Annotated in this window: 37 protein-coding genes, 1 tRNA gene and 2 pseudogenes; 19 read left to right on the forward strand and 21 right to left on the reverse strand. The window is 71.5% G+C overall.

The window, feature by feature from the left end; translation table 11 throughout:
* The 6 genes from AC3WRT_RS17190 to AC3WRT_RS17215 form a co-directional block, all read right to left on the reverse strand.
* Positions 1-968: glutamate ABC transporter substrate-binding protein (locus AC3WRT_RS17190; RefSeq protein WP_492724086.1), on the reverse strand; the 968-nt coding region annotated here is incomplete at its 3' end.
* Positions 965-2,290, reverse strand: a complete 1,326-nt coding sequence (locus AC3WRT_RS17195) for a GlnX family signal transduction membrane protein (protein WP_492724088.1) — start codon at positions 2,288-2,290, stop codon at positions 965-967. The genes AC3WRT_RS17190 and AC3WRT_RS17195, both read right to left, overlap by 4 nt.
* The gene (locus tag AC3WRT_RS17200; RefSeq protein WP_492724090.1) at positions 2,287-3,927 is read right to left on the reverse strand and encodes an AAA family ATPase; all 1,641 of its coding nucleotides are present in this window, start codon (positions 3,925-3,927) and stop codon (positions 2,287-2,289) included. The genes AC3WRT_RS17195 and AC3WRT_RS17200 overlap by 4 nt, the downstream gene beginning before the upstream one ends.
* Before the next feature lie 3 nt (positions 3,928-3,930).
* Positions 3,931-4,548 (reverse strand): hypothetical protein, encoded by a 618-nt coding sequence (locus AC3WRT_RS17205; protein ID WP_492724092.1) that lies wholly within the window; start codon positions 4,546-4,548, stop codon positions 3,931-3,933.
* 147 nt (positions 4,549-4,695) lie between these two features.
* Positions 4,696-5,961 (reverse strand): toxic anion resistance protein, encoded by a 1,266-nt coding sequence (locus tag AC3WRT_RS17210; protein WP_492724094.1) that lies wholly within the window; start codon positions 5,959-5,961, stop codon positions 4,696-4,698.
* Positions 5,962-6,300: 339 nt separating this feature from the next.
* Entirely contained in the window at positions 6,301-7,080 is a 780-nt protein-coding gene (locus AC3WRT_RS17215) for a dioxygenase family protein (protein WP_492724096.1), read from the reverse strand.
* A 364-nt stretch (positions 7,081-7,444) separates the two neighbouring features.
* On the opposite strand from AC3WRT_RS17215, the gene topA reads away from it, so the two are divergent.
* From topA to AC3WRT_RS17235, 4 genes are all read left to right on the forward strand, one after another.
* Positions 7,445-10,216 carry a type I DNA topoisomerase gene (topA, locus tag AC3WRT_RS17220; protein WP_492724098.1) on the forward strand — a complete coding sequence of 924 codons (2,772 nt, stop codon included), beginning with the start codon at positions 7,445-7,447 and terminating at the stop codon, positions 10,214-10,216.
* A 184-nt stretch (positions 10,217-10,400) separates the two neighbouring features.
* Positions 10,401-10,865 (forward strand): GNAT family N-acetyltransferase, encoded by a 465-nt coding sequence (locus AC3WRT_RS17225; protein WP_492724100.1) that lies wholly within the window; start codon positions 10,401-10,403, stop codon positions 10,863-10,865.
* 12 nt (positions 10,866-10,877) lie between these two features.
* Entirely contained in the window at positions 10,878-11,669 is a 792-nt protein-coding gene (locus AC3WRT_RS17230; protein ID WP_492724102.1) for a PIG-L deacetylase family protein, read from the forward strand.
* Positions 11,670-11,982: 313 nt separating this feature from the next.
* Entirely contained in the window at positions 11,983-12,198 is a 216-nt protein-coding gene (locus AC3WRT_RS17235) for an SCP2 sterol-binding domain-containing protein (protein ID WP_492724104.1), read from the forward strand.
* A gap of 80 nt (positions 12,199-12,278) precedes the next feature.
* Here AC3WRT_RS17235 and AC3WRT_RS17240 read toward each other — a convergent pair whose 3' ends face one another.
* A complete protein-coding gene (locus tag AC3WRT_RS17240; RefSeq protein WP_492724105.1) occupies positions 12,279-14,501 on the reverse strand; it encodes an NADP-dependent isocitrate dehydrogenase in 2,223 nt (740 codons plus the stop codon).
* 167 nt (positions 14,502-14,668) lie between these two features.
* Between AC3WRT_RS17240 and AC3WRT_RS17245 the strand changes: the two genes are divergently transcribed.
* Positions 14,669-16,090, forward strand: coding sequence for a serine hydrolase domain-containing protein (locus AC3WRT_RS17245; protein ID WP_492724107.1), 1,422 nt, complete (start codon positions 14,669-14,671; stop codon positions 16,088-16,090).
* The gene (locus tag AC3WRT_RS17250; RefSeq protein WP_492724108.1) at positions 16,081-16,686 is read left to right on the forward strand and encodes a GNAT family N-acetyltransferase; all 606 of its coding nucleotides are present in this window, start codon (positions 16,081-16,083) and stop codon (positions 16,684-16,686) included. The genes AC3WRT_RS17245 and AC3WRT_RS17250 overlap by 10 nt, the downstream gene beginning before the upstream one ends.
* 163 nt (positions 16,687-16,849) lie before the next feature.
* On the opposite strand, the gene AC3WRT_RS17255 is transcribed toward AC3WRT_RS17250, so the two are convergent.
* The 4 genes and pseudogenes from AC3WRT_RS17255 to ddaH all read right to left on the reverse strand — a co-directional run bounded on the left by AC3WRT_RS17255 (position 16,850) and on the right by ddaH (position 18,806).
* The gene (locus AC3WRT_RS17255; RefSeq protein WP_492724110.1) at positions 16,850-17,164 is read right to left on the reverse strand and encodes a hypothetical protein; all 315 of its coding nucleotides are present in this window, start codon (positions 17,162-17,164) and stop codon (positions 16,850-16,852) included.
* A 96-nt stretch (positions 17,165-17,260) separates the two neighbouring features.
* A pseudogene (locus AC3WRT_RS17260) lies at positions 17,261-17,515 on the reverse strand (MMPL family transporter); the annotation flags it as partial.
* Positions 17,516-17,750: 235 nt separating this feature from the next.
* A complete protein-coding gene (locus AC3WRT_RS17265; protein WP_492724112.1) occupies positions 17,751-17,924 on the reverse strand; it encodes a hypothetical protein in 174 nt (57 codons plus the stop codon).
* Between the two features lie 111 nt (positions 17,925-18,035).
* Positions 18,036-18,806, reverse strand: a complete 771-nt coding sequence (ddaH, locus tag AC3WRT_RS17270; protein WP_492724113.1) for a dimethylargininase — start codon at positions 18,804-18,806, stop codon at positions 18,036-18,038.
* Positions 18,807-18,886: 80 nt separating this feature from the next.
* On the opposite strand from ddaH, the gene AC3WRT_RS17275 reads away from it, so the two are divergent.
* The 6 genes from AC3WRT_RS17275 (at position 18,887) to AC3WRT_RS17300 (ending at position 26,102) form a co-directional block, all read left to right on the forward strand.
* Positions 18,887-19,666: a MerR family transcriptional regulator gene (locus AC3WRT_RS17275; protein WP_492724115.1), complete on the forward strand. Its 780-nt coding sequence runs from the start codon at positions 18,887-18,889 to the stop codon at positions 19,664-19,666.
* A 54-nt stretch (positions 19,667-19,720) separates the two neighbouring features.
* Entirely contained in the window at positions 19,721-20,755 is a 1,035-nt protein-coding gene (locus AC3WRT_RS17280; protein WP_492724117.1) for an aspartate-semialdehyde dehydrogenase, read from the forward strand.
* A gap of 148 nt (positions 20,756-20,903) precedes the next feature.
* Positions 20,904-21,563: a dTMP kinase gene (tmk, locus tag AC3WRT_RS17285; protein WP_492724119.1), complete on the forward strand. Its 660-nt coding sequence runs from the start codon at positions 20,904-20,906 to the stop codon at positions 21,561-21,563.
* Entirely contained in the window at positions 21,560-22,720 is a 1,161-nt protein-coding gene (locus AC3WRT_RS17290) for a DNA polymerase III subunit delta' (RefSeq protein WP_492724121.1), read from the forward strand. The genes tmk and AC3WRT_RS17290 overlap by 4 nt, the downstream gene beginning before the upstream one ends.
* Before the next feature lie 80 nt (positions 22,721-22,800).
* On the forward strand, positions 22,801-24,354 hold the full coding sequence (locus AC3WRT_RS17295) for an alpha/beta hydrolase (RefSeq protein ID WP_492724123.1): 1,554 nt from the start codon (positions 22,801-22,803) through the stop codon (positions 24,352-24,354).
* Positions 24,348-26,102, forward strand: coding sequence for an alpha/beta hydrolase (locus AC3WRT_RS17300; protein WP_492724125.1), 1,755 nt, complete (start codon positions 24,348-24,350; stop codon positions 26,100-26,102). Before AC3WRT_RS17295 ends, AC3WRT_RS17300 begins: the two co-directional genes overlap by 7 nt.
* 333 nt (positions 26,103-26,435) lie before the next feature.
* Here AC3WRT_RS17300 and AC3WRT_RS17305 read toward each other — a convergent pair whose 3' ends face one another.
* Positions 26,436-26,774: a hypothetical protein gene (locus tag AC3WRT_RS17305; protein ID WP_492724127.1), complete on the reverse strand. Its 339-nt coding sequence runs from the start codon at positions 26,772-26,774 to the stop codon at positions 26,436-26,438.
* Positions 26,775-26,988: 214 nt separating this feature from the next.
* Here AC3WRT_RS17305 and AC3WRT_RS17310 point away from each other — a divergent pair.
* Positions 26,989-27,062, forward strand: a tRNA-Thr gene (locus AC3WRT_RS17310).
* A 315-nt stretch (positions 27,063-27,377) separates the two neighbouring features.
* Here AC3WRT_RS17310 and AC3WRT_RS17315 read toward each other — a convergent pair.
* From AC3WRT_RS17315 to AC3WRT_RS17325, 3 genes are all read right to left on the reverse strand, one after another.
* Positions 27,378-28,616: an MFS transporter gene (locus AC3WRT_RS17315; protein WP_492724129.1), complete on the reverse strand. Its 1,239-nt coding sequence runs from the start codon at positions 28,614-28,616 to the stop codon at positions 27,378-27,380.
* Positions 28,617-28,802: 186 nt separating this feature from the next.
* Positions 28,803-30,164, reverse strand: coding sequence for a hypothetical protein (locus AC3WRT_RS17320; RefSeq protein WP_492724131.1), 1,362 nt, complete (start codon positions 30,162-30,164; stop codon positions 28,803-28,805).
* A 107-nt stretch (positions 30,165-30,271) separates the two neighbouring features.
* Entirely contained in the window at positions 30,272-32,731 is a 2,460-nt protein-coding gene (locus tag AC3WRT_RS17325) for an HAD-IC family P-type ATPase (RefSeq protein ID WP_492724132.1), read from the reverse strand.
* 181 nt (positions 32,732-32,912) lie between these two features.
* Here AC3WRT_RS17325 and AC3WRT_RS17330 point away from each other — a divergent pair, with 181 nt between their 5' ends.
* From AC3WRT_RS17330 to AC3WRT_RS17345, 4 genes are all read left to right on the forward strand, one after another.
* Positions 32,913-34,352 (forward strand): NAD-dependent malic enzyme, encoded by a 1,440-nt coding sequence (locus tag AC3WRT_RS17330; RefSeq protein ID WP_492724134.1) that lies wholly within the window; start codon positions 32,913-32,915, stop codon positions 34,350-34,352.
* Between the two features lie 49 nt (positions 34,353-34,401).
* Positions 34,402-35,730 carry an MFS transporter gene (locus AC3WRT_RS17335; protein ID WP_492724136.1) on the forward strand — a complete coding sequence of 443 codons (1,329 nt, stop codon included), beginning with the start codon at positions 34,402-34,404 and terminating at the stop codon, positions 35,728-35,730.
* A gap of 85 nt (positions 35,731-35,815) precedes the next feature.
* Positions 35,816-36,178 (forward strand): MmcQ/YjbR family DNA-binding protein, encoded by a 363-nt coding sequence (locus AC3WRT_RS17340; RefSeq protein WP_492724137.1) that lies wholly within the window; start codon positions 35,816-35,818, stop codon positions 36,176-36,178.
* A gap of 122 nt (positions 36,179-36,300) precedes the next feature.
* The gene (locus AC3WRT_RS17345) at positions 36,301-37,605 is read left to right on the forward strand and encodes an MFS transporter (RefSeq protein ID WP_492724139.1); all 1,305 of its coding nucleotides are present in this window, start codon (positions 36,301-36,303) and stop codon (positions 37,603-37,605) included.
* 121 nt (positions 37,606-37,726) lie between these two features.
* On the opposite strand, the gene AC3WRT_RS17350 is transcribed toward AC3WRT_RS17345, so the two are convergent.
* The 5 genes and pseudogenes from AC3WRT_RS17350 to AC3WRT_RS17370 all read right to left on the reverse strand — a co-directional run bounded on the left by AC3WRT_RS17350 (position 37,727) and on the right by AC3WRT_RS17370 (position 41,037).
* A complete protein-coding gene (locus AC3WRT_RS17350) occupies positions 37,727-38,953 on the reverse strand; it encodes an MFS transporter (protein ID WP_492724141.1) in 1,227 nt (408 codons plus the stop codon).
* On the reverse strand, positions 38,950-39,417 hold the full coding sequence (locus AC3WRT_RS17355) for a MarR family winged helix-turn-helix transcriptional regulator (RefSeq protein WP_492724142.1): 468 nt from the start codon (positions 39,415-39,417) through the stop codon (positions 38,950-38,952). Before AC3WRT_RS17355 ends, AC3WRT_RS17350 begins: the two co-directional genes overlap by 4 nt.
* 117 nt (positions 39,418-39,534) lie before the next feature.
* Positions 39,535-39,951, reverse strand: coding sequence for a hypothetical protein (locus AC3WRT_RS17360; protein ID WP_492724144.1), 417 nt, complete (start codon positions 39,949-39,951; stop codon positions 39,535-39,537).
* 80 nt (positions 39,952-40,031) lie between these two features.
* Positions 40,032-40,460: pseudogene (locus tag AC3WRT_RS17365) on the reverse strand (LLM class flavin-dependent oxidoreductase); the annotation flags it as partial.
* Positions 40,461-40,488: 28 nt separating this feature from the next.
* Positions 40,489-41,037: a TetR/AcrR family transcriptional regulator gene (locus AC3WRT_RS17370; RefSeq protein WP_492724145.1), complete on the reverse strand. Its 549-nt coding sequence runs from the start codon at positions 41,035-41,037 to the stop codon at positions 40,489-40,491.
* A 229-nt stretch (positions 41,038-41,266) separates the two neighbouring features.
* On the opposite strand from AC3WRT_RS17370, the gene AC3WRT_RS17375 reads away from it, so the two are divergent.
* Both AC3WRT_RS17375 and AC3WRT_RS17380 read left to right on the forward strand, forming a co-directional pair.
* A complete protein-coding gene (locus AC3WRT_RS17375; protein ID WP_492724147.1) occupies positions 41,267-41,470 on the forward strand; it encodes a hypothetical protein in 204 nt (67 codons plus the stop codon).
* Positions 41,471-41,478: 8 nt separating this feature from the next.
* On the forward strand, positions 41,479-43,002 hold the full coding sequence (locus tag AC3WRT_RS17380; protein WP_492724149.1) for an MFS transporter: 1,524 nt from the start codon (positions 41,479-41,481) through the stop codon (positions 43,000-43,002).
* A 312-nt stretch (positions 43,003-43,314) separates the two neighbouring features.
* Here AC3WRT_RS17380 and AC3WRT_RS17385 read toward each other — a convergent pair whose 3' ends face one another.
* Positions 43,315-43,833 carry an inorganic diphosphatase gene (locus AC3WRT_RS17385; RefSeq protein WP_492724151.1) on the reverse strand — a complete coding sequence of 173 codons (519 nt, stop codon included), beginning with the start codon at positions 43,831-43,833 and terminating at the stop codon, positions 43,315-43,317.
* Between the last annotated feature and the right edge of the window lie 292 nt (positions 43,834-44,125).

Consider the following 44,125-nt stretch of genomic DNA (forward strand, 5'->3'; position numbering starts at 1 on the left):
GGGGTCGGGGGCGCGGGGGCGGGCCCGAGCGGCGCGGCGAGCCACCGGTTGTAGGTCGCCTTCCACTGGCCGTCGGCCTCGAGGTCGGCCAGCACGCGGTTGACGTAGCGGGCGAGGTAGACGTCAGTCTTGTTGAGGCCGAGGCCGTAGGGCTCCACCGTGATCGGCTTGGCGCTCGTGATCACGGTGTTGGGGTCCTGTGCGGCGAGACCGGCCAGCACGGTGTCGTCTCCGGTGATGGCATCGGCCTTGCCCTGCTGCAGCAGCACGAGACAGGCGGTGTGCGTGTCGGCCGTGACGACGACCGGGCCCTTCACCTGCTGCAGCTTGGTCAACGACGTCGTACCGGACGGAGCGCAGACTCGTTTGCCCTTCAGGTCGGCGAGCCCGAGGTCCTTCGCGCCCGGCAGGGCCTTGCTGACGAGGACCTTCTGGCCGGAGCGGTAGTACTCGGCCGAGAAGGCGATGTCGTTCCAGCGACCGCACGTCATGGACATGTTCCGGGCCACCATGTCGACGGCGCGGGACGTGAGCAACGGGATGCGGTCACTGGCGGTGATGACCCGCAGCTGCAGCTTGTTCGGGTCGCCGAAGATCGCCTTGGCGACCGCCCGGGCCATGTCGATGTCGAAGCCCTGGATGCCGCCCGTGAAGGGGTCCCGCGCGCCGAAGAGGTAGGTGTCCGCGGAGACCCCCACGGTGAGGTAGCCCTTGGCGATGATCTTGCGCATCGCCTCGTCGGTGATGGCGCCGCGGGCCGGCAGGCTCGGCAACGGGTCGTAGGACTGCGTCGCGTTGTCACACGTCGCGGCGGGGGCAGCCGGGGCGCTGCCCGTCGTCTTGGCTGCCGCTGGGGTGGGCACGGGCGTCTCGGCATACGTGACGCCCGAGCAGCCGGCGAGGGCTCCCAACCCGGCCACGACGACCAGCGTGGAGAGTCGGCGACGCAGCGTCGGCGTGAGGCTCATCGGTACTCCTCGATCCGTTGCCCGATACCTCGGACCACGAGCCATGCCGCGGCGAGCGCCGCCAGGGCCACGAGCACCGCCATGAACATCGCGCTCCCGCCGAGTCCCTGCAAGGTCGAGACCGTGTTCTTGGCGGCGTCGTCCCGGGTCTGGGTCACCGCCACGTCGAAGTCGTTGAAGGTCTTGGCGGCGCCGCTGTCGGCAGTGCTCGTCGAGAGCTTCACCGCGTCGTCCCACCGGCCTCCCTCGTCGAGCGAGCGCACCTTCACGTGCGCGTCGGCGTAGGCGGTCCACTGGCTTTCGAGATCGGCGCCGTCGCGCAGGCCGGCGAGCTCGGCGTCCACCGTCTTGGCGTCGGCGGCCCACGCCTTCTCGTTGGCGGCGCCGGAGCCACGGCGGATCAGCGTGAGGCTCTCGTTGGCGCGGGCGTCGTTGGCCGCCGTCGTGACGTCGGCCAGGGCGACGGCCTGCTGGTAGGACCCGTCTGCCACGTCCCGGGTCGCGCCCGCGACGGCGTTGATCTGGGTGGCCGCCACGAAGAGCGCGACGAGCAGCAGTGCGATGGCGCCCGTCAGCGACGGGTTGAGGTAGCGGTGGGTCCGCCTCGCGAGCCAGACCGCGAAGGCGACGAGCCCGATGAGCGACACGACGCCGACGAGCAGCTGGAGGGTGGAGTTGCTCCGGTCGAACTCCTTCTGCGCCCGCTCCTCGTTGGCCCTGACGATCTGGGTGACGATCGGGATGGCGTCGGCGCGCAGCCCGGCGCTGGCCTGGGTGAGGTACTGCGCGCCGACGGGGAGGCCGAGGCGGTTGTTGGAGCGGGCCTGCTCGACGAGGGCGGCATACGTCTGCACCCGCTGGGACAGCGCGCCGAGCGCCTTGCCGTCGACCGGCTGGGCGGCCGCGGCCTCGGCGATGCCGGAGGCGACCCGGGCCATCGCGCCTTCGTAGCGGGCGCGGGAGTCGGCGGACTCGAGGCCGCCGACGAGGAAGGCGTTGGTGGCCACGGCGTCCGCGCGGAGCAGGTCGACGTGGATCGACTGGGCTCGCACGACCTGCGCGGTGTTGTTGGCGGCGCGCTCCACGGCGGACTGCGAGGCGAGCAGGGCGTTGGCGCTGACGGCGCCCAGCAGCACCGCCGCGATGACGCCGAGGAGACCGAACAGGCGCATGCGCCCCGGCGTGCCGTGCAGCAGCCGCTCGACGATGCTGCTCGGGCCCGGGATGCTGCCGGCGATGGTGCGTGGCGGGTGGCCCGCGGGCGCTGCGGACGACGCGCCGGCCGGGACGGCGACGCGAAGGTTCGTCGGCGGTGCGCTCATGCGGTGTCCTCGGGGTCGGTGGCGCCGGAGGCGGTGGGGTCGTGCTGCTCGTCCGAGACTGCCTCACCCGAGCCGGCCGGACCATCAGGGTCTGCCCTGAGCGTCGCCGGATCCTGCCCGGGTGACAGTGCGGCCTCGTCAGGCGGGCTGACCTCGTCGGGCTGCTCGGTGAGGTCGTCCGCGGTGAGTAGACGCAGCTCGTCGCGCGTCGGCTCCGTGGCGTCCTTGAGCCGCCAGGCGTGGCGGCCGACGGCCTGCTCGAAGACGTTGCGCGAGAAGCGGCCGTTGCCGAAGGCCGGGGTGCGAGGGGTCGCCTGCAGCTGGTGGCGCACCCGGGTGCGGGCCTCGTCGGTCAGCTCGTAGTCGCTGCCGCCGGCGATGGCGTCGAGGATGGCGAGCAGCTCGTCGTCGGTGTAGTCGTCGAACTCGATCGTCGTCGTGAAGCGGCTCGCGAGGCCGGGGTTCTGGGCGATGAAGCCGACCATGGGCTCGGGGTAGCCGGCCACGATGACGACGAGGTCCTCGCGGTGGTCCTCCATCTCCTTGACGAGGGTGTTGACCGCCTCCGAGGCGTACTGGTCGCCGGTGAGGGCGTACGCCTCGTCGATGAAGAGCACGCCGCCGGTCGCCTTGGCGCAGACCTCGGCGGTCTTCATCGCCGTCTGCCCGACGTAGCCGGCGACGAGCTCGCTGCGGTCGACCTCGACGAGCTGGCCCGTGGGCAGCAGCCCGAGCGCCCTGTAGATGCCGCCGACGAGACGGGCGACCGTCGTCTTGCCCGTGCCGGGGTTGCCGACGAAGATCAGGTGGCGGCTCATCTTCGGAGCCCTGAGGCCGGCCTCGGTGCGCATCCTCTCGACGGTGAGCAGGGCCACCTGGCGGTGGATCTCCTTCTTGACGCGCTCGAGCCCGATCATCGCGTCGAGCTCGGCGAGCAGCTCCTCGACCGACTTCTCCGGCTCGGCCGGCTCCTCGGGCTCTGCGGGCGACTTCTCGGGTGCGGCGGTCGCGGTGGCCCCGCCGGCGGGCGTACCCGCCGGACCCATCGGGGAGAGGAGGGAGGGGTCCATCGGTCCGGGGACCGTCGGCCGCATCGTGTCCGGGGCACCGAAGCCCAGACCTGGCATGCCGCTGACGCCACCGCCGAGCGCGCCGCCCAGAGCGCCGCCCAGAGCGCCGCCGAGCGCACCCCCGGGGAACGCCGGCACCCGCTGCGAGGAGAAGCGCGCCGCGGCGAGGTAGGCGCCGGAGGCGGCCGAGGCGTTGGCGATGACCCAGATCGGTGCGGTGCCGAGCATGACGGCCGACGAGGCGACCTCGGTCAGGGCCTCGGCATACTCGAGGGCCAGATCGTGCTGGGAGGCGACGAGGGCCTCGAGGAGGTCGGTCGGGGCCCCGCGCCAGCGGCGCCCGCGTGACGCCGCGTCGAAGAATTCCTCGTTGATGCGCCCGAGGTCGGTGAGCCCGGGGTGCGCCACCTGCGCCCAGACCGGGGCGGCGTCGGGCACGGACTCGGCGAGCGCCGCAGCGACGCGCAGCCCCTCGTCGCGGGCGGCGGCAGGATCGAGGCCGGCCTCCGCAGCGACCTCGCTCAGCTGCTCCAGGCTCTCGGCGAGGCGGGACTCGTCACTGCTCATTCGTCACTCCGGAGGGGCGAGCGGGTGGGGGGAGGCAGACGCCGAGCCGTTGACGCCCTCGAGGTCGTCGGGGGTTCCGGTCGCGCCGGCCGGCGGCGGCGGGGCCGCGCGTACGGGGTCGGGACCGAGCCCGAGCACCCCTCCCGCGGAGGCCTGCCCGAACTTCTCCTCGAGGAAGGCTCCGTGCACGATGATCGCCTCGGCGTCGGCCCGGTTGACGGCGTCGTAGACCTTGTCCATCGTCGTGCCGAGCAGGTCGAGCTGGTCGACGAGCAGCATGACCGAGCTCTTGCCCGCGGCGATGGGCCGGGTGTCGGCCCAGTCGCGCGGCAGGCGCAGGTAGTTGCCGATGGCGACCGGGAGGTAGTCGGTGGCGGTGGCCATGACGCTGTAGCCCTGGCTGCTTCCGATGCCGAGGTTGTCCAGGCGCGGCAGCGTCTGGCGCACGATGCGCGTGACGCGCAGCAGGCGCGAGAGCACCACGCCGGGCACCTTTCCCTCCCGGGCCTGCGCCTCGATGGCGTCGAGCGCCCCGAGCAGCTGCTCCGTGGTGGGTGGTCCCGAGCGCACGGGCTCGGGCGCCTCGGGCCGGTCCATCCCGAACCACGACCGGATCCCCACTGCGTCTGTCCCCTCTGGTGTGTCACGCGCCGACCGTCGACCGGCCTCGCACATCCTGCTCCGCGGCTCGCGCCACGGCGACCCTGCCTCACCTCACCCGCTTACCGGGCGCGTCATCTCCACGCGACGCTCACCGGCTCCCGACGCTCACCGCCCCGAGCCGAGGTCGAGCAGGCCGGGAGCGACGTTCTCCGCGCGCCGGGCGTCCTGCTTCGAGACCCGGTCGAGGTAGGAGCGCGACTTGGCGACCTCGGTCTCGAGGGTGCCGATCGTCGCGGCCATGTTGTCGAGCGCCCGCACCTTGAACTGGTCGATGGTGTCCATCGTCTCGTAGATGTTGGCGAACGCCTTCTGCAACGACTCGATCGACAGGGTCGCGCTCGCGGACTGCTCCTGGATGCGGGCCGAGTTCTGCTTCAGGGCCTCGGAGGTGCGCTCGATGATGCCGGAGGTCGTCGTGTTGAGGGCGGTGATCTGGTCGAGGACGAGCTGCTGGTTGTTGAGCGCCTGCGCCACGATGACGGCGGTGCGCAGCGCCGAGACAGTCGTGGTCGTGGCGCGGTCGACGCCCTTGATCAGCTCGATGTTGTTCTTGATGATGATGTCGATCGCGAGGTAGTTCTGGATCGAGACCGCGAGCTGGGTCAGCAGGTCCTGGTGCTTCTGGCGGACGTAGAAGAGGACGTCCTCGCGGAGCGCCTTGGCCCGCTCGGGGTCGGTCGACTCGAGGGTTGCGACCTGCGCGGCGAGCCTGGCGTCGAGGCGCTCGGCGACGTAGACGTACTGGTTGAGCCGGCCCATCGACTCCCAGAGGTTCTTCTTCTCCAGGTTGAGGGCGACGTTGTCCTTGACGAGCTCGTCCTGGCCGGACTGGAGCGAGTGGAGGATGCCGTTGAGGTGGCTCTGCGCCGACTGGTACTTGCGGAAGTAGTCGGTGACCTTGTCGCCGAAGGGGATCATGCCGAGGAACCTCTTGGCGCCCGCGGCCTGCCCCGGGTCGAGGTCCTCGACGGTACGACGCAGGTCGAGGAGGGTCTTGCCGACCTTGGAGTTGCCGGACAGGCCGCCCTCGTTGAGCGCCTTGACCGGCATCTGGAGCATGCGGTTGGACGACTCGGCGGCGAAGCGCACCTCGTCGTTGCCCATGCTGCGCACGTCGGCGGCCTTGGTCTCCCACTCGGGGGAGCGGGCTGCCGCCTTCGTGAGGGAGTCGAGATAGGTGTCGACCTTGGCGTCGAGGCCCGGCAGGGCTGCCTCGGGGACGGCCGGGGCCATCTTCGGGGCGGCGGTCCCGGCGACGGGAGCCGTCGGCGCAGGGGCGGTGAGGATGAACGCCTCGCCGGGTGGCGGCTCGAGGGGAGCGACCTGGGCGGGCGCGGCATACGCCTGCTGGGCGGCGGGCTGGTCAGTCATCTGGAACGGGTCCTTCCCTCGCGTGCCGGCCGCGTCGGCGACGCGACCGAAGTCCCTCACCCGTCGGCTGGACGCGCCGTGCGGACCGTGTGAGGTACACCCTGGATGGTGCACGACACACGCCGGCGACGCGCTCGTCGGGCGTACGGCCACTCTACGTGCCGCCCCTACGACGGGTGCGTGTTCGTCGCGGTTCCCCAGCCCTTCGCAGGCCGACGAGAAGGTGCGACCACGGCTCGGAGTCAGGGGGGAGGTTCCGAGCCGTGGTCGCGTGCGTGGGGCCCCACACCGTCTGGAACGGGCGGGTTCACCGGTGAGTTCCCGCCGGAGGCTCGCAGGTCAGCCGAACTGCCACGAGCGCTTGCTCAGCCCGAACCAGAAGCCCTCGATCACGCTGCGGTTGTCGAGGCCGGCGGACTCGTAGGCGGCGCCGAGGGTGACGAACAGGGGCGCAAAGTGCTCGGTGCGCGGGTGCGCCTCGTGCGCGGCTGGCGCCTTGTCGAGGAAGTCGAGCAGGCTGTCGACGTCCTGGGCCTTCATGGCCTCCTGCGCCCAGTGGTCGAACTCGGCGCTGGCCCGTGGCGGCAGGGCGTCGGAGCCGCCGCGCGGGTCGAACCAGCGCAGGTTGTGGGTGGTGAAGCCGGAGCCGACGATCAGGGTGCCCTGCTCGCGCAGCGGTGCGAGTCGCCGGCCGATCTCGAAGAGACCGCGCGGGTCGAGCGTCGGCATCGACATCTGCAGCACCGGCACGTCGGCCTCGGGGAACATCTCCTTGAGCGGGACGTAGGCGCCGTGGTCGAGCCCGCGCGCCTCGTCGCGGTGCACCGAGTGGCCGGGCCAGGTGAGCAGCTTCGTCACGTCGTCGGCCAGCGACGGTGCGGCCGGCGCGTCGTAGGTCACCTCGTAGTAGCGCTGCGGGAAGCCCCAGAAGTCGTAGGTCAGAGCGGCGCCGGTGGTCGAGCCGAGGGTTGTCGGGGCATCCTCCCAGTGGGCCGAGACGATGAGGACGTCCTTGGGCTTGGGCAGGTCGGCGGACCATCCGGCGAGCTCGGCCGTCCAGCGCTCGTCGTCGGCGAGCGGGGGTGCGCCGTGGCTGAGGTAGAGGACGGGGGCGGGCATGGCGGTTCCTTCCGAACTGGTTGAAGTCTAAACTATCATCTGGAACGTCCCCTGGGGCGTCATCATTCCCGAGGGCGTATGCCGTCCGCCGCGCTTTCGCGCAGCAGGCACTTCGGCGCGGCCGCCCCCGCACACGCCGTAGAACGCCGGAGGCCCGAACGAGGTCCAGTCTGTCGAGGTCGCCGAGGCCGACCCGGCCGTCCGCGGAGGTCAGGTCCGGGAGGAGCCCGCGTGCCGGCATACGCACGCCCTCTGCGGAGGCCGTGAGGCCGCACCCGCTCCGGGCTGTTACGGTCGGTCCGCGTCCACGTCGGGGCAGCGACGAATCCGCTGCACGTGAGATGCGGGAAGTCGAAGGTGCACCATGGCCGCAGGCAAGGGCCGCAAGCTCGTCATCGTGGAGTCGCCCGCCAAGGCGAAGACCATCGCCGGCTACCTCGGGGGTGACTTCGAGGTCGAGGCGTCCGTGGGTCACATCCGGGACCTGCCCAACCCGTCCGAGCTGCCGGCCGACATGAAGAAGGGCCCGTTCGGCAAGTTCGCCGTCGACGTCGACAACGGCTTCGAGCCGTACTACGTCGTCGACCCGGACAAGAAGAAGAAGGTCGCCGAGCTCAAGCGCCTCCTCAAGGACGCCAGCGAGCTCTACCTCGCCACCGATGAGGACCGCGAGGGCGAGGCCATCGCGTGGCACCTGCTCGAGGCGCTCAAACCGCGAGTTCCCGTGAAGCGCATGGTGTTCCACGAGATCACCCGCGAGGCGATCCAGCGTGCCGTCAATGACACCCGCGAGATCGACTCCGCGATGGTCGACGCGCAGGAGACCCGCCGCATCCTCGACCGCCTCTATGGCTACGAGGTCAGCCCGGTCCTGTGGCGCAAGGTCCGTCAGGGCCTGTCCGCCGGGCGCGTGCAGTCCGTCGCGACGCGCATGGTCGTCGAGCGCGAGCGCGAGCGCATGGCGTTCGTCCGCTCCGCCTACTGGGACGTCGAGGGCGACTTCACGCCCGAGGGCGCGAGCCAGCAGTTCACCGCGCGACTGTCCGCGGTCGACGGGACCCGCGTGGCGACCGGTCGCGACTTCGCCGACGACGGGCGCCTGACCGGCAGGGGCGTCGTCCACCTCGACGAGGCGCTCGCGACGCGGATCGCTGCCGCCTGTCTCCCTCTCACTGCGCGCGTCACCGACGTCCAGGAGAAGCCGTACACCCGCCGCCCGTCGGCGCCGTTCACGACCTCGACCCTCCAGCAGGAGGCCTCCCGCAAGCTGCGGATGAGCTCCAAGAACGCGATGCGCGTGGCGCAGCGGCTCTACGAGAACGGCTACATCACCTACATGCGTACCGACAGCACCACGCTGTCCGACGCCGCGACGACCGCCGCCCGCAGCCAGGCGCGCGACCTGTACGGCGCCGAGTACGTGCCCGACAGCCCCCGCCGCTACGAGAAGAAGGTCAAGAACGCGCAGGAGGCCCACGAGGCCATCCGTCCCGCCGGTGACCGCTTCCGCTCGCCGGCCCAGGTCGCCGGCTCGCTGCGCGGCGAGGAGTTCGCGCTCTACGAGCTGATCTGGAAGCGCACCGTCGCCTCGCAGATGGCCGACGCCCGCGGCTCCACCGCCACCGTCAAGCTCGCCGTCGACACGGCGGTCGAGGGCGCGCAGTCCGTCGAGTTCAGCGCCAGCGGCACCGTCATCACCTTCAAGGGCTTCCTCGCCGCGTACGAGGAGGGCCGCGACGACGAGGCCGCCGCCCGCGCCGACGCCGCCGCCGAGGAGCGCCGCCTGCCCAAGCTCAGCGCCGGCGTCCCGCTCGAGGTCGTGCGCGCCGAGGCCGACGGCCACGAGACGAGCCCGCCCGCCCGCTACACCGAGGCGACCCTCGTCAAGGCCATGGAGGAGCGCGGCATCGGCCGTCCCTCCACGTATGCCGCCACGATCGGCACGATCCAGGACCGCGGCTACGTCTTCAACAAGGGCCAGGCCCTCGTCCCGACGTGGCTGGCCTTCGCCGTGACCCGCCTGCTCGAGGAGCACTTCGGCAACCTCGTCGACTACGAGTTCACCGCCTCGATGGAGGAGGACCTCGACCGCATCGCCAACGGCGACGAGGGCCGCGTCGAGTGGCTCAAGCGCTTCTACTTCGGCGAGGAGGCGACCTCCGCAGCGGGCCTGCGCAACCTCGTCGCGGACCTCGGCGAGATCGACGCCAAGGAGATCTCCACGATCCCGATCGGTGACGGCATGGTCGTGCGCGTCGGCCGCTACGGCCCCTACGTCGAGGAGGTCGTGCCCGAGGGCGTCGACCTCGCGACCGGGGAGGTGGCCGACGGCGCCGAGGTGGCGGCCACGCCGCGCCGTGCCACGATCACCGACGACATCGCCCCGGACGAGATGACGCCCGAGAAGGCGCGCGAGCTGCTCGAGGTCGCCGCCGACGACGGCAAGGTGCTGGGGCGCGACCCTGAGACGGGGCGTGAGATCGTCGCGCGCGCCGGCCGCTACGGCCCCTACGTCACCGAGGTCATCGAGGACGACGACGCCGCTGGTGCCGACAAGCCGAAGGGCAAGAAGGCCGCGAGGCCCAAGCCGCGCACCGCCTCGCTCTTCCAGGGCATGGAGCTCGCGACGATCGGCCTCGAGGACGCGCTCAAGCTGCTCTCGCTGCCGCGCGTCGTCGGCACCGACGCCGAGGGCGTCGAGATCACCGCCCAGAACGGTCGCTACGGCCCGTACCTCAAGAAGGGCACGGACTCCCGCTCGCTGACCTCCGAGCAACAGCTCTTCGACATCACGCTCGAGGAGGCGCTCGCGATCTACGCGCAGCCCAAGCAGCGAGGTCGCGCCGCGGCAACACCTCCGCTCAAGGAGCTCGGTGCCGACCCGGTCAGCGGCAAGCCGGTCGTGGTCAAGGACGGCCGCTTCGGCCCGTACGTCACCGACGGCGAGACGAACGCGACGCTGCGCAAGGACGACGACCCGGCCTCGATCACCCCGGAGCGCGGCTACGAGCTGCTCGCCGAGAAGCGCGCCAAGGGCCCGACGACCCGCAAGCGCGCGGTGAAGAAGACGGCGAAGAAGACGGCCAAGAAGGCGACGGCGCGCACCACGAAGAAGGCCGCCACCAAGAAGTCCTGACCTCCTTCAGGTCGTCCGCGCATCGGGGGCCGCTACGCGGGTTCCGGGGCCGTACGCCGGGCGTGCCCCGCGTACGGCCCCCGCGCGCGCGGTGCAGCCCGGTTGGGCGGGTGGGTCCCCCGAGGCTTGCGTATGCCGTCCCGATGCCGTCACGTCGACGCGGCCGTCGCGCTAGTTTCGGGGCGTGATCGAGATCCGGCGCCTCGAGGCCGCTGACCGCGCGCGCTGGGAGGAGCTCTTCGGCGCGTACATCGCCTTCTACGAGCGTGAGCTCGGCCAGACGGCATACGACAGGGCGTGGCACGAGATCACCGCCGGCACACGGCTGCACGGGCTCGGCGCCTGGCTCGACGGGGATCTCGTCGGGATCACCCACTTCCTCGTGCACCCCAGCTCGAGTGAGCCCGACCTCTGCTACCTCGAAGACCTCTTCACCGACCCGCAGGCCCGCGGGCACGGCATCGCCACGGCCCTCATCGGCACGGTGCGCGACTGGGCGCGCGAGCAGGGCTGCGGCACGGTCTACTGGCAGACGCACGAGGCGAACTCCGTCGCCCGGCGGCTCTACGACCAGGTGGCGAGCTTCGAGGGCTACCTCGTCTACTCCCTGCCGGTGGGTCCCGGCAGTGGCGCCGTCGGCACCCGGTGAGAGGCTGAGCGCATGGCAACCGTCGTCTTCGTCCACGCCCACCCCGACGACGAGGCGTCGCAGTCGGCCGGCTCGATGGCCCGTGCCGTCAGCGAGGGGCACCGGGTGGTGCTCGTCGTCGCCACCAACGGCGACCACGGCGACGCCCCGGACGACCTCGCGGAGGGCGAGACAGTCGTCGAGCGCCGCCGCACCGAGGCTGCGGCCTCCAACGCCGTCATCGGCACGCACCGCGTCGAGTTCCTCGGCTACGCCGACTCCGGGATGACCGGCTGGGCGCAGAACGACCACGACGCCAGCTTCGCCAGGGCCGACACCGAGGAGGCGGCGCAGCGGCTGGCCGCCATCCTGCGCGAGGAGGACGCCGACATCGTCATCGGCTACGACTGGCACGGCGGCTACGGCCACCCGGACCACGTCAAGGTGCACGCCGTGGCCAAGCGTGCCGCCGAGCTCGCCGGCACGCCGCGCTACCTCGAGGGTTCGATGAACCGCGACGCCATGATGCGCTCCTTCGAGGCGGCGGTCGCCGAGGGCCACGACGTCGGCGACTGGGACCCCAACGCGCCCATGGACGACGGCAACCCGCTCGGCAGCCTCGAGAGCGAGCTGCACTGGGCCTGCGACGTCAGCAACTTCCTCGAGGTCAAGCGCTCCGCCCTTAAGGCGCACGCGAGCCAGTCCGACGCCCAGGGGATGCTCCAGATGCCGGTCGAGATGTTCGCCGTCGCGTTCGCCTGGGAGCACTACATCGAGCCCGGCCGGCCCGACGGGATGGTCGTCGGCTGGTTCCTCGACGCCTGAGCCCTCCCGTAGCCTGCGCGTGACAGAGCCGCCTCCTGCACCTACGGCGAAGGGACCCACCGATGGCCGAGATCGACCTCCGGACCGCCACCCCCGAGCAGATCGCGGCCGTCGGACCGGGTGAGTTCATCCGCGCCGTCACCGCCATGCCCGACAAGGACGTCAGGGAGGTCATGGCGAGCCGCAACCGCGGGCTCATCGTCGACGCCATCTTCGGGCGCATGCCGCGGCTCTTCCGCGCCGACAAGGCCGGGTCGACGACCGCCACGACGCACTGGAGCATCACCGGCCGACCGGACGGCGGCGCGGACCAGTGGACGGTGCGCTTCGCCGACGCACCTGCACCACCCTGCCCGGCCACGACGGCGAGCCGGACGTGTCGCTCGCCATGTCGCCCGTCGACTTCCTCAAGATCATCACCAAGCGAGGCAACCCGATGCTGATGGTCATGACGGGCAAGCTCAAGCTCCGCGGCGACCTCGCGTTCGCGGCCGGCATGTCGAACTTCTTCGACATCCCCGAGCCCTGACGACCCTCGGAGGGCCTCCAACCGTCGAAGGGCCACGAACCGGTCCCGGTTCGTGGCCCTTCGACGGTGACTCCAGGTGGTCAGGCGAGGGCGTCGATGATCTCGTTGAAGGTCTTCGACGGACGCATCACCGAGGCCACTTGGTCGGCGTCGGGGCGGTAGTAGCCGCCGATGTCGACCGAGTGGCCCTGGGCGTCGACGAGCTCCTGTGAGATCGTGCCGATGTTGTCCGAGAGGGCCTGCGCGACGGGCGCGAAGGCCTTGGCGAGCTCGGCGTCCTCGGTCTGTGCGGCCAGCTCCTGCGCCCAGTAGAGCGCGAGCCACACGTGGCTGCCGCGGTTGTCGATCTGGCCCACCTTGCGGGCCGGGCCCTTGTTCTCGTCGAGCAGCGTGCCGGTCGCCCGGTCGAGGGTCTCGCCGAGGATCTTGGCCTGCGCGTTGCCGGTGACGCCCGCGAGGTGCTCGAAGCTGACCGCCAGGGCGAGGAACTCGCCCAGGCTGTCCCAGCGCAGGTAGTTCTCCTTGACCAGCTGCTGCACGTGCTTCGGTGCGGAGCCGCCGGCGCCCGTCTCGAAGAGGCCGCCACCGTTGATGAGCGGCACGACCGAGAGCATCTTGGCCGACGTGCCCAGCTCGAGGATCGGGAAGAGGTCGGTCAGGTAGTCGCGCAGCACGTTGCCGGTGACCGAGATGGTGTCCTCGCCCTTGCGGATGCGGCCCAGGGAGTAGGCGATCGCGTCGGTCGGCTTCATGATCTCGATCGTGAGGCCGTCGGTGTCGTGCTCGGTGAGGTACTGCTCGACCTTCGCGATGAGGTTCGCGTCGTGGGCGCGGTCCTTGTCGAGCCAGAAGATCGCCGGGTCGCCCGTGGCACGGGCGCGGGTGACGGCCAGCTTGACCCAGTCACGGATCGGCACGTCCTTGGTCTGGCAGGCGCGCCAGATGTCGCCGGCGGACACGGCGTGCTCGAGGAGCGTCGTGCCCGAGCTGTCGACGACGCGGACCGTGCCGTCGGCGGGCAGCTCGAACGTCTTGTCGTGGCTGCCGTACTCCTCGGCCGCCTGCGCCATGAGCCCGACGTTGGAGACCGAGCCCATCGTCGCCGGGTCGTAGGCGCCGTTGGCGCGGCAGTCGTCGAGCACGACCTGGTAGATGCCGGCATACGAGCTGTCGGGCAGGACGGCGAGCGTGTCCTGCTCGGCGCCGTCGCGGTTCCACATGTGCCCCGACGTGCGGATCATCGCCGGCATCGACGCGTCGACGATGACGTCGCTCGGGACGTGCAGGTTGGTGATGCCCCTGTCGGAGTCGACCATCGCGATGGACGGTCCCTGCTCGAAGCCCTTCGCGACGGCGGCCTCGACCTCGGCGCGCTCGTCGGCGGGCAGGCCCTCGACGGCCTTGAGCACGGCGCCCAGCCCGTCGTTGGGGGAGGCGCCGACGGAGGTCAGCGCGCCGGCATACGTCTCGAAGACGTCGGGGAAGAAGGCGCGCACGACGTGGCCGAAGATGATCGGGTCCGAGACCTTCATCATCGTGGCCTTGAGGTGCACGGAGAAGAGGACGCCCTCCTGCTTGGCGCGCTGCACCTGCTCGGAGAGGAAGTCACGCAGCCGCGCGACGTCCATGAAGGTGGCGTCGACGACCTCGCCGGCCAGGACCGGGATCGACTCCTTGAGCACGCTCGTCGAGCCGTCCGGGCCGACGATCTCGACGCGCAGCGTGTCGTCGGCGGCGATGACGACGGACTTCTCGTTGTGGCGGAAGTCGTGGTCGGCCATGGTGGCGACGTTGGTCTTCGAGTCGGCGCTCCAGGCGCCCATCGAGTGGGGGTGCTTGCGGGCATAGCTCTTGACCGACGCCGGCGCGCGGCGGTCCGAGTTGCCTTCGCGCAGAACGGGGTTGACGGCAGATCCCTTGACCTTGTCGTATGCCGCCCGTGCCGCCTTCTCCTCGTCGGTGGCCGGGCTGTCGGGGTAGTCCGGCAGGTCGTAGCCGGCCGCCTTCAGCTCGGCGATGGCCGCCTTGAGCTGCGGGATCGACGCCGAGACGTTGGGCAGCTTGATGATGTTGGCCTCGGGCGTCTTCGCGAGGGCGCCGAGCTCGGCGAGGGCGTCGTCGAGCCGCTGCTCGGGGCGGAGCGCCTCGGGGAAGCTGGCGATGATGCGACCGGAGAGCGAGATGTCGCGCGTCTCGACCTCGACGCCGGCCTGCTTGGCGAAGGCCGAGACGATGGGCAGCAGCGAGGCCGTGGCCAGGGCGGGCGCCTCGTCCGTGTGCGTGTAGATGATTGTCGAGTCCAACGCGGGTGCTCCGTTCGGGTTGCTGGTCGTGCCGGGATCCAGTCTTCGAGGACCCCGAATAAATCTTGATGTCAAGATATCCGATGCGGGGCGACCGTGGGGCCGCCGTTCCATCCTGCCGGGGTGGCCTCCACCACGCCACGGACGCGCCTCCTAGGCTGGCGCGCGTGAGCACCGACCCCGGCACGGAACCCGAGACGCAGACCGGCACGCATACGGACACTGGCACGCATACCCGCGTCGAGGCCGGCAGTGCACGCCACCTGCACCACCTGCTCGCGACGGAGCAGCGCCGCGGTCGCCTGCCGTCCCTGGCGGCCGCCGTCGTGCGCGACGGCGCCGTGGTCTGGTCCGACGCCATCGGCACGCTCGACGGTCGTGCTGGGGGAGAGCCCGCGGACACGGAGACGCAGTACCGGATGGGCTCCATCACGAAGACCTTCGTGGCCGTGGCGGTGATGCGCCTGCGCGACGCCGGGCGCCTCGACCTGCTCGACCGGTTCGAGGACCACGTGTCCGGCACGCCCCTCGGCGGCGCCACGATCGCGCAGCTGCTCTCGCACGGAGCCGGGCTGCAGGCCGAGACGGAGGGGCCGTGGTGGGAGCGGACCGCGGGCGTCGACTGGGAGACGCTGGCCCGCTCGCTCGTCGGGCAGCGCTTCCGCGCCGGCCGGCGCTTCCACTACAGCAACGTCGGCTTCGCGGCGCTCGGCGAGCTCGTGGCCCGGGCGCACGGCACCGACTGGTTCGAGGTCGTGCGCCGCGACCTGCTCGTGCCGCTCGGCATGACGCGGACGACCACCCGCCCCAGCGGCCGAGCAGCACAGGGGCTCGCGGTGCATCCCTTCGCCGACGTGCTCCTGCCCGAGCCCGAGCACGACGCGGGCTCCATGGCCCCTGCGGGCCAGCTGTGGACCACGGCGTCGGACCTCGCCCGGTGGGCCGCCTTCGCCGGGGGTGACACCGCCGGGCTCCTGTCCGCCGACACGCTCGCCGAGATGTACGAGCCACACACCGTCAACGACGACCCGGGCCAGCCGTGGACGACCGCGCACGGCCTGGGCTGGCAGGTGTGGAACGTCGAGGGCAGGAGGTATGCCGGCCACGGCGGCTCGATGCCGGGCTTCCTCGCCGGGCTGCGCGTCGACGTCGAGAGCGGTGACGGGGCCGTCGTCCTGACGAACACCACGAGCGGCCTCGGGCCGGTCACGCTGGCTTCCGAGCTGCTCGCGGCATTCGTCGAGCGCGAGCCGCGGGAGCCCGAGCCCTGGCACGCCGTCGGCGACCCGTCGCTCCTCGACCTGGTCGGCACGTGGCACTGGGGCCCCTCCGTGTCGACGGCCAGGATGGTCGGCGAGCACCTCGTCCTCGGTGAGCCCGGCCAGGCGCGCGGTTCGCGCTTCGGCCTGGTGGGGCCCGACGAGTGGGTCGGGCTGGACGGCTACTACACGGGCGAACCGCTGCGCGTCGTGCGCGGGCCGGACGGCGCGCCGTCACACCTGGACCTCGCATCGTTCCGCTTCACGCGTACGCCCTACGACCCGGCGGGCGACGTGCCCGGTGGCGTCGACGAGCAGGGGTGGCGCTAGTGGCGGCGCCGGACCCCTCGAGGCTCGTCTGGCCGCGGCACACGGACCGGCTGGCTCTGCGGCCGCTCACGCTGGATGACGTCGAGGCGGTCCTCGCCATCCGCGGCCGGCCGGAGGTCGTCGTGCACCTGAGCCACGACGTCCTGAGCCGTGAGGAGGTGCAGACCCGCATAGCCCAGCGCGTCGAGCGTGGGATGCCCGGAGCGGCCGAGCCGATGCTGGCGCTCGCGGTCGAGGAGCGCCGGACCGGTCGCCTCGTCGGTGACGTCATGCTCCGGCTCGAGCGGAGCCATCGGATCGCGAGGACGCCTACGGACGAGTGGGAGGGGACGATCGGCTACGTGCTGCATCCCGACGTGCACGGCCGGGGACTGGCCGCGGAGGCCGCCGCGGAGCTGCTCGTCATCGGCTTCCGCGACCTGGGACTGCGCCGGATCACCGCGGACGCCTACGCCGACAACGTCCCCTCCAACCGGGTGCTGCGACGCATCGGGATGCGGCACGAGGCCACGCTGCGCGCGAAGTCGCTGGGCAAGGACGGCACCTGGCTCGACGACAACACCTGGGCCCTGCTCCGCGAGGAGTGGACCGGCTGAGGGGCGCGTGCCGCCGACCAAGGGGGGTCAGCGGCGAGGAGGGGTGAGGGCCGCGCGCCGGAAGGGAGTCCGGCTCACGGCCCTCGGGCTGCCCGACCGCCCGAGGGGAACGGTCAGGGCAGGGGTTGTGTCCTCGACGAGCAGATGCCCACCTGAGGCGACATCAGCACCAGGGGTAGATGAAGATGCTGTTGCTCCCGGCGCGGTGGTCGGCGAGCAGGACACTGAACGGCACGGGGTTGGGCACGCTGCTGACGAGGCCTTCCTTGCCGGGACGAACCGTCACGCCGAGCTTCTGTACGGCGTAGTCCAGGGGCACGCCGTTCTTGGCCACCGTCGTGAGCAGGCCTGCGGACCGGAGTGTGGAGATGCCTGCCTGCATGCAGGCCGTGTCCTGGGTGGCGGAGGCCGATCCGGCCGTGGCCAGGACGGCGGTGGAGGCCAGGACGGCTGCGGCGGCGATCGGGAAGACCTTCATGCGCGACTCCTTTGTCAGTCCCCGAGTGTCTATGGTTTGTCGAAGGTTCGACTGCCTCGATTGAACGGGATCGACCGGGCGTCGTCAAGGCTTTGTCTAGCCTTTGCCGAGGCCGGTCGTCACCGGCTCGGGCTTCGTCGAGACGGGCACTTCACCGTCGGTGGTCGCCGGCTCCGGATGCGTGTGACGGGGCCACCCGAACCGGTCGCCGAGGACGACCGCGATGGCGGGCACGAGCAGGATTCGCACGACAAGGGTGTCGAGCAGGACGCCCACGCAGATGATGACGCCGATCTGGGCCAGCACGACCAACGGCAGGACGCCGAGCACCGCGAAGACGGCAGCGGGCAGCGACGGCGTCGTATGCCGTCTGCCCCTTCTTCCGAGGACCTGACCTCCCGGGATGCAGCCCGGGCGACGTTTTTTCGTGGCCTGATCCGCGGTGGGTCACGGGTGCGCGTTGACCGTCTCGGCCGCGCGCTGGCCTGACACCAGGGCGCCCTGGATCGAGGCGGTGTCGCCGTGGTCGCCGCAGACGAGGACGCCGTCACCGATCGTGACCGGCGCCGGATCGCCAGTGGCGGCCTCAGGGCGGGCAGGGCCGACGCGATGCGGTGGCGGATGACCGTCCGCCGGTCCAGATCCAGCCTTGCTGGGTCGCGAGCAGCCACGCCGCGTTGAGCACCATCGAGGCTGCGGCGAGCCACCCGGTGCTCCGCACCCGCTCGCGAACAGCGTTGGTGGGCAACTCCTGCCACACGGCATACGCAAGGAGGCCGAGGTGGATCGGTGTCCAGATGGAGAAGGCGGAAGGTCGCTCAGCTACTTGGCGACTCCAACAGCGCCCGGCGCGCCCGACCCCGTCGAACGGTCAGCCGCGGAGCCGCACGGACAGGCACGTGACGCACCCCTCGAGCTTCTCGAACTCGGAGATGTCGACCGTCGTGACGTCGTGCCCGCGGGCCGCGAGCCGCTGCGCCGTCCGTGGCGCGGACGCCGACATGAGCAGCGACATGCCACCGAGCAGCACGACGTGGGCGCCCGATTCCTCTGGCACGGCGAGGAACTCGCTCCACACCGACGGGTCGTCGACGAGCGGCGGGTAGCCGAGGACCGTCCCGTCGGGCAGCGCGGTCACTGCCGACTTCAGGTGCAGCACCTTCGACACCGGCACCGGGACGACCTTTAGCCGATGGCCCTCCAGGGCGCGGCGCAGCTGCTCGACGCCGGCGAGGTTGGTGCGGCCGCCGACGCCGACCCACACGACGTGCCCGTGCTTGAGCACGTCCCCGCCGTCCATCGTGCCCGGAGCCTCCATCTCGACGGTGCGGTAGCCGTGCGCCTCCAAGGCCTCACGCACGCCCACCCGCTCGGCCCGGCGCTCGGCAGCCCCCGACCGGCACAGCAGCGCGACGTCCCCGTGCACGACCACCTGGTCCTCGATGAAGACGCCGTCGGGACAGTCGTCCGCTGGCGCGGCCTCGACGACGTCCCAGCCCCGGCGACGCAGCACGTCGACGTACTCCTGCCACTGGCGCAGGGCAAGCTCGCCGTCCACCGAGCCCGAGCGCTCGATGTGCGTGACGATGCCCTCCGCGAGACGCGGGGAGGGTCGGCGGACGAGCGCGAGGCGGCGGTACACGCGGCTCACTCTAGGGGCGGCATACCGTGGGACCTCGCGGCCCTTGACCCTCACGCGACGTCAGGCAGGACGCTCGATCCATGACCGGAAGGACGCAGCAGATGACCACCTGGACGGTGGGCCAGGTCGCCGACCTCCTCGGCGTGACGGTGCGAACCCTGCACCACTACGACGAGATCGGGCTTCTCGTGCCGAGCGAGCGCTCGAGGGCCGGCTACCGGCTCTACACCGACGAGGACCTCGTGCGACTGCAGCAGGTCGTGGTCTACCGGCGGCTGGAGATGCCGCTGGACCAGATCGCGACCCTGCTCGCCAGCGGCGAGGGCGCCGCCGACCACCTGCGGCGTCAGCGTGACGCGGTCACGACCCGGCTCGACGAGCTTCGCAGCATCGTCGCGGCCATCGACCGAGCACTGGAGAGAGAGATGAACGACCAACCCGCCCGGACCGAGGACCTCAAGGAGCTCTTCGGCGACGGCTTCAGCGACGAGTACGCGCAGGAGGCGCAGGAGCGCTGGGGTGACAGTGACGCGTGGAAGCAGTCGCAGTCGCGCACCAGCCGCTACACCAGGTCCGACTGGGAGCAGGTCAAGGTGGAGGCCGACGCGGTGAACGCGGCCTTCGTCGCGGCCCTCCGGTCGGGGGAGCCTGCCACGAGCGGGCCCGCCATGGACGCCGCCGAGCAGCATCGCCGCCACATCCAGGACCGCTTCTACGACCTCACCCACGACTTCCACCGGGGCCTCGCCGACATGTACGTCGCCGACCCGCGCTTCACGAAGACGTACGAGGACCTGGCGCCCGGCCTCGCGGCATACGTCCACGACGCCATCCACGCCAACGCCGACCGACACGGCTGACCGACAGGTGAACGCGGCGGGGGAGGGCGACCTCCCCCGCCGTAGCCTTTCCGTATGCGAGTTGGTGTCTTCGGTGCAACGGGTCAGGTCGGCGGGGTCATGCGTGCGCTCCTCGAGGAGCGCGACTTCCCCGTCACGCAGGTGCGGTTCTTCGCGTCGGCGCGCTCGGCCGGAACGACGTTGTCGTTCAAGGGTGAGGACGTCACCGTCGAGGACTCGGCCACGGCCGACTTCTCCGGGATCGACATGGCCCTCTTCTCCAACGGTGGCGCCGCGTCGCGCGAGCTCGCGCCGAAGGTGGCGGCGGCCGGCGCCACGGTCATCGACAACTCGAGCGCGTGGCGCAAGGACCCCGAGGTGCCGCTCGTGGTCTCCGAGGTCAACGCCGCCGACCTCGACGACATCCCCAAGGGGATCGTCGCCAACCCCAACTGCACGACGATGGCCGCGATGCCCGTGCTGAAGCCCCTGCACGAGAGGGCCGGGCTCGTGCGGCTGCACGTCTCGAGCTACCAGGCCGTGAGCGGCTCCGGCGGGGTGGGCGTTCGCGAGCTCGACGGCCAGCTGCGCGGGGCGTATGCCGCGGGCGACCCGGCCGGGCTGGCGCTCGACGGGCGCGCGGTGGCCGTCCCCGACCCGACGGTGTATGCCGTCCCGGTCGCCTTCAACGTCGTGCCCCTCGCGGGGTCGATCGTCGACGACGGCTCCCTCGAGACCGACGAGGAGCAGAAGCTGCGCAACGAGTCGCGCAAGATCCTGCACATCCCCGACCTCCGTGTCTCGGGCACGTGCGTGCGCGTGCCGGTCTTCACCGGTCACAGCCTCGCCATCCACGCGCAGTTCGAGGGCGACATCACGCCGGACGAGGCGCTCGAGCTGCTGGGCAAGGCTCCCGGTGTCGTGGTCACCGACGTGCCCAACCCGCTCGACGCCGCCGGGCGCGACGAGGTCTTCGTCGGCCGCGTGCGCGCCGACCAGGCCGCTCCCGAGAACAAGGGGCTCGTGCTCTTCGTGGTCGGCGACAACCTGCGCAAGGGTGCGGCCCTCAACGCGGTCCAGATCGCCGAGGAGCTGCTCGCCCGCCGCTGATGCGCCCGTCCCACCAGCGAAACACACCGAGCAGGTCACAACCCACCGCGATCCGATCCCGGTGGGTTGTGACCTGCTCGGTGTGTTGCGGGGAGAGGGCGGCAGTTCGGGCGTCTGTGGTGACGGTGGGGTCGCATAGGCTCGGGACGTGACGGAGAACCTCGCAGCCGCGACCCGCCGAGTCGACACCGCCCCCGGCCTGTTCGTGTGCTTCGAGGGCGGTGACGGGGCTGGCAAGTCCACCCAGGTGCGCCTGCTCGCCGAGGCGCTCGAGGGCAAGGGCCGCGACGTCCTCGTGACCCGTCAGCCGGGTGGCACGCCGCTCGGGGCCCGCATCCGCGAGCTCCTGCTGCACGGCGAGCACGTGGCGGCGCGCGCCGAAGCGCTGCTGTTCGCCGCCGACAAGGCCCACCACGTCGACCAGCTGATCAAGCCGGCGCTCTCCGAGGGGCGCGTCGTGATCACGGACCGCTACGTCGACAGCTCCATCACCTACCAGGGCGCCGGCCGCGAGCTCGGCCGTGACGAGATCACCGACCTGCAGCACTGGGCCGTCGGCGGCCTGCTGCCCGACCTGACGATCGTCCTCGACGTCTCGCCCGAGGTCGGCCGCGAGCGGCGCGGCGACGTCCACGACCGCCTCGAGTCCGAGGCCGACGCCTTCCATGCCGCGGTCCGGCGCGGGTACCTCGAGCTGGCCGCCGCCGACCCCGAGCGCTACCTCGTCCTCGACGCGAGCGAGCCGGTCGAGCGCCTGCACGCAGCCGTCATCACCGGCCTGGACCGCGTCGTGGCGCTGCGCCGATGACCGTCTGGGACGACCTCGTCGGGCAGGAGCCCACGATCGAGACCCTGTCGCGGGCCGTGAGCGACGAGTCGGCGATGACGCACGCCTGGCTCTTCACGGGGCCCCCCGGCTCCGGGCGCTCGACGGCCGCCCGGGCCTTCGCCGCCGCGCTGCAGTGTCCCCAGGGCGGCTGCGGGCAGTGCCGCGAGTGCCGCACCGCCCTCGACGGCAGCCACGCGGACGTCAAGGTCGTGGCCACGGAGGGCCTCTCGATCAAGGTCGCCGAGGCCCGCGCACTCGTCCAGGAGGCCGCGCTGCGCCCGTCGGTCGGCCGCTGGCGCATCATCATCATCGAGGACGCCGACCGCCTCACCGCCTACACCGATGCTCCGGCCGACGCGCTCCTCAAGGCGCTCGAGGAGCCGACGCCGCGCACGGTCTGGATGCTCTGCGCGCCGAGCCTCGAGGACGTCATCGTCACGATCCGCTCCCGGTCACGCCACGTCCGGCTCCGCACACCCCCGGTCGAGGCCGTCGCGGAGCTGCTCCAGCGCCGCGACGGCGTCGACGCCGCGATGGCCCTGTATGCCGCCCGCGCCGCGCAGTCGCACATCGGCCTCGCGCGCCGGCTGGCGCGCGACGAGCAGGCCCGAATCCGCCGTCGCGACGTCATCGCCATGGCCACGAGGATCCTCGGCGTGGGCGACGCGATCGGCGCGGCCGCCGACCTCGCGCAGATCGCCGAGGAGGAGTCGACGGCCTCGAGCGCCGAGCGTGACGCCGCTGAGCGGGCCCGCCTGATGGAGACGCTCGGTGCCGACCCGAGCGCGCGCACCCAGCCGCCGCACATCCGGTCGCAGGTCGCAGCGCTCGAGCGGGAGCAGAAGACCCGCGCCACCCGCGCGGCCCGGGACGTCGTCGACCGGGCCCTCGTCGACCTCACGTCGATCTACCGCGACGCGCTCGTGCTGCGCCTGCGCTCCGACGTCGACCTCGTCAACCCGGACGCCGTCGACAAGGTCCGCGCGCTGGCCGGCGCCCTCGGCCCGGAGCAGCTGCTGGCCGCGATGGATGCCATCAACGAGGCGCGTGAACGGATCAACGCCAACGTCTCGCCGCTGCTCGCGCTCGAGGCGATGGCGCTGCAGCTGCGGGTGCCGCGCGACCTCGGCATCTGACCGGCGCGGTCAGGGCTCGATGCGGTCACGACCCGGGACGGCGGCGGAAGAGTACAGGTCCACCGGTTACCGTTTCCGCCATGACGTCACGTCCTGCCGCCATCGGTCGCGCCCTGTCCGCCATGGCGGCGACCCTCGCGGTGCTGCTGGCCACGGGGGCGTGCACGACGAGCGAGCCGCCCGTGACCCCGCCCAGTCGCTCCGGCCTTCCGGCCGCGACGGCGGCCCCCACGCAGGCGCTCGCGCCCTACTACTCGCAGAAGCTGAACTGGACGAGGTGCGGCAGCCTCGAGTGCGCCGACCTTCGGGTCCCGCTCGACCACTTCGCTCCCGACCCCGCCAAGGACCTCACCATCAAGGTGGCCAGGGTCAAGGCCCTCGACCAGGACAACCGGCTCGGCTCACTGCTCGTCAACCCCGGCGGGCCCGGCGCGTCCGGCATCGACTATGTCCGGGCCGGCGCCGAGACGATCGGCGGCCCCGAGGTGCGGCGCTACTACGACCTGGTCGGCTTCGACCCGCGCGGGGTCGCGAGCTCGGACCCCATCGACTGCCTCGACGACAAGGCGCTCGACCGCTTCCTGGCTGCCGACCCGACGCCGGACACCAAGGCCGAGGAGCAGGCCCTGATGACCGAGTCCAAGGCCATGGCCGACGGGTGCGCGGCCGACAACCCGGACCTGGTGCAACACCTGTCCACCGCGGACGCCGCGCGTGACATGGACATCCTGCGCGCCGCCGTCGGTGACCCCCAGCTGAACTACCTCGGCAAGTCCTACGGCACGTTCCTCGGCTCGACCTACGCAGACCTCTTCCCGCAGCGCGTCGGCCGTGTCGTCCTCGACGGCGTCGTGCCGCCCGACCTGACGAGCGCCGAGCTGGGCGAGGGCCAGGCCCGTGGCTTCCAGATCGCGACCGAGGCCTACGTCGAGGACTGTGTCAAGGAGGACTGCCCGCTCGGGGACACACCCGAGGCAGCCCTGAAGGGCCTCGACGCGTTCTTCTCCGAGGTGGACCGCCATCCGCTGCCCACCGGCGACCCGAGCGCCCCGCAGCTGACCGAGGGCTGGGCGCGTCTCGGCGTCGCCGTCGCCCTCTACGACCAGGGGTCGTGGGGCATCCTCACCGACGCGCTCAACGCGGCGAAGGCCGGCAACGGCGCGAGCCTTATGCAGCTGGCCGACGCGTACGCCGACCGCCGCCCCGGCGGGGGCTACCAGGGCAACCTGATGGAGTCGATCTACGCCGTCAACTGCCTCGACCGCCCCGACAGCCCCGACCTGTCGGCCTACGAGCAGTACGCCAAGGACTTCTCGGCCAAGGCCCCGACGTGGGGCGCCAACCTCGCGTGGGGCGCCCTGCCCTGCGGGGTGTGGCCCGTGAGGTCGGCCGAGGGACCGCACAAGATCAGCGCGCGCGGCAGCAACCCCATCGTGGTCGTCGGCACCACCCGCGACCCCGCGACGATCTACGAGTGGTCCAAGCGGCTGCGCGACCAGCTCGACAACGCCGTGCTCGTCTCGTTCGACGGCGACGGCCACACCGCCTACGGTCGCAGCAACACGTGCGTCGACAGCGCCATCGACGCCTACTACGTGCAGGGGCGCGTGCCGAAGGACGGACTCACGTGCTGAACGAGGACCCGCACGCCGACGACCTGCCCGAGGCCCCTGCGGGGTATGCCGCCCTGCCGTCCACCTACCCGCCGCCTGCCCCCGGTGCCGGTGGGGACACGCCGGCGCCGCCCGGCGGGTCCGCGGCGGCGAAGCCGGCGCATTCGCCGTTGCGGGCGGTGCTCGCGGCCGTCGCCGTCGTCGCCGTCGTCGCTGCCGTCGTCCTGGCCGTGTGGCGCATCGTCGACCCGCCGCCCGTGGCCCAGCCGCGGCTGCCAGGCACGGTGGCTGTGGGCCCGTCGTCGCCGTCGCCCGCCTCCCCGACCTCACCGGGCGCAACGGCTGCTGGTGACTACCCGGCCGCGCTGGCCGCCTACTACACCCAGCAGCTGGGCTGGTCCCCGTGCTCCGACAACGCCAAGCACGAGTGCACGACGATGCAGGTGCCCGTCGACTACGCCAAGCCGACCGGTGACCGTTTCACGCTGGCGCTGCGCAAGGTGCCCGCCAGCGACCCGGCCAAGCGGCTCGGCTCGCTCGTGATCAATCCGGGCGGTCCCGGCGGATCGGGGGTGGAGTACGCCCAGTATGCGTCGTTCGTCTTCTCGCCCGCGGTGCTGGCGGCATACGACATCGTGGGCTTCGACCCCAGGGGCATCGGCGCGTCGAGCCCGGTGCGGTGCCTGACCGACTCCGACATGGACCTGCTCTTCAGCGACGACCCGACGCCCGACTCGGCGGCCGAGCGCTCCCAGCTGCTCGCCGACGTCGACGGGGTGACGAAGCGGTGCGCTGCGCGTGGCGGCGAGCGGGCGATGCACCTGAGCACTGCCGAGGTCGCCCGGGACATGGACATCATGCGGGTGCTGCTGCACGATGAGAAGCTGAACTTCTTCGGCGGCTCCTACGGCACCTTCCTCGGCGCCACCTATGCCGACACCTTCCCGAAGAAGGTCGGCCGGATGGTCCTCGACTCCGCCTTGTCGCCCAACCAGACCGACGAGCAGGAGATGACCTACGACATCCAGGGCTTCGAGTCCTCGATCGACGCCTTCATCGACTGGTGCGTCAAACGCACCGACTGCGCCCTCGGCAGCGACAAGGGCAGCGCGCGACAGAAGATCGTCGACCTGCTCGACGCCGTCGACAAGCATGGCCTGACCACGAGCAAGCCGGGCCTCACCCGCATCGGCGAGGGCTGGGTCGGCTTCTCGATCTTCATGTGCCTCTACTCGGACACCTCGTGGCCGACGCTCAACAAGGGCCTGGCCCAGGCGTTCACCGGCCAGGGCGACATCCTCCTCGCCAAGGGCATGTCGGTCGTCGAGCGCAGCGTCAGCGGTGCCTACTCTCCCACGACCTACCTGCAGGCCATGATCCCGGTGCGGTGTGCGGACTGGCCGCGGTCGACGAACGACCCGGCGCTGGCCGCAGAGCAGAAGAGGGCCAAGGCCGGCCACCCCCTGTGGGCGCGGATGACCGGCGAGATCTACGACAACTGCCGCACGTGGCCCACCGCCGGACGCACCCCCAAGGGCAGCAAGCTCGCGGTGGGGGCCGACCCCATCCTCGTCATCGGCAACGAGCGCGACCCGGCGACGCCGATCGGCGGCACGAAACAGCTCGCGGAGGACCTCGCCTCGGGCGTTCTGGTCACGTCGGACCACAACGGTCACGGCACCTACTACGCTGGCAACCCGTGCGTGGACTCCGCCGTGGACGGGTACCTGCTCCTGGGGACGGCGCCGGCCGACGACACGACCTGCTGAGCCGAAGGCGCCCGGCCCTCGCCTCGCCCGCGATCCTCGCGGTCCTCCTGCTGGCCGTCGCGCCCACCCATGCACCGGGTTCCGGGCCGTCGGCGGGTGGCGCCGTGACAGCAGGTGTGGCCGCCGTTTCCGGCGCGCTCGGCACCTCCCCTGCCACCTGAAGGAGTGCGTCGACCAGGGCGACTGCGATCCCGGAGACCACGGCGGTGCGGCCCGCAGGGAGCTGCTGGACCTCCTCGGCCGGCTCGACCGCAAGCCACTCCCGAGCGACGCCGACGGCATCCCGCTCCTGAGGGAGGGCTGGGCCGTGACGGCACTGGGCGCGGTCCTCCTCTACGAGGAGTCGTGGCCGGAGGTGGGGGAGGCACAGTACTCCGCGCTCGACGACGGTGACGGCACCTGCCTCGTGTGGTCGGCGATGCACGCGGTCATGCGCGACGACGACGACACCGAGACGTGGTCGCCGGCTTCGGTGACCGAGCCGTCGGAGATCGAGCCGTGACGGCCGCCGTCGGCCAGCGCCGTGTGCGTCACGTCGAGCACCCCGCCCACGAGGCCGGCGACCGCGTCCACACCGTTCGGCCGCGGCTGCTCGGCGCGGACCCGCACCTCCGGACCTCCGTGGGTGTCGTAGGTCATCGCCTGCATCGTCGGGGTCTGCGCGTCGCTCACGTGGTCCTCCAGGTCCGGTGGTCGGTCCGTCTCACGGCTCTCCCCGGAGCCAAGGCGGCGGGGGTGGCGAGGCCTTCCTCGCGCTCATCGCACGCCCCGTGGGAGGCGTCGCGTGGGCCCGGAGGCGACCTCTCGCCGCGATTTTTCTCCCGTCGAGGTCATGCGTATACTCAACCTCCGTGTCCGGTCGCGTTCGCCGCGATGGTCACGACCAGCCGCTTTAGCTCAGTCGGCCAGAGCGATTCACTCGTAATGAATAGGTCGTCGGTTCGATTCCGACAAGCGGCTCGGCACGAGGCCCCGTCACCTGCGTTCGTCGCGGGAGGCGGGGCCTTCTCCGTGCCGGCGCCGCGGAGCCGGGATCAGGGCAGCCGCCGTCTGCGGCCCGAGACGCCCAGCCAGGACAGGTTGCACAAAAGGCGAAGGAGCCCACCTGCGCGCGCAGGACGGGCTCCTTCGAGGCTGGTGCGGATGGGGGGGTGCGTGCCAGCCGTGGGGGGTGTTACAGAAGCGACACTAATGAACGTGTCGACCGCTGTACGCGGTTTCGGTGAAATTGCTGCCACTAGTTTCGATTGACCGCGTCTGCAGTGGTTTGGGCTGTTAGGTCGCCGACACGGTGTCAGTCGTCCCGTGTGGCTGCGCTTGCTGCAGCACGTGCCGCCAGCCCCACGACAGGAGGACCGCGGCCGCCCCGGCGGCGACCGTGACGGCATACGCGGGGGTGTGCCCGCCCCAGTCGGCGAGCCGTCCAGCGGCTGCCGCGCCCACGGCATATCCGAGGCCGGTGGCAGCAGCGAGGACGGTCATGGCCGCGCCCGTTCGCGCGGCTGGCGTGACCCGCTCGGCCAGCGTGAAGGTGGTGATCATGTAGGGCGCGACGGTGCAGCCCAGGACCAGAAGCACCGGGACGAGAGCGGGCAGGGAGCCGACGAGCAGCAGCGGCGCCGAGAGCACGAGCAGGCCGACGGCGAACCACCGCAGCCGCGACGGCAGGGCGAAGGACGCAGGCAGGGCGGCGACCGCGAGGCCGGCGATGACGCTGCCGACCCCGAGCAGGGCGTGGAAGTACCCCGTCAGACCCGGGGAGCCGGCGGCGGTGGCCAGCACCGACGTGCCGGTCTGTACCGAGCCGAAGACCGTGCCGACGACCAGCTGGGCGACGCAGAGCACGACGAGCGCGGGGGTCAGCAGCCGGCCGGGGGGCTCGCTGCCTGCCGAGGTCGCGGCGTGCGTCAGTGCCGCGGTCTCGTGCAGGGCGAACCACGTCCCGAACACGGCGAGGCCGGCGGCCGCAAGCGCCAGGGCGGCGGTCGGGCTTGCGAGGGACACGCCGAGACCCACGAGGGCCGGCCCGAGCACGAAGGACGCCTCGTCCGCGGCGCCCTCGTAGGAGAAGGCTGCGTCGACCAGCCGGTGCTGGCGCGCGCCGGTCGCGGCGGTGATGGGGCGCCACCGCACCCGCGCCAGCGGGCCGATCTGCGGCAGCAGCAGTCCCGCCACCGCACTCGCCACGGCGGCGACACCCCATGGCAGGCCCGTGCCCACGACGAGTAGGACGGCGACGAGCCCGGCAGCCCCCGCCAGCGACTGGACCGCGACGACGCGTCGCTGTCCGAGCCGGTCGGCGCGCGCGCCCCAGAACGGTGCCCCGACCGCGTTCGCGACGGCAAGGGCGCCGGCGCAGGCGCCACCCGCGCCGTAGCTGCCGGTGGCCGAGGAGACGAGCAGCAGGGTGCCCAGCTGGCTCATCGCGAGGGGCAGCCGGGCGAGGAACGCCACGACGATGTAGGTGCGGCCGGTCAGGCCGAAGAGGTGGCGGTACGAGGCGAGGGGTGACACGGGCAGCTCCGGGGTGGTCGCGGGGTGCGCGACAGTGGGTGCGCGCCTACCCGCCCATCAGGCCACGCCGGATCCCTGTGCGCGTCCAGTGTACGGCGCGTCCACGGTGACCCGTGACCGCTCACGACGAAGGCGGGCACCCCCGCCGATGCAGGGATGCCCGCCCGTCATGGGCAGCCGCTCGCGTCAGCGCAGCGGCGCCACCTGCGAGGTGGCGGACTTGCCCGCCGTGCGCGTCGAGAAGCCGGCCGAGGTGCCGGTCGGGACGTTGGGCGAGATGTCGAAGCGGCCGGCGACGTCGACGAGGACGTTGGTCGTGCCGGCGTTGTTGTAGATGTTGAACTTGTACGCCGCGCTGAGCCCGACCATCGCCATGTTGGCGACCGTCTGGCCGGCAGCCGGGTTCAGGTTGCTCGCGGACGAGCGGGCGACGCCGTTCTCCCACATGGTGACGAAGGTGGCCGCGGTCGGGTTCACGGCGGTCGCATTGGTCACGAGGGCGACGGTGCGGGAGTTGGCGACCGTGCTCGGTGCCGTGACCGTGCGGGTCGTCGTGGGGCCGAGCGTGGTCGTGCCCAGGCCCGAGCGCGTGTCGACGATGCGCTTGGGGACGCCGGCGCTGCGGAAGCGCAGGCCGTCACCCTTGGCGTAGACGCCCACAACGTCGACGACGACGTCGACCGTGCCGGCGCTCGAGTTGCCGACGGCGAAGTCGATCAGGGGCGTGCCGTCGGGGTCCAGGCGGTGCGTCACCGGGACGATGACCATGTTGGACGTCGTCTGTCCCTTGGCGAAGTTCAGGTTGGAGGTGTCCGGGATGGCGTTCTCGTCGCTGTTCCAGGCGACGAGGAAGCCCTTGTCCGCGGGGCGGACCGCCGTGACGTTGATGGCGAGCGCGGCGATGTCGGCCGTGCCGGTGCCGTAGTCGATGGACGTCGTGCGATAGGTCTGCGGGTTGAGCGCCGGGGCGTCGTCGGCCGTGCGGGTGTCGAGGACGCGCCACGGGTCGTCGGTGAAGTAGTCGACGGCACCGGCGGGCCGGGTTGTCGTGGACCCGACGTAGTAGCCCTGCACGTCGGCGATGACGTTGGTCTGGCCGACCGCGTTGCGGATGCTGACCCAGCCGTCGCTGCTGACCGGCACCGTCACGAGGTTGGCGCGGCTGTCGCCGCCGACGAAGTTGACGCTCGAGGCGTTCGGGACAGCGGCGCCCTTGGGGTAGGCCACGATGTTGCCCGCCCGGGTGGGACCGGTGACCGTGAGGTTGAGCACGACGGCGAGCACGCCCGACGACGGCAGGCCACCACGGCCGTTGACCTTGAGGTTGAAGACCTCGCCGGCGTTGAGAGGCCGGCCCAGCGAGCCCCCGCGGGTGTCCAGCAGTCGGGCCGGGGCGAGCGACACGTAGGCGCCGTCGGCGACGCCGGTCGTGGCGGCCGGCGCGGCCGGGACTGCCGCGGTAGCGGCTGCTGCCGAGAGGGCGCCACCGACGCCGGCCGAGGTGAGGACGAGGGCTGCGGAGAGCCCAGAGATGACAGACCGCCGCACGGCAGGTCCCCCCTGTTTCTGTGAAGCTGTCCCTGCGACAGCGTGCCCGCGGAAACTACCACCGGAAATGTGCCCTATGGGGTGGAATGGGTCGGCTTCCCGGCGGCTCAGTCGGGGACGTGGTGGGCGGCCGTGACGGTGGGCGAGGTGCGGTAGATCGCCTCGACGATGCCCGCCCCCAGGGCCCCGACGGCGAGCGACTGCCGGACCAGGGCGGCGGGCGCGTCGAAGTCGAAGAACTGGCGGAGGGTGGGCAGCACGAACGCGAGCACCGCCAGACCGACCATCGCGGCCACGAGCGCGGCCTTCCAGGGCCGGAAGGGCCGGGCCAGCACGACGAGGATCCAGAAGAAGACAGTCAGGAGCGTCAGCGTCGCGCCGCTGCCCGGCTGCCAGCACGCGACGTCGGCCGTCGTCCGGGCGCCTGCCTCGATGCCGCAGCGGGCCGCGAACTCGCTGCGCGGCACGCCGTAGCTGCTGCCGGCAAGCAGGTAGGAGGCGATGACCGCGAGACCGGCGACCGCTCCCGACGGCACGGCGAAGCGCAGTATGCGAGCGAGGAAGCCGGGCAGGTAGCGGCGTCGGTTCGGCCCGAGGGCGAGGAAGAACGCCGGGATGCCGATCGTCACGGCGGACACGAGCGTCAGGTGCCGCGGCAGGAACGGGAACGGCACGGCGATGAGGGCGGCGGCCACGATCGCGACGAGGCTCATCGCGTTCTTGGCGACGAAGAGGTTGGCGACGCGCTCGACGTTGCCGATGACGCGCCGCCCCTCGGCGAGGACATCCGGGAGGTGGGAGAACCTCCCGTCGAGCAGGACGAGCTCGGCGACGGCCTTGGTGGCCTGCGCGCCGTTGCCCATGGCGACGCCGATGTCGGCGTCCTTGAGTGCGAGGGCGTCGTTGACCCCGTCACCCGTCATGGCGACGACGTGCCCGTCGGCCTGGAGGGCATGGACGAAGGCGCGCTTCTGCTCGGGCGTGACGCGGCCGAAGACCGTGCGCGTCGCGAGCGCCTCGCGCAGGGCGAGCTGGTCGTCGGGAAGGGTCCGGGCATCGACCGGCTCGCCGACGTCGAGCCCGACGGCGCGCGCCACGGCGGCGACGGTCACGGGGTTGTCGCCCGACACCACCTTGATGGCGACGCCCTGCTCGGCGAAGTAGGTGAGCGTCGCCCTCGCGTCGGGGCGCACCTGCTCGGTCAGCGTCACGAGCGCTGCGGGCACGAGGTCGGACGGCAGGGTCGGCTCGGAGAGGTGCTGCCCGCTTCGTGCGAGGAGGACGACGCGACGGCCGGAGGCGGCGAGCTCGGCGACCTGCGCCTGGATCGCGCCCAGCACGGCGGCCGACGAGGGCTGGGGGTCGACCGCGAGCAGCACCTCGGGAGCGCCGAGCACCCAGGTCGAGCGCTCGGCGAAGCAGGCCGCGCTCCACTTGCGGGACGAGTTGAAGGGAATGGTCCGCGTGCGCTCCCAGCCGGGCGACTCCACAGCTGCCGCCACGGCCTTCAGCGTGCCGTTGGCGTTCGGATCGTCAGCGAGGGCGCCCAGCGCACAACGGATCTCGTCGGCGGCCTGCCCAGCGAGCGGGCGTGCCTCCTCGAAGGCGATCTCGCCCGCCGTCAGCGTGCCGGTCTTGTCGATGCACACGACGTCGACGCGCGCGAGGCCCTCCACGGCCGGGAGCTGTTGCACGAGGACGTTGCGGCGGGTCAGCTGCACCGCCGACAGCAGGAACGCCACCGACGTGAGCAGCACGAGCCCCTCGGGCACCAGGCCGACGACGCCGGCGGTCGAGCGGATGACGACCTCGCGCCAGCCCCGCTCGCCGACCGTGCGCCACTGCGACCAGATCGCGATCGGCAGGGCCGCGACGATGACCCAGGTGATGTACCTGAGCAGGGTGTTGATCGACTCCTGAATCTCCGAGCGGGTTCGCGTGAACTTCCTTGCGTCAGCTGCGATCCGGTTGACGTAGGCCTCGGCCCCGACCCGGCTGGCGTGGTAGCGGCCCGATCCCGCGACGACGCTCGTGCCCGACAGGATGCCGTCGCCGGCGCCGTGTGCCACGGGGTCGGACTCCCCGGTGAGGTTCGCCTCGTTCAGCTCGAGGCCGGCGCTGCCGACGAGGGTCCCGTCGGCCGGCACCTCGTCGCCGGTGCGCAGCTCGATGAGGTCGTCCTGCACCACCTGGTTCGTCGGCACCACCCTCACCTCACCGTCGCGCACGAGGCGTGTCGTCGGGGCGTTGAGCAGTGCCAACCGGTCGAGCTTGCGCTTGGCGAGGTACTCCTGCACGACACCGATGGCGGAGTTCGCGACCAGCACGAGCCCGAAGAGCCCGTCGGCGATCGAGCCCGTGACCACGACGAGGACGAAGAGCGCGCCGAGGATGGCGTTGAAGCGGGTCAGCACGTTGGCGCGGACGATCTCGCCGAGCGAGCGCGAGGTGCGCTCGGAGAGCTGGTTGACCGCGCCCCGCGAGACGCGCTCGGCCACCTCGGAGCTCGTCAGGCCCTCCGGCCGGGTGAGCGTCACGTCGCCCACCCTCGCCCCGTCCGTCGTCACGCGGTCATTGTCGTATGCCGCGTGCCCGGGCCGACGGGGAACGCGTGCGAGCGCTCGGGTGGGCCACCACGGGGCTCGCGCGACGGCATACGGCCTCGGGCGAGGGCGCGGCCGACGAAGGTTACTGATCGGTCCTCGGACGGGTTCGGGGCACATGTCGGATCGTGGGACGATATAGGGCGTGACTGAGTCGATCCAACGTGCCCGCGCCACCACTGCCTCCTACTCGATCACGATGCGGATCCACGCCGGCACCGACCCCGCCGTCATCGGGGCCCTGGCCGTCAAGGTCGCCGAGAGCGGCGGCATCACGACGGCCCTCGACATCGTCGACTCGCACCCGGACCGCCTCGTCATCGACCTCACCTGCTCGGCCAGCAACGCCGAGCACTCGACCGAGGTCGTCGACGCCGTCGAGACGCTCGAGGGGGTGCGGGTCCACAAGGTCTCCGACCGCGTCTTCCTGCTGCACCTCGGCGGAAAGATCTCCGTCGAGTCCAAGGTCAACCTGCGCAACCGCCAGGACCTCGCGATGGCCTACACCCCCGGGGTGGGCCGGGTCAGCCAAGCGCTCGCAGACCACCCCGAGGACGTCCCGAAGCTGACGATCAAGGGCAACTCGGTCGCCGTGGTGACGGACGGCTCGGCGGTGCTCGGCCTCGGCGACATCGGCCCGATGGCGGCGCTGCCGGTCATGGAGGGCAAGGCTGCACTCTTCAAGCGCTTCGCCGACATCGACGCGTGGCCGATCTGCATCGACACGACCGACGTCGACGAGATCGTGCGCACGGTGGAGCTCATCGCCCCCGGCTTCGGCGGCATCAACCTCGAGGACATCGCGGCGCCGCGCTGCTTCGAGATCGAGGCCAAGCTGCGCGAGCGCCTGTCGATCCCCGTCTTCCACGACGACCAGCACGGCACGGCCATCGTCGTGCTCGCAGCCTTGAAGAACGCGCTGCGGATCATCGACAAGAAGCTGCCCGACGCGCGGATCGTCGTCTCCGGCGGCGGCGCGGCCGGCTCGGCGATCGTGCAGCTCCTGCTCGCGGCCGGCGCCATCGACGTCACCGTCTCGGACCGGCCCGGCCTGCTCAACCGGGCCGACGAGTCGCTGACGCCGGCCTGGCGCGAGCTCGCCGCCAAGACCAACCCGCGCGGGCTCACCGGCACGCTGCGCGACGGCCTCCAGGGCGCCGACGTCTTCATCGGCGTGAGCGCCCCGCGCATTCTGCAGCCCGAGTGGATCGACGAGATGGCCGACCGGCGCATCGTCTTCGCGCTCGCCAACCCCGACCCCGAGGTCGACATCTACGAGGCGACCCAGCGGGCGACCGTCGTGGCTTCGGGCCGCAGCGACTACCCGAACCAGATCAACAACGTCCTCGCGTTCCCCGGCGTCTTCCGCGGCCTGCTCGACGCCCGCGCGACCGACGTCACCACCGAGATGCTGATCAGGGCCGCGGACGCCATTGCGTCCGTCGTCACGGACGAGCAGCTCAACCCGAACTACATCATCCCCAGCGTCTTCCAGCCCGACATGAGCAAGACCGTCGCCAAGGCGATCGTCGACTGCGTGCCCAAGGCCCCCGCGAAGAACATCCCGATGACCGGCGCGAACTGAGGGCCGACCGACCGGATGACGAGCACCACCCGATGACGAGAACGACCCGATGACGACCACCCAGCCAGGCCAGCGCTACGCGCTCGACGGCCGCCGCGCCTGGGCGGTCTGGGCGGCGGCCATCGCCGTCTACGTCCTTGCGGTCTTCCACCGGACCTCGCTCGGTGTGGCGGGGCTGGAGGCTGCCGACCGCTTCGGCATCAGCAGCGCGCAGCTGTCGACCTTCACGATCCTGCAGGTGTTCGTGTATGCCGCGATGCAGCTGCCGGTCGGGGCGCTGCTCGACCGCTACGGCTCGAAGAAGCTGCTCGGGGTCGGCCTGACGCTGCTGACCGTGGCCCAGTTCGGCTTCGCGTTCGTGCACTCGTTCCCGGCCGCCCTGCTGTGCCGGGTGCTGCTCGGCATGGGCGACGCCATGGTGTTCATCTCGGTGCTGCGCATCGTCGCGCTGTGGTTCTCGCCGCGGCGCACGCCCATGGTGACCCAGCTGACCGGTGTCCTCGGCCAGCTCGGTGCCCTGGCGGCGGCGGGCCCGCTGGCCGCGGCGCTGAGCCGCTTCGGGTGGACGCCGTCGTATGCCGTCGCAGCCTCGGTCGGCGTGCTCAGCGGGGTCGCGCTCGTGCTCGTCGTCAAGGACAGCCCCTACGTCGACCACCACCGCGACGAGCTGAAGCTGCGTGCCATCGCCCGCACGCTACGGGCCGCGTGGCTCGTGCCGGGCACGCGGCTGGGACTCTGGTCGCACTTCACGTCGCAGTTCGCCGCCAACATGTTCACGATGCTGTGGGGCTTCCCGTTCCTCGTTGCGGGACAAGGGCTCCCGTCGTCGACGGCCAGCATCATGCTGATGGTGATGGTCGTGACGTCGGTGGTCTCCAGCCCGGTCATCGGCACGCTGACGATGCGCTTCCCCTTCTCGCGCAGCACCCTGGTGCTCTGGATCGTCGCCGCGGCGATCGCGGCGTGGACCGTCGTGCTGCTCTGGCCCGGCCGAGCGCCGCTGTGGCTGCTCGTCGTGCTCGTGGTGCTGATCGCCGTCGGCGGGCCCGGCTCGATGATCGGCTTCGACGTGGCCCGCACCTTCAACCCGCCCACCCGGATCGGCAGCGCCTCGGGCATCGTCAACACCGGTGGCTTCATCGCCACCCTGGCCGCGGTGGCCCTGGTCGGCGTGGTGCTCGACCGGGTCTCGCCCGGAGGCCCCTCGACCTGGGACGTCGACTCGTTCCGGGCCGCGATGACGGTGCAGTACCCCGTGTGGGCCCTGGGCGTCGTGCAGATCCTGCGCTACCGCCACAAGGCGCGCCGCGCGGCCCTCGAGGCCGACCCCGACGCCTACGCCGCCATGCGGGCCGGCAGCTCCGTCACCTTCCACTGACTGAACCGTCGAGAGGCCACACTTCGCGGGGCCGCACCCGTCGAGTGGCCAAGGTCTGCGGTCTAGCCTCCTCGGAGGAGGAGCGATGACGACGTGGGCCGACGTGGACGACCTGGCCGGACGGCTGCCGGGTGCGGAGCTCGCGCTCGCGGGCGAGGGGCTGCCCGCTTGGCGCGCCGGACGGCATACGTTCGCGCGGTTGCGTCTCGACGACGACGGGCGGGAGCTCGTCCAGGTGTGGACGGGCGAGATGGACACCGCGCAGGCGCTTGCCGACCGCCGCGACGTCTTCGTGCGGATCGACACCTTCCGCTTCCGCGTCACGATGTGGGCGCTGGTCGACCTCCTCGACCGGCGTGAGCTCGCCGAGCTGCTCCTCGACTCCTACGACATCCGCGGTGGCCGCCGCAGGCGAGGCGACGTCGGACTCACCCAGCTGCTCAGCTGACGTGCGCCGAGCCAGAGTCTCGGCGACCGCCGAAATTGCCAGGGTTTTCTCAGGTTGAGGGGTAGAGGGGTCGAGCCGGCACGACGGAGACCCCGCCGGCCCCTGACCACCGGGAGGCACGGATGGCTGCACCAGCTCCGACCCGGACGAGGCTCACGTCCGACCAACGCAACTCCTTCCTCGCCGCCTACCTGGGGTGGGCGATGGACGCGTTCGACTACTTCCTCGTCGTTCTCATCTACGCCGACATCGCCAAGGACTTCCACAAGTCCCTGCCCGAGATGGCCTTCATCACCACCATGACGCTGATCATGCGGCCCGTCGGCGCCTTCATCTTCGGCTTCTGGGCCGACCGCCGCGGTCGCCGCGTCCCGCTCATGACGTGCGTCGCGTTCTACAGCATCGTCGGCTTCGTCTGCGCCTTCGCGCCCAACTTCGCCGTGCTCATGGTCCTGCGGATGCTCTACGGCATCGGCATGGGGGGCGAGTGGGGCCTCGGCGCAGCCCTCGCGATGGAGAAGCTGCCGACCCAGCGCCGGGGCTTCTTCTCGGGCATCCTGCAGGGCGGCTACTCGATGGGCTACCTGCTCGCCTCGCTCGCGTTCCTCGTCGTCAACTCGTGGCTGGGACTCTCGTGGCGCTGGATGTTCGCGCTCTCGATCATCCCGGCCGCCATCACCTTCTTCATCCGCTCGCGGGTCGTCGAGTCCGAGGTCTGGCGCGAGGCCGACCAGCGCGTGCGGCAGACGAGCACCTCGGTGCGCCAGCTGCTCGGGAACCGGGCCATCTGGCGTCGCTTCATCTTCCTCGTGCTGCTCATGACGGCATTCAACTGGATGAGCCACGGCACCCAGGACGTCTACCCGACCTTCCTCAAGGCCACCGACGACGGCGGGGCGGGTCTGGCCAAGAGCACGGCGTCGTGGATCGCCGTGATCTACAACGTCGGTGCGATCGCGGGCGGCGCCGCCGCCGGCGCGCTCTCCGAGCGCTACGGGCGCAAGGTGATGATCATCCTCTGTGCCGCGCTGGGCCTGCCGATCGTGCCGCTCTTCGCCTACTCGCACACCGTCGGCATGCTGGTTCTCGGCTCGTTCCTCATGCAGGTCATGGTGCAGGGCGCCTGGGGCGTCATCCCGGCACACCTGACCGAGCTGAGCCCCGACGAGATCCGCGGGTTCTACCCGGGCGTCACCTACCAGCTCGGCAACTGCCTCGCGGCGTTCAACCTGCCGATCCAGGAGTCCATAGCCAGCACGCACGGCTATCCCTTCGCGCTGGCGGTGACGATCGTGCCGGTCTTCCTCGTGGTGATCGTCCTGACCGCCCTCGGCAAGGAGCGCCGCGGCCTCCGCTTCGGCACCCCGGAGAGCAGCCTGCTCGCGTCCGGAGCCTCGAGTTTGGCGTCCGAACCGTCCGCCCGCTGACGCAGCGGCGGTCCGGACAGGCGAACGCCGCGCCCCCAAGTGGGGGCGCGGCGTTCGTGTCGCGGATCGCGGGCGGGGCGTTCGGAGGCGCTCGGAGGCGTTCGGCGCGGTCCCGCTTCCGTCAGGCGTCGCCGACGGTGAGTGCCTCGGCCTCGGTCCGCGAGGTGACGGCCTCGGCGCCATGGCCGGGAGCCTCGTCCAAGGCGCTGATGATTCGGCGGGCCGTGAAGAGCACCAGGACGGCCAGCACCACGGCAGCCGAGCCCACCCAGAACGGCAGGTGGATCGACTTCTCGCCGAGGTTGCCGGCGAGCCAGGGAGCGACCGCGCCACCACTGAAGCGGACGAAGGAGTAGGCCGCCGACGCGACGCCGCGCTCGACCGGGGCCACCTTCATGACCGTCTCGGTGATGAGGGTGTTGTTCACGCCCAGGAAGGCGCCGGCGAGGATGACGCCGAGGACGAGGACGGTCTTGTTCTCGGTCCAGATCGCCATGGCCGCGAGGATGACCGCGAAGCCGAGGAGTGCACCGCTGATGCCGGCCAGCGTGCCGAACCGGCGCTGGATCATCGGGGCGACGAAGACGGACGTGATGGCGAGCAGCACGCCCCAGCCGAAGAAGATGAAGCCGATCTCGTGGGCGCCCATGGCGAGCGGGAAGGGCGTGAACGCGAGCAGCGTGAAGAAGCCGAAGTTGTAGAGCAGGGCCGTGATGCCGACGGTGAGCAGACCACGGTGACCAAGGGCCCGGAGCGGGGCCGAGAGGGAGGTCGGGGTCTGTGCCGGCGGAGTCTTGGGCAGCGTCGTGAGGGTCGCGATGAAGGCCACCGCCATGAGCACGGCCACGCCGTAGAAGGGCCAGCGCCACGAGATGCCGCCGAGCCAGCCGCCGAGCAGCGGGCCGGTGGCGATGCCGACCCCGAGGGCGGCCTCGTAGAGGATGATCGCCTGCTTCACCGAGCCGGATGCGGCGTTGACGATGGTGGCGAGGGCGGTCGCGATGAACAGCGCGTTGCCGAGGCCCCACAGGGCGCGGAAGGCGACGATGCCGCCGACGGTGTCCTGGCTACCGGCGAGGGCCGCGCCGACGATGATGAGCGCGAGGCCGAGCAGCAGGGTGCGCTTGGCGCCGACGCGGCTGCTGACCCAGCCGGTGCCGAGCATGGCGATGCCCATGACGGCGAGGTAGCTGGTGAAGAGCAGGGAGACCTGCGAGGGACCGGCGCCGAGCTCGTCGGCGATCGGCTTGAGGATGGGGTCGACGAGGCCGATGCCCATGAAGGAGATCACGCAGGCGAAGGCGATCGACCAGACGGTCTTGGGTTGGCGCCACATGGTGGTGGTCATCCGTCCTTTCGGGTGGGGTGCGAGGCGGGGGTGGTGCCCGCCGCGGCGGCGGCGAGCAGCTCGTTCATGACCTCGATGGCGACCTGGACGCGGGCGAGCGCCGGGTCATCGAGCTGGTCGAGGGCGGGGGAGAGGACATCCAGTCGGGCTCGGCGCACGCTCTCGAGCGCGGCACGGCCCTCGGCGCTGAGGGAGACCACGGTGGCCCGGGCGTCCTCGGGGTCGGAGGCGCGGTGCACCCAGCCGGACGCCTCGAGGCGCTGGAGCTGGGTGGTGGTCGTCGGCTGGCTGCTGTGGTCGGCGGCCGCGAGGGTGCTGACCCGAGAAGGCCCCAGCTCGTCGAGGAGGGCGAGCAGTCGGGCCTGGGCGAAGGGCACGTCGAAGGATGCGTGACGGCTGGCCCAGCGCGAGAGTCGCGCGGCTGACCGCAGCAGCTCGTTGCCCAGGGTGGTCGGTTCGCTCACTCACCCCAATTTACATAGATAACCTATGCATATCAACTCGGGGCGAGGCCTTCACGTGGGAAAGCCCCGACTCGTCGGTCTTCCATCCGTCGAGTGGGCACTTTCCGGCGCCAGGTGTCAGCCGAGCTGGCGCAGGACGCCCTCGGCGATGTCGGCCAGGTGGTCGAGGTCCGCGAGGTCGAGCACCTGCAGGTAGACCCGCTCGGTGCCGACCGCCTCGAACTCCTTGATCTTCTGGGCGACCTCGTCGGCCGAGCCGGCCAGGCCGTTCTCGCGCAGCTCGTCGAGGTCGCGCCCGATGGCGTCCGCGCGGCGGGCCAGGGTCACCTCGTCGTTGCCGACGCAGACCACCTGGGCGGCCGAGTAGGTCAAGGACGCAGGGTCGCGGCCGGCCTCGGTGGCCACCCGCTGGACCCGCTCGAAGAGCCGACCGGACTCGGAGGCGGAGGTGAACGCCGCGTTGAACTCCGCGGCATACCGCACGGCGAGCGCCGGCGTGCGGCGCTTGCCGCCACCCCCGATGATGATCGGCACGCCGCCCTCCTGCACGGGCTTGGCCAGGGCGGGGAGTCGAGCACCGGGTAGTGGGCGCCCTGTCGGCTGAACGTCGCTCCCGGCTCGGTCGCCCACAGGCCGGTGATCACCGCCAGCTGCTCCTCGAGGCGGTCGAAGCGCTCGCCGAGCGGCGGGAAGGGGATCCCGTATGCCGTGTGCTCGGCCTCGTACCAGCCCGCGCCGAGTCCCAGCTCGACCCGTCCACCGCTCATCTGGTCGACGCCGGCGACCTGGATCGCCAGGGGTCCGGGCAGGCGGAAGGTGGCCGAGGTGACGAGGGTCCCGAGCCGGATCCTGGAGGTCTCACGCGCCAGGCCGGCGAGGGTGGTCCAGGCGTCGGTCGGGCCGGGACCACCGTCGCCACCCATGTGCAGGTAGTGGTCGGAGCGGAAGAAGCCGCTGAAGCCGAGGTCCTCGGCGGCCCGGGCGACGCGGAGCAGGTCGTCGTAGGTGGCGCCCCTGCTGGGGCTCGGTGAAGATGCGCAGATCGACGGTCATGCTCCGTGCAACAACCGGTCAGGCGCGGACAATTCCGTCCACGACGACCTCGAGCATGGGTCGCACGTCGAGGTCTGTGTGGCTGGTGTCGGCGACGCTCGCGACGCCGCTGACGAGCCGCATGACGTTGGCGGCGTCGACCCCCGGGCGCAGGTCGCCGTCGTCGCCGAGGTGCTCGATGACGCGTCGGTTGGCCTCGCTCATGACGCGGCACTTGCGGTACATCGGCGAGGCGGGGTCGTCCATCGCCGCGCAGATCTTGCTCGCGGCGCCCCGGTGGAGGGTGATGTGGTCGACGAAGTGCTCGAACCAGCCGAGCAGCATCTCGCGGGCGGGCAGGCCGGTGGCGATCGCGGCGTCGGCGTCGGCGGCCACGCGGTCGGTCCAGTCCTGCATCAGGGCGTCCACGAGCGCCTCGCGGGTGGGGAAGTGGCGATAGAGCGTGCCGGGACCCACCCCGGCGCGCTTGGCGATCTCGTCGAGGGAGCAGTCCGTGCCGCGCTCGGTGAAGACGACGCGGGCCGTGGCGAGGATCTTGTCGTAGTTGCGGCGGGCGTCGGCACGCATCGGCCGACGTGACTTCCCGGCATCTTCCGTGGCCGCCTGCGCGGCCGAGTCGCCTTCTGTCGCGGGGGATTTCGGTGACTCATCGAGCGTCGCCCTGACGGCGTCGGCAGAGGTCACGAGAAAACTCCCTTGCTAAACGGAGACTCTCTCCGTATTGTCGGTCAAGCAGAACCGGAGTGGCTCTCCGCTAATCGTACCGCCGCCAGCCGTGACTGAGGAGCCGAGCACCATGACCACGACGATCCACCCCACTCGACAGGCACTTCGCGTGCACCTGTCCCACCTCGCCACCACGCACCGCGCGCCCCTGGTGCCCCGCCGCCTCCCGACCAGCGGGACCCGTACGCAGCGCACCCGGGCCACCTCCTTCACGCCCATGGCCCGCGACCCCTACGTCGACGGGACGCCGCGCACCCAGTCCCACGAATCCTGAGGTCAGAGATGTCGACCACCACCAGAACCACCGACGGACACGCGTCCACTCCCCGTCAACCCGCCGCGTCTGCATCGGCGCCCGCCCCAGACGCCCGCCGCGGCGCCATCGGCCTCGGAATCGTCCTGGTCGCGCAGCTGATGCTCGTGCTCGACGCGACCGTCGTCAACGTCGCGCTGCCGCACATCCAGACCGACCTCGGGTTCACTCCCGCGGGCCTGTCCTGGGTGCTCAACGCCTACACCCTCGCCTTCGGGGGCTTGCTGCTCCTCGGCGGCCGGCTCGGCGACGTGTTCGGGCGGCTGCGCACCTTCGAGATCGGTCTGGCCGTCTTCACCGTCGCGAGCCTCCTCGGCGGCCTCGCCACGTCTCCCGCCTGGCTCATCGCAGCGCGCACGCTGCAGGGCGCCGGTGCCGCGATGGCCGCCCCGAGCGTGCTGGCCCTCGTCACGACGAGCGCGCCCAACGAGGCCGCGCGCAACCGCGGGCTCGCGCTGTTCACCGCCGTCTCGTCGGCCGGGGCCTCGATCGGCCTGCTCCTCGGCGGCGTCCTCACCGACTTCGTCAGCTGGCACTGGACCCTCTTCGTCAACGTGCCCATCGGCGCCGTAGTGCTCGTGCTCGCCCGCCGCTTCGTCACCGAGACGCCGCGGGTGCGGGGTCGTTTCGACGTCGTCGGCGCCGTCAGCGCGACGCTCGGCTCCGTCTCGGTCGTCCACGGCTTCATCAGCGCTGCCGACCGAGGCTGGACGGCCCCGCTGACCGTCGGCTCCTTCGTCGTCGGGCTCGCCCTTGTCGGCCTCTTCGTCCGGACCGAGGGCCGCGTGGCGTCGCCGCTGCTGCCGCTGGGGCTGGTGCGCAACCGCACCCGTGGGGGAGCTCTGGTGCTCATGGCCCTGGTCGTCGGCGCGCAGTTCTCCACGTTCTTCCTCGTGACGCAGTACCTCCAGCTCGTCCTCGGCTTCAGCCCCGTCGCAACGGGCGCCGCGTTCCTGCCGCTCAGCCTCGCGATCTTCGCGACATCCCGGGTCAGTGCCCGCCTCGTCGCGAAGGTCGGTCCCCGGCCGATGCTCCTCGTGGGCACCCTCGGGCTCACGGCGAGCTTCATGTGGCTGAGCACCCTGTCGACGACGAGCACATATGCCGCCCACCTCCTGGGTGCCCTGGTGCTCAACGGCGTCTCGGCCGCTCTGGTCTTCATGCCCGTTACGGTCGTCGTCCTGGGTGGCGTCGACCGCACCCAGGCGGGCACGGTGTCGGGGCTGCTCCAGACCGCGCAGCAGCTCGGCGGCGCCGTGGGTCTCGCCGCGATCGTCAGTGTCTATGCGTCACAGGCCGTTCCGGGCGAGTTCGTCCCCGGAGTCAGGCCCGCCTTCCTCACCTCGGCGAGCTTCACCCTCGTCGCGCTGCTCGTCGCGGGCTTCGTGCTCCGTTCCCGCCCGGTGCCGCAGGCCGTGCCCGGGTCCGAGCAGCCCGAGCCGACCCGCGAGACCGTGATGGTCGCGACCGCGGACGGCGCCGAGACCGGCTGACCCGCGATCACACCCGAACCGCTGGGGCCGGTCGCGGGCAGCCCGCGCGAGCTCGACGAGCTGCTGCGGTCGGCGATCGCCCACGACCCCAAGCCCGCCGACCGCGAACGGCACTCGAGCTCGCCACCGGCTGGGCGGCATACGCCATCAGCTGGCGACCGAGCCCGCGGACCAGGCGCCCTCGGGCGCGTGGGGAGCGGGGCGCTCGCCGGCCTGGCCGCCGCCACCTTCGCCGTCCACACCCTGGCGACATGGCTGACCCTCCGTCTCCTGGGGTGAGGTGACGGAGGGTCGCGGTCAGCTGGCTCTGGCTCAGCGCCCCTGCGGCATGGACCAGCGGGCGGTCGACACGCCCTGGTCCTTGGCGCGCTGGAGCGCCTCGGTGACGATCTTCTCGGCGGCCTCGCGGTTGCCCCAGTCGGAGCCCTCGACGTGCTTGCCGGGCTCGAGGTCCTTGTAGCGCTCGAAGAAGTGCTGGATCTCCTTGAGTCGGAACTCGTTGACGTCGCCGATGTCCTGCACATCCGTGTTGCGCGGGTCGACGGGCACGCAGAGCACCTTGTCGTCGCCGCCGGCCTCGTCGGTCATGTGGAAGACGCCGATCGGGCGGGCCTCGACGACCACGCCGGGGAAGACCGGCTCGGGAAGGAGCACCAGGGCGTCCAGGGGGTCGCCGTCCTCGCCGAGGGAGTCCTCGATGTAGCCGTAGTCGGCGGGGTAGGCCATCGGCGTGAAGAGGTAGCGGTCCAGGCGGATGCGTCCGGTCTCGTGGTCGACCTCGTACTTGTTGCGCTGTCCGCGCGGGATCTCGATGGTGACGTCGAACTCCACGTCTTGCCCTTCTTCACGGTCGTCGGATGTCGGCTCGGGTGCCGGAGCACTCGGCGGCGGCTGACAGAATCGTCCGCGACAGTGTGTCAGCAAGGAGCACTCTTTCGCGAAACAGTGGCTGATGACGGACGGGGGTGTTGGGCGCGTGGCACGCAAGACGCGGCCTCGAGGGCAACGCACGCCCGGCCTCACCTACGGCATGGCGGTCGTGTGGTCGCTCGTGGCGATCCTGCTCGGGTATGCCGTGCTCGACGTCGCGGACGCAGCCCCCGGTGTGCTGACCCTGCGTCCC

This window comes from Terrabacter sp. FW104-15G4B, from assembly GCF_058790095.1.

Bases quoted from the DNA above. Each gene is read 5' to 3' on its own strand.
- AC3WRT_RS17375 (WP_492724147.1), top strand. From the start codon at position 41,267: ATGACCACGACGATCCACCCCACTCGACAGGCACTTCGCGTGCACCTG.
- AC3WRT_RS17280 (WP_492724117.1), top strand. From the start codon at position 19,721: ATGCGAGTTGGTGTCTTCGGTGCAACGGGTCAGGTCGGCGGGGTCATG.
- AC3WRT_RS17345 (WP_492724139.1), top strand. From the start codon at position 36,301: ATGGCTGCACCAGCTCCGACCCGGACGAGGCTCACGTCCGACCAACGC.
- AC3WRT_RS17350 (WP_492724141.1), bottom strand. From the start codon at position 38,953: ATGACCACCACCATGTGGCGCCAACCCAAGACCGTCTGGTCGATCGCC.
- AC3WRT_RS17290 (WP_492724121.1), top strand. From the start codon at position 21,560: ATGACCGTCTGGGACGACCTCGTCGGGCAGGAGCCCACGATCGAGACC.
- AC3WRT_RS17340 (WP_492724137.1), top strand. From the start codon at position 35,816: ATGACGACGTGGGCCGACGTGGACGACCTGGCCGGACGGCTGCCGGGT.
- AC3WRT_RS17215 (WP_492724096.1), bottom strand. From the start codon at position 7,080: ATGCCCGCCCCCGTCCTCTACCTCAGCCACGGCGCACCCCCGCTCGCC.
- AC3WRT_RS17275 (WP_492724115.1), top strand. From the start codon at position 18,887: ATGACCGGAAGGACGCAGCAGATGACCACCTGGACGGTGGGCCAGGTC.
- AC3WRT_RS17230 (WP_492724102.1), top strand. From the start codon at position 10,878: ATGGCAACCGTCGTCTTCGTCCACGCCCACCCCGACGACGAGGCGTCG.
- AC3WRT_RS17210 (WP_492724094.1), bottom strand. From the start codon at position 5,961: ATGACTGACCAGCCCGCCGCCCAGCAGGCGTATGCCGCGCCCGCCCAG.
- topA (WP_492724098.1), top strand. From the start codon at position 7,445: ATGGCCGCAGGCAAGGGCCGCAAGCTCGTCATCGTGGAGTCGCCCGCC.
- AC3WRT_RS17255 (WP_492724110.1), bottom strand. From the start codon at position 17,164: ATGAAGGTCTTCCCGATCGCCGCCGCAGCCGTCCTGGCCTCCACCGCC.
- AC3WRT_RS17370 (WP_492724145.1), bottom strand. From the start codon at position 41,037: ATGCGTGCCGACGCCCGCCGCAACTACGACAAGATCCTCGCCACGGCC.
- AC3WRT_RS17335 (WP_492724136.1), top strand. From the start codon at position 34,402: ATGACGACCACCCAGCCAGGCCAGCGCTACGCGCTCGACGGCCGCCGC.
- AC3WRT_RS17295 (WP_492724123.1), top strand. From the start codon at position 22,801: ATGACGTCACGTCCTGCCGCCATCGGTCGCGCCCTGTCCGCCATGGCG.
- AC3WRT_RS17380 (WP_492724149.1), top strand. From the start codon at position 41,479: ATGTCGACCACCACCAGAACCACCGACGGACACGCGTCCACTCCCCGT.
- AC3WRT_RS17200 (WP_492724090.1), bottom strand. From the start codon at position 3,927: ATGAGCAGTGACGAGTCCCGCCTCGCCGAGAGCCTGGAGCAGCTGAGC.
- AC3WRT_RS17195 (WP_492724088.1), bottom strand. From the start codon at position 2,290: ATGAGCGCACCGCCGACGAACCTTCGCGTCGCCGTCCCGGCCGGCGCG.